The 57,671-nt window shown below is 33.5% G+C and carries 49 protein-coding genes and 1 pseudogene (2 of these 50 only partly in view); 28 read left to right on the top strand and 22 right to left on the bottom strand.

Going from position 1 to position 57,671, the window contains the following annotated elements; all coding sequences use genetic code 11:
- Nucleotides 1–936, top strand: partial view of a gliding motility-associated C-terminal domain-containing protein gene (locus HM992_RS02510; protein WP_179318603.1) — the 3' end only. Its footprint begins 1,317 nt before the window's first position; 936 of the gene's 2,253 nt are visible here — the last part of the coding sequence; its start codon lies beyond the left edge, outside the window; the stop codon is at nt 934–936.
- A gap of 40 nt (nt 937–976) precedes the next feature.
- Here HM992_RS02510 and pbpC read toward each other — a convergent pair whose 3' ends face one another.
- On the bottom strand, nt 977–3,328 hold the full coding sequence (gene pbpC, locus HM992_RS02505) for a penicillin-binding protein 1C (protein WP_179318602.1): 2,352 nt from the start codon (nt 3,326–3,328) through the stop codon (nt 977–979).
- Nucleotides 3,329–3,486: 158 nt separating this feature from the next.
- Between pbpC and HM992_RS02500 the strand changes: the two genes are divergently transcribed.
- The gene (locus HM992_RS02500) at nt 3,487–9,324 is read left to right on the top strand and encodes an Ig-like domain-containing protein (RefSeq protein ID WP_229720430.1); all 5,838 of its coding nucleotides are present in this window, start codon (nt 3,487–3,489) and stop codon (nt 9,322–9,324) included.
- Between the two features lie 50 nt (nt 9,325–9,374).
- Here HM992_RS02500 and HM992_RS02495 read toward each other — a convergent pair whose 3' ends face one another.
- From HM992_RS02495 to HM992_RS02420, 16 genes and pseudogenes are all read right to left on the bottom strand, one after another.
- Nucleotides 9,375–10,226: an SH3 domain-containing protein gene (locus HM992_RS02495; protein WP_179318601.1), complete on the bottom strand. Its 852-nt coding sequence runs from the start codon at nt 10,224–10,226 to the stop codon at nt 9,375–9,377.
- Between the two features lie 514 nt (nt 10,227–10,740).
- Nucleotides 10,741–16,314, bottom strand: coding sequence for an alpha-2-macroglobulin family protein (locus HM992_RS02490; RefSeq protein ID WP_179318600.1), 5,574 nt, complete (start codon nt 16,312–16,314; stop codon nt 10,741–10,743).
- Between the two features lie 694 nt (nt 16,315–17,008).
- Nucleotides 17,009–17,707 (bottom strand): DUF6090 family protein, encoded by a 699-nt coding sequence (locus HM992_RS02485; RefSeq protein WP_179318599.1) that lies wholly within the window; start codon nt 17,705–17,707, stop codon nt 17,009–17,011.
- Nucleotides 17,708–17,738: 31 nt separating this feature from the next.
- The gene (locus tag HM992_RS02480; RefSeq protein ID WP_179318025.1) at nt 17,739–18,509 is read right to left on the bottom strand and encodes a DUF6090 family protein; all 771 of its coding nucleotides are present in this window, start codon (nt 18,507–18,509) and stop codon (nt 17,739–17,741) included.
- Nucleotides 18,510–18,615: 106 nt separating this feature from the next.
- Nucleotides 18,616–19,329 carry a hypothetical protein gene (locus tag HM992_RS02475; protein WP_179318598.1) on the bottom strand — a complete coding sequence of 238 codons (714 nt, stop codon included), beginning with the start codon at nt 19,327–19,329 and terminating at the stop codon, nt 18,616–18,618.
- 32 nt (nt 19,330–19,361) lie between these two features.
- Nucleotides 19,362–20,087 (bottom strand): DUF6090 family protein, encoded by a 726-nt coding sequence (locus HM992_RS02470; protein WP_179318597.1) that lies wholly within the window; start codon nt 20,085–20,087, stop codon nt 19,362–19,364.
- Between the two features lie 31 nt (nt 20,088–20,118).
- Nucleotides 20,119–20,796, bottom strand: coding sequence for a DUF6090 family protein (locus tag HM992_RS02465; protein WP_229720429.1), 678 nt, complete (start codon nt 20,794–20,796; stop codon nt 20,119–20,121).
- Nucleotides 20,797–20,831: 35 nt separating this feature from the next.
- Complete coding sequence (locus HM992_RS02460; protein ID WP_179318593.1) at nt 20,832–21,518, bottom strand: DUF6090 family protein; 687 nt, start codon at nt 21,516–21,518, stop codon at nt 20,832–20,834.
- An 88-nt stretch (nt 21,519–21,606) separates the two neighbouring features.
- Nucleotides 21,607–22,314: a hypothetical protein gene (locus HM992_RS02455; RefSeq protein ID WP_179318591.1), complete on the bottom strand. Its 708-nt coding sequence runs from the start codon at nt 22,312–22,314 to the stop codon at nt 21,607–21,609.
- 22 nt (nt 22,315–22,336) lie between these two features.
- Nucleotides 22,337–22,573, bottom strand: coding sequence for a hypothetical protein (locus HM992_RS02450; RefSeq protein WP_179318589.1), 237 nt, complete (start codon nt 22,571–22,573; stop codon nt 22,337–22,339).
- A 349-nt stretch (nt 22,574–22,922) separates the two neighbouring features.
- Nucleotides 22,923–23,043, bottom strand: a pseudogene (locus HM992_RS19955) (DUF6090 family protein); the annotation flags it as partial.
- A 237-nt stretch (nt 23,044–23,280) separates the two neighbouring features.
- Nucleotides 23,281–24,027, bottom strand: a complete 747-nt coding sequence (locus HM992_RS02440) for a hypothetical protein (RefSeq protein ID WP_179318024.1) — start codon at nt 24,025–24,027, stop codon at nt 23,281–23,283.
- A gap of 187 nt (nt 24,028–24,214) precedes the next feature.
- Nucleotides 24,215–24,925 (bottom strand): DUF6090 family protein, encoded by a 711-nt coding sequence (locus tag HM992_RS02435; protein ID WP_179318585.1) that lies wholly within the window; start codon nt 24,923–24,925, stop codon nt 24,215–24,217.
- Nucleotides 24,926–25,027: 102 nt separating this feature from the next.
- Entirely contained in the window at nt 25,028–25,774 is a 747-nt protein-coding gene (locus HM992_RS02430; protein WP_179318583.1) for a DUF6090 family protein, read from the bottom strand.
- An 87-nt stretch (nt 25,775–25,861) separates the two neighbouring features.
- The gene (locus HM992_RS02425; RefSeq protein WP_179318581.1) at nt 25,862–26,197 is read right to left on the bottom strand and encodes a hypothetical protein; all 336 of its coding nucleotides are present in this window, start codon (nt 26,195–26,197) and stop codon (nt 25,862–25,864) included.
- Between the two features lie 23 nt (nt 26,198–26,220).
- The gene (locus HM992_RS02420; protein ID WP_179318579.1) at nt 26,221–26,991 is read right to left on the bottom strand and encodes a DUF6090 family protein; all 771 of its coding nucleotides are present in this window, start codon (nt 26,989–26,991) and stop codon (nt 26,221–26,223) included.
- Between the two features lie 436 nt (nt 26,992–27,427).
- Here HM992_RS02420 and amaB point away from each other — a divergent pair, with 436 nt between their 5' ends.
- The 7 genes from amaB to HM992_RS02385 all read left to right on the top strand — a co-directional run bounded on the left by amaB (nt 27,428) and on the right by HM992_RS02385 (nt 34,490).
- Entirely contained in the window at nt 27,428–28,981 is a 1,554-nt protein-coding gene (gene amaB, locus HM992_RS02415) for an L-piperidine-6-carboxylate dehydrogenase (protein ID WP_179318578.1), read from the top strand.
- 10 nt (nt 28,982–28,991) lie between these two features.
- A complete protein-coding gene (locus tag HM992_RS02410) occupies nt 28,992–29,516 on the top strand; it encodes a hypothetical protein (protein WP_179318576.1) in 525 nt (174 codons plus the stop codon).
- 162 nt (nt 29,517–29,678) lie between these two features.
- Nucleotides 29,679–30,242: a hypothetical protein gene (locus HM992_RS02405; protein ID WP_179318574.1), complete on the top strand. Its 564-nt coding sequence runs from the start codon at nt 29,679–29,681 to the stop codon at nt 30,240–30,242.
- A gap of 195 nt (nt 30,243–30,437) precedes the next feature.
- On the top strand, nt 30,438–31,133 hold the full coding sequence (locus HM992_RS02400; protein WP_179318572.1) for a carboxypeptidase-like regulatory domain-containing protein: 696 nt from the start codon (nt 30,438–30,440) through the stop codon (nt 31,131–31,133).
- Complete coding sequence (locus HM992_RS02395; RefSeq protein WP_179318570.1) at nt 31,111–31,815, top strand: hypothetical protein; 705 nt, start codon at nt 31,111–31,113, stop codon at nt 31,813–31,815. The genes HM992_RS02400 and HM992_RS02395 overlap by 23 nt, the downstream gene beginning before the upstream one ends.
- Nucleotides 31,816–31,938: 123 nt before the next feature.
- A complete protein-coding gene (locus tag HM992_RS02390) occupies nt 31,939–33,300 on the top strand; it encodes a DUF1800 domain-containing protein (RefSeq protein ID WP_179318568.1) in 1,362 nt (453 codons plus the stop codon).
- Nucleotides 33,301–33,302: 2 nt separating this feature from the next.
- The gene (locus HM992_RS02385; protein ID WP_179318566.1) at nt 33,303–34,490 is read left to right on the top strand and encodes a DUF1501 domain-containing protein; all 1,188 of its coding nucleotides are present in this window, start codon (nt 33,303–33,305) and stop codon (nt 34,488–34,490) included.
- A 215-nt stretch (nt 34,491–34,705) separates the two neighbouring features.
- Here HM992_RS02385 and HM992_RS02380 read toward each other — a convergent pair whose 3' ends face one another.
- The 4 genes from HM992_RS02380 to HM992_RS02365 form a co-directional block, all read right to left on the bottom strand.
- On the bottom strand, nt 34,706–35,839 hold the full coding sequence (locus tag HM992_RS02380; protein ID WP_179318564.1) for an ATP-binding protein: 1,134 nt from the start codon (nt 35,837–35,839) through the stop codon (nt 34,706–34,708).
- Between the two features lie 40 nt (nt 35,840–35,879).
- Nucleotides 35,880–36,269: a four helix bundle protein gene (locus tag HM992_RS02375; protein ID WP_179318562.1), complete on the bottom strand. Its 390-nt coding sequence runs from the start codon at nt 36,267–36,269 to the stop codon at nt 35,880–35,882.
- Nucleotides 36,270–36,327: 58 nt separating this feature from the next.
- Nucleotides 36,328–37,080, bottom strand: coding sequence for an SDR family NAD(P)-dependent oxidoreductase (locus HM992_RS02370; RefSeq protein WP_179318560.1), 753 nt, complete (start codon nt 37,078–37,080; stop codon nt 36,328–36,330).
- Between the two features lie 89 nt (nt 37,081–37,169).
- On the bottom strand, nt 37,170–38,033 hold the full coding sequence (locus HM992_RS02365; protein WP_317167538.1) for an aldo/keto reductase: 864 nt from the start codon (nt 38,031–38,033) through the stop codon (nt 37,170–37,172).
- 104 nt (nt 38,034–38,137) lie between these two features.
- On the opposite strand from HM992_RS02365, the gene HM992_RS02360 reads away from it, so the two are divergent.
- The 13 genes from HM992_RS02360 to HM992_RS02300 all read left to right on the top strand — a co-directional run bounded on the left by HM992_RS02360 (nt 38,138) and on the right by HM992_RS02300 (nt 52,159).
- Nucleotides 38,138–38,707, top strand: coding sequence for a DUF4382 domain-containing protein (locus tag HM992_RS02360; protein ID WP_178986597.1), 570 nt, complete (start codon nt 38,138–38,140; stop codon nt 38,705–38,707).
- Between the two features lie 219 nt (nt 38,708–38,926).
- On the top strand, nt 38,927–39,928 hold the full coding sequence (locus HM992_RS02355) for an AAA family ATPase (RefSeq protein WP_178986598.1): 1,002 nt from the start codon (nt 38,927–38,929) through the stop codon (nt 39,926–39,928).
- A 99-nt stretch (nt 39,929–40,027) separates the two neighbouring features.
- Nucleotides 40,028–40,891, top strand: coding sequence for a DUF58 domain-containing protein (locus tag HM992_RS02350; protein WP_178986599.1), 864 nt, complete (start codon nt 40,028–40,030; stop codon nt 40,889–40,891).
- Between the two features lie 141 nt (nt 40,892–41,032).
- The gene (locus tag HM992_RS02345; protein WP_179318558.1) at nt 41,033–42,664 is read left to right on the top strand and encodes a hypothetical protein; all 1,632 of its coding nucleotides are present in this window, start codon (nt 41,033–41,035) and stop codon (nt 42,662–42,664) included.
- Nucleotides 42,664–43,668: a vWA domain-containing protein gene (locus HM992_RS02340; RefSeq protein WP_179318556.1), complete on the top strand. Its 1,005-nt coding sequence runs from the start codon at nt 42,664–42,666 to the stop codon at nt 43,666–43,668. The genes HM992_RS02345 and HM992_RS02340 overlap by 1 nt, the downstream gene beginning before the upstream one ends.
- Nucleotides 43,661–44,701: a vWA domain-containing protein gene (locus HM992_RS02335; protein WP_178986601.1), complete on the top strand. Its 1,041-nt coding sequence runs from the start codon at nt 43,661–43,663 to the stop codon at nt 44,699–44,701. Before HM992_RS02340 ends, HM992_RS02335 begins: the two co-directional genes overlap by 8 nt.
- A 154-nt stretch (nt 44,702–44,855) precedes the next feature.
- Nucleotides 44,856–45,710 carry a tetratricopeptide repeat protein gene (locus HM992_RS02330; RefSeq protein WP_178986602.1) on the top strand — a complete coding sequence of 285 codons (855 nt, stop codon included), beginning with the start codon at nt 44,856–44,858 and terminating at the stop codon, nt 45,708–45,710.
- Nucleotides 45,711–45,756: 46 nt separating this feature from the next.
- Nucleotides 45,757–47,529 (top strand): BatD family protein, encoded by a 1,773-nt coding sequence (locus HM992_RS02325; protein ID WP_179318554.1) that lies wholly within the window; start codon nt 45,757–45,759, stop codon nt 47,527–47,529.
- Between the two features lies 1 nt (nt 47,530).
- Nucleotides 47,531–48,289: a tetratricopeptide repeat protein gene (locus HM992_RS02320; RefSeq protein WP_179318552.1), complete on the top strand. Its 759-nt coding sequence runs from the start codon at nt 47,531–47,533 to the stop codon at nt 48,287–48,289.
- Between the two features lie 21 nt (nt 48,290–48,310).
- A complete protein-coding gene (locus HM992_RS02315) occupies nt 48,311–48,631 on the top strand; it encodes a hypothetical protein (protein WP_229720428.1) in 321 nt (106 codons plus the stop codon).
- Nucleotides 48,632–48,719: 88 nt separating this feature from the next.
- Complete coding sequence (locus HM992_RS02310) at nt 48,720–50,312, top strand: SulP family inorganic anion transporter (RefSeq protein ID WP_178986605.1); 1,593 nt, start codon at nt 48,720–48,722, stop codon at nt 50,310–50,312.
- 414 nt (nt 50,313–50,726) lie between these two features.
- A complete protein-coding gene (locus HM992_RS02305) occupies nt 50,727–51,356 on the top strand; it encodes a carbonic anhydrase family protein (RefSeq protein ID WP_178986606.1) in 630 nt (209 codons plus the stop codon).
- 176 nt (nt 51,357–51,532) lie between these two features.
- Nucleotides 51,533–52,159: a carbonic anhydrase gene (locus tag HM992_RS02300; RefSeq protein WP_178986607.1), complete on the top strand. Its 627-nt coding sequence runs from the start codon at nt 51,533–51,535 to the stop codon at nt 52,157–52,159.
- Nucleotides 52,160–52,234: 75 nt separating this feature from the next.
- Here HM992_RS02300 and HM992_RS02295 read toward each other — a convergent pair whose 3' ends face one another.
- Entirely contained in the window at nt 52,235–52,753 is a 519-nt protein-coding gene (locus HM992_RS02295; protein WP_178986608.1) for a CvpA family protein, read from the bottom strand.
- Nucleotides 52,754–52,923: 170 nt separating this feature from the next.
- Between HM992_RS02295 and HM992_RS02290 the strand changes: the two genes are divergently transcribed.
- The 6 genes from HM992_RS02290 to HM992_RS02265 all read left to right on the top strand — a co-directional run.
- A complete protein-coding gene (locus HM992_RS02290) occupies nt 52,924–53,280 on the top strand; it encodes a hypothetical protein (protein ID WP_178986609.1) in 357 nt (118 codons plus the stop codon).
- Between the two features lie 161 nt (nt 53,281–53,441).
- On the top strand, nt 53,442–53,753 hold the full coding sequence (locus HM992_RS02285; RefSeq protein WP_179321015.1) for a lipocalin-like domain-containing protein: 312 nt from the start codon (nt 53,442–53,444) through the stop codon (nt 53,751–53,753).
- A 90-nt stretch (nt 53,754–53,843) separates the two neighbouring features.
- Nucleotides 53,844–54,863, top strand: a complete 1,020-nt coding sequence (gene pheS / locus HM992_RS02280) for a phenylalanine--tRNA ligase subunit alpha (RefSeq protein ID WP_178986610.1) — start codon at nt 53,844–53,846, stop codon at nt 54,861–54,863.
- A 170-nt stretch (nt 54,864–55,033) separates the two neighbouring features.
- Nucleotides 55,034–55,537: a GbsR/MarR family transcriptional regulator gene (locus HM992_RS02275; RefSeq protein WP_178986611.1), complete on the top strand. Its 504-nt coding sequence runs from the start codon at nt 55,034–55,036 to the stop codon at nt 55,535–55,537.
- A 13-nt stretch (nt 55,538–55,550) separates the two neighbouring features.
- A complete protein-coding gene (locus HM992_RS02270; protein WP_179318550.1) occupies nt 55,551–56,681 on the top strand; it encodes an efflux RND transporter periplasmic adaptor subunit in 1,131 nt (376 codons plus the stop codon).
- 21 nt (nt 56,682–56,702) lie between these two features.
- On the top strand, nt 56,703–57,671 hold the start of the coding sequence (locus HM992_RS02265) for an efflux RND transporter permease subunit (RefSeq protein WP_178986613.1). It continues 2,169 nt past the right edge of the window; the window shows 969 of its 3,138 coding nt (coding positions 1–969); its start codon is at nt 56,703–56,705; the stop codon falls past the right edge of the window.

The following is a 57,671-nucleotide window of genomic DNA, read 5'->3' as shown; positions in this document are numbered from 1 at the left end:
GGTGTTACTGTAAATTGGTACGATAATGCTGTGGGAGGAAATCTTTTACAAGCGGATAGTTTTACATATACAGCAACAACGTTAGGAACTTATTATGCTGAAGCGGTTGATGATACAACAGGTTGTGTTTCTGCATCTAGAACAGCTGTAAGTGCCGTTAGTGCTTTGCCTGCAGCACCGATTAGTAATGGAGATATCGATTTTAATTGTGATTTTAATGAAGCTCTTTTATCTGTTTCTGCTCCATCAGGAGTAACTGTAAATTGGTACGATTCTGCTTCTGGAGGGATTCTTTTATTAAGTAATAGTCTTAATTATACGGTTTCTTTAGAAGGTACTTATTATGCAGAAACTATTGATGATATTACAGGTTGTGTGTCGAGCACTAGAGCAGCAGTGAGCACAAGCATATTTGCACCAAATGAACCAATGAGTGACGGAGATGTGGATTATGATTGTGCAATTAACGGAGCTATATTGTCAGTTAGTGTACCATCAGGTGTCATTGTAAATTGGTACAGCTCAGAAACAAGTAGTGACATATTACTTGCAAATAGTACAACGTTTACAGTAAGTGATCAAGAAGTATATTATGCCGAAGCAGTTAACGAACTTACAGGGTGTACTTCAGATTTTAGAACTTCAGTTAGTATTTCTCTAGACTCGGGACCTCAAGATTGTTTTATACCTCAAGGGATATCTCCAGGAGTATCGCCTGGCCAAAACGATAATTTTGATCTCAGTAACTTTGATGTGACTAAGTTAGAGATCTTTAACCGTTATGGTACGCTAGTATATTCAAAAAACAACTATAGTGACGAATGGGAAGGCCAAAGCAACAATGGGGATGAATTACCTGTAGGGACTTATTTCTATACCATGGTTTATGATGGTGGTGCAAAAACGCAAAGTAGTTGGGTCTATATTAATAGATAATGAAATCTCGTATTACAATTTTATAATAGGTTTTTAAATATTATTCTGAAATTGTAATGCGGTGTTTTAGTTCATTTCCTAGTTCGTCTATAACCGTTATGTTGTGTTTTCCAGGTGAAGGCAAAACGGCCATATCATGAATATCTTTTGTGTTTCCAATGTAGTGTTCATCAATATACCAATACAATTCTAATTCAGGTTTAGAATGGGCTACTTTTAGAATTAATTCATTGGTTTTACCATCAAATCCTTTGGGTAAATAGATAGTGCTTTGTTGGTTAGGATAAATGAATTCCATAGAAATTCCGGATGATTCTATACAATCTGATCTAAAAGGTGGTAATACTTTATAATAAGGGTTTTTAGTTTTATAATAATAGGCTTGTAAAGGAGGAAGTACAAACCAAGACGTATTAGTAATGTTTGAAACCGCTTCACAAGATGAATTTACCTGATAACGTTCCGAAGCATCCAAATGCACGAGTTTATGAAACGGACAAGGTCCGGTTTTCTTGCCACTAGCTTGAATATATTTCATTTCTGTAACATCACAAACCGAAGATGCTCTATAGCCACTTTTTTCACAGATACTAACCTCAAGCATTTCGTCGTAGGGTTTAGCAAACCAATCACTTTTTGGTAATAAATCAAAAATATCGAATAGTATAGGTGCTGCAGTTTGCACACCAACTAAGCCTGGTCGTCCTTCTCCATCAGCATTACCTACCCAAACTCCAACTACATAATCTTGTGTAGTGCCAATGGCCCATGCATCTCTAAACCCAAAACTCGTTCCGGTTTTCCATGCAATGTCTTGTGAAGAATCATAGTATTCCCAACTTTCATCACTTTCTGGTCGGTTCACTTGCTTCATGCTTTCAAAAGTTAGAAAGATGGAAGCCGCATCAAAAACTTCTTTTTCGGACGTAAGTTTTCCGAAGTTCATAGTTTGATTAAAATTATAAATCGGTTGGCAAAATTCATTTGTAAAATACTGACTAGAATTTGAATTAAAATGATTTAAAGTCGACGCCATTGCAGCATAACTTTTACATAAATCCCATAGGTTACTTTCTGCACCTCCCAGCACTAAAGACAATCCGTAATGATTGGCATTGTATTTTAAATCTTTAAGCTGAAGTGCTTTGAGGTAATGATAAAATCGGTCGAGCCCAAATTCTTGGAGCATACGAACCATAGGTACATTCAATGAGCGTGATAAGGCCTCATTAGCATGTACTGCTCCGTCGTAAGTTTGGTTGTAATTCTCAGGTTGATAACTACCAAATTGTGTGGGCACATCTGCAACCAATGTGTTGGGTAATAAATCGCCAGCATCAAGCATAGCAGCATATAAGAAGGGTTTTAAAATACTCCCAGTGCTTCTAGGTTTGTCAATAATATCGACACTATTTTGATGGGTTTTATCTGTTGGTGAATTTCCAATATAAGTCAGTACTTCTCTTGTTTTGACATCTAAAACTAAAACGGAAAGATTATGAATTTCATTTTGCTTTAATAAATTATGATGTTGTTTTACGATTGCGTTAGCTTGTTCTTGTAAATCGATTTTTATGCTGGTTTTTACGCGTTCTCCTTTATGTGTTCTGGCTATTTTTTGTAATAAATGTGGAGCTATTTGAGGTAGTGGATATGGTTTTTGAGGTAGACCTTCAGCGATAGATAACTCATAAGTTAACTTATCTATAGTTTCATTGTCATAGAGTTTTTTCAACAAGCGATTACGCTTATCTAACAATAGTTTCTGATTTTTACCAGGATAAATTAAACTTGGGGCGTTTGGTAAGACCGCTAAAGTGGCACTTTCTGCCCAAGATAAATTTGAAGCATTTCGATTAAAATATCTCCAAGATGCGGCGTCAATACCTACTACATTGCCACCAAAAGGAGCATAGCTAGCGTAAAGATTTAAAATGTTGTCTTTAGATAATCTAAATTCTAAACGTGTCGCCAGAATAAGTTCTTTAAATTTTTCAAAATAGGTGCGTGGTTGTCCTTGTCGAGATAATCGAATGACTTGTTGGGTTAGTGTACTCCCTCCACGTTTAACTTCACCAGAACTTAAATTACTTTTTAAAGCTTTAAAAATTGAAATTGGATTAAACCCAGGATGTTTGTAAAAATATTCATCTTCAAACTGAATTATACAAATTTTAAATTTTTCTGGAACACTATCGTTTGCCGGAAATCTCCATTGACCATCTTCTGCAATTAATGCTCCTAGAAGTTCATTTGAACGACTTGAAATAACTGTTGCTGTCGGATCTTTAAATAATTGTTTGGGCAAACACAAATAATAGGCTATTAAAAGCACTATAATCACCAAAGATTTAATTCTATTGCGTTTAAAAAAATTAAATGACCTATACATAGACTATACAAATGCGTTTTTCGCAGTTTTAACCCTTAAAATTGAGGATTATTGAACAAACTTATCTATATATTTGAAACGTGCGAAACAATTTATTATTTATTAAGATAGTCATAATTTTTTGTATTTCTTTTTTTACAAACGGAATACATGCTCAATTGGGATTCTGTACAGGAAACTCTGGTGACCCAATATTCACAGAAGATTTTGGAACAGGTACAAGTTATACTCCGCAATTACCTGTGGGTACAACGACTTATACATTTGTAGGGTTTCCTGGACCTCAGGATGGTCAATATACTATAGGACCGCAAACATCTCATTATGGTTGGAGTATGCCAAGTGATCATACCGATGATGTAAACGGAAAAGCATTAATTGTAAATGCAAGTTTTACTACAGGAGAATTTTATACCACATCTATAGATGGATTGTGTGAAAATACAACATACGAATTTTCTTCATGGTTAATGAACATATTACCGCTTTCTGGCTGTGGTGGTAATGGAATTCCTGTAAATGTACAGTTTGAAATTTGGGATGATACCGATACTAATTTATTAGCTTCAGGTGATACAGGTAATATATATAGTTCTTCAGTACCAACTTGGGAGCAGTATGGATTGGTATTTCAAACGTTACCAGGTCAGACGTCTGTAATTCTTAAAATGATTAATAATGGTGCTGGTGGTTGTGGTAATGATTTAGCTATTGATGATATTGTATTTAAAAGTTGTGGGGATTTAATTGCTGTAGAGGATACTAGTAATAATAATTCGGCTTTTATTTGTAATTCGGAAACACCGTATTCAGATATTCTTACAGCAATACCAGATTTTACAGTATTTAGTGATCATTTTTACCAATGGCAAGTCAGTTCTGATGGTGAAAGTTGGACTGATGTTACCGGTGAAACGAATGCTTCTATTTCTATCTCAGGAATTACAACGAAAACTTATTACAGAACTAAAGTTGCAGAATTTGCAGCCAATTTAGATAATTCTGATTGTATTACATTTTCAGATGTATATGAAGTAACTATTAATCCAAATCCTGTAGCTCCTATTAGTAATGGAGATATTGATTTTGATTGTATTAGTAACCAAGCAACGTTATCTGTCGCACCGGTAAGTGGAATAAATATTAATTGGTTTGATGCAGCCGTTGGCGGTACTTTGGTACAATCAAATTCTGAAACCTATACAGCAACCGCGCCAGGAATTTACTATGCGGAAGCTGTTGATATAGTTACAGGATGTACGTCCACAACAAGAGTAGCGGTTAATGCTTCTGGCGCGACTTTTCCAGCGACTCCAATTAGTGATGGAGATGTTGATTTTAATTGTATAACGAATGATGCCACGCTTTCCGTCACAGTGTCTAATTTGATGGTTGTAAATTGGTATGATGCAGCTACGGGTGGTACTTTATTACAATCAGATAGTGTTACATATGTTGCCACAGCGGAAGGAACATATTATGCCGAGGCTGTCAATACAGTAACGGGTTGTGTGTCCTTAACTAGGGTTGGTGTTACGACATCTACTGTTTTGCCAGATGCACCTGTTAGTGATGGTGATGCAGATTCAGGTTGCAATTCTAACGAAGCAACTTTGTCTGTAACAGTGCCTAGCGGAATTACAGTAGATTGGTTTGATGCAGCAACTGCTGGAAACTTATTACAATCTAATAGTACAAGTTTAGTTGTTAATGCATCAGGAACCTATTATGCTCAAGCTGCAAATTCAGTTACAGGTTGTGTTTCAGCTACTCGAGTTGCGGTTAATGGAGAGATTTTAACGCAAGATGATGCTACTTTTAGTGTCATACCAACTTGCGACGGAGCTACTGTATCTATTTCAGGAACTTCAGGTGGAACGTTTGTTTTTAATCCTGTTCCTTCAGATGGAGCAACGATAGATTCTGCAACAGGAACAGTGACTAATGGAGCATCAGGTGCAAGTTATACGATAGAATATACAACATCAGGAGGATGTCCTGACACAAGTGTAGAAACCTTCAATGTCATAACTGCTGATAATGCTTCATTTTCAATATCACCAACATGTGATGGAGGAGTATCAGCGATTACAGGAGATGCAGGTGGTAGTTTTTCATTTAATCCAGTTCCAGCGGATGGAGCTTCTGTTGACGCAAACACAGGTCTTATAACTGGAGGTGCCTCAGATGCAACCTATACGATTGAATATACTACAATTGGTACTTGTCCTACAACAAGTTCACAATCTGTAACTGTTTATACAGAAGTGACACTTATTAGTCCTACTCCATTAGAAGTTTGTGACGATGGTACACCAGATGGTTTAACAGCAATAGATTTAAGTTTAAAAAATGCAGAAATCACAGGAAGCAATCCTAACTATTCTATAAGTTATTATGAGACGTTAGTAGAAGCTGAAGCTGAAACAAATGTATTGCCAATGCTTTATACAAATACTAGCAACGGTCAAATTATCTTTGCAAAAGTTAAGGATGTCAATACAGGTTGCTATGCAATTACAACTTTAGAATTATTAGTGCAACAAGCACCAATTGCAAATACACCACAAGCTTTAATATATTGTGATCCGGATAATGATGGTTATGGTTTGTTTACGCTTACGGATGTAAATGATGAAATCACTGGAGGTGCTACTTCAGGACTAACAGTAACGTATCACGAGACACAGACTAATGCTGATATTGGGGTGGATGCTATAGACACTACGGTAAGCTATAATAATATTGTGCAAAATGCTCAAATCCTTTATGTAAGAGTAGAAAGTTCAACTATAGCTACAGACTGTGCGACTATAATTTTGTTAGAGTTAATCGTTGAGCCAACACCACAGCTCATTGATCCTACACCATTAGAGGAATGTGACGATATATCTGCTGACGGTTATGCTACTTTTGATTTAACAAGCAAATCAGATGAGATCTTAAATGGTCAAGACTCAACGCAATATGTCCTTAGCTATTTTGATACAGAGGCAAATGCAATAGATAACACTAGTCCAATAGTAAATCCATTAGCCTACATCAATACAGACGATTTTAGCCAAATCATATGGATACGTGTTGAAGATAATTCAACCATAGAAGGCTGTTATAAACTAGTAAGCTTAGAGTTAATTGTAAACCCATTACCAGTTTTAGTTACACCAGCACCATTAGAGCTATGCGATGTTAATAATCCAGGAGACGAGCAAGAAGGCTTTACCTTAGAAGACGCCAATGACGATATACTAAACGGTCAAACGGGCATTACGCTAACGCATTATGAGACGCAATTGGATGCAGATAATTCGACTAACCCAATTTTTAGTCCATATGTAAATACAAGCAATGCGCAAACTATTTTTGTAAGAGCAGAAAACGATATTACAGGCTGTTATAATACTGTTACAATTACCCTTAGAGTAAATCCTATTCCATCACCAGAACCCAATCCAACACCAATTGAAGTTTGTGATGTTGATAATGATGGATTTGCTCAGTTTGATTTAGAAATACGTACCATTGAAATTACAAATGGTGAATTAGATATTGCAATTACTTATCATGAAACACAGAGTGATGCAGAAACAGGAAGTAATGCCATTATAGGTTTATATACAAATATTGTAGCCAGCAATCAAACCATTTATGTGCGTTCAGAGAACATCTTAACAGAATGTTATAGTCTTACACAGCATACGCTTCAACTTATTGTAAATCCAGCACCACAAGTACCAACAGTTATAGAATCCTATGTTATATGTGATAGTGATGACGATGGTTTCGCACAGTTTGATCTCACCACAAAGGATGAAGAAATACTTAATGGTCAAGATGCATTAGCAGTCGATTTAACCTATCATATAAGTGCTGCAAATGCGGAAACAGGAGATAATCCTATTATTAATGTGAACAATTATATCAATAATGGTAATCCGCAAATTATTTATGTGCGTCTCTTTGACCCAATAACAGAGTGTTATGACACAGGTCAGTTTGATCTGATGGTTTCATTACCACCAGTAGCAATACAACCAACGCAATTGAGTGAGTGTGATGGTTTAGGAGAAGTACCAGGGGATGAATATACCGTATTTGATCTTACAGTTAAAAACTCAGAAATTACAGGTGGCAACGGAAGCTGGTCAGTGGACTACTACGAGACTAATGCAGATGCGCAAGCTCAAGATAATGCCATACCAGATCCAACGCAGTACACGAATACTGAAATAAACGGTCAGAGTGCTAACCCACAAACCTTATTTGCAGTGGTTACAGACACTAATACAGGTTGTGTGGACATGGTAACTTTAACCCTTAGAGTATTGCCTAATCCTACACCAACCCCAAGTGATTTATTGCCAAATATAGAGTTGTGTGATGATCTTAATACAGGTGATGGATTAGAAGTATTTGATTTAACGGTTAATGAAACTTTAATCCGAAATGGGGAATTAGGAGTCACCATAAGCTACTACGAAACACAGTACAATGCAGATTTAGATATTGACCCAATTCCAGATCCAACACAATACACTAATATAGATACCCCTGAGCAAGAGATTTATGTAAGGATGACTAAAGTTGCTACAGGCTGTTATGCACTAGTGGATTTTACAATTGTAGTGCTTCCATTACCAGAAGTAGTAGCTGTAACAGACTTTATACAATGTGAATTATTCACCGATGGATTTGATAATTTTGACTTAACAACGAAAGACGATGAAGTCTTAAACGGTCAAGATTCAACACATTTTGTGGTAAGTTACCATGAAAATCTTGCAGATGCGGAAGCAGGAATTAACGGCATTACAAGTTCATATACCAATCTTAGTAACCCGCAACAAATCTTTGTAACGATCACCAACACGATTACAGGGTGTTCTATCAGTACACAAAGTTTTAATATCGAAGTCCAAGAAGCAGCACAAGCCAATCCAAATATGGTGCCTATAATTTACGAAACATGTGATGACAACATGGAAACCGATGGTGATACTACCAATGATAGTGCGCAATTTGATTTAACCACAAGAGATGCTGAAGTCTTAGATGGCCAAGATCCACTGAATTATATCGTGACGTATTTCGCGACACAAGAAGAGGCGGACTTAAATGTAAATCCATTACCAACATTGTATGAAAATAGCGTTAATCCACAGGTGATTTATGCAAGGGTAGATAATGACACACAAGATACAATAGGAAATGACTCATCAATCTGTTATGAAGTGGCCGCAATGACTTTACAAGTAAATCCATTACCGGAATTTAATTTAGAAGAGAATTATACACTGTGTTTAAATACGAATGGAACAGAAATATTAGAACCATTAGTAATTGATACAGGTTTGTCTATAGCAGACTATAGTTTTGCATGGACATTTGAAGGTGTATTGCTAAGCGAAACTAGCTCTAGTATTATGCCAACACAAGGAGGAAATTATGAGGTATACATCACGAATTTAGTAACCGGTTGTGAAAATGACGATTCAACATTGGTCATAGAAAGTGAACCACCAAGCTTAAGTGTAGAGCGATTAACCCAAGCCTTTGCAGATAATCATGTTTTAGAAGCTGTAGCTATAGGAATAGGAGATTACGAATACAGTTTAGACGGAGGGCCTTGGCAAGATGAAGGGACTTTTACAGACGTATCTTCAGGAGACCATGAGATCACAGCAAGAGATAAGAATGGCTGTGGATTAACAGTAACAACAACGTTTATTATTGATTATCCATTGTATTTTACTCCTAACGGAGATGGTAATAATGAGACTTGGAACGTTGAAGGTATTGGAAGTACTGCTAAAATTTACATATTTGACCGTTACGGCAAGTTATTAAAGCAAATCAGTCCAGATGGTGAGGGTTGGAATGGTACTTATAATGGAAATGCATTGCCAACAGGAGGCTATTGGTTTACGGTAGAGTACGATGAGCCTAGTAGTGGTATTCGTAAGGAATTTAGATCGCATTTTACTTTAAAGCGATAAAGTAAATTAAACCTGACAGGTTTTTGAAACCTGTCAGGTTTAATTTCAATTTAGCAGCCTTTAGGCATATCAAATTCAATTATTTTTTCTGTAATATTATCTTCAAAATCGGTGAGTATAAACTTTAAAAACACACGATTTGTGGCAACTCCAACAGGTTGATCTTTTCGATTCTTAATGGTTTTAAAGTAGTCTAACCAATCTGATCCACATTGGTCTATAACCTCTGTTTTTAAATCTTCAATCGACGTATCAATAAAGTGCTTCCAATCGTTTTCTGTATACGCTAAAGTTTCAAACGTATTAGATCTATTTTGTTTTAATGGTTTCCATTCCGAATCAAAATGTTTCCAATCCTTGGAGTCGCATTGCGCATCTGCACTCATAAATGAAATGCTGTTTTCGTAACGTTGAAAAATACTCACATGCTTATAATCATTATCAACTAAAACAATTTGTTTTCTTTCAGGTGAAGCTCCAAGATCCACATTAATTGTAATGGAATCTTGTTGTTTAAGATTGTGCGTTCTTTTATAGTCGCTAGTAGCTAAATTCTTAATTTCAACATTCAATTTGTCTAAATCCAATCTAATGGTTTTAGAAATTTTTGTTGAAGATAAATAGCCATTAAACACATAGCCAATATGGTTTCGGGTTTCAACTTTTACCCATTCGCCGCTGACTTTTTTACCTCCATCTACTACAACGAGTTCTTTATTTGTGTTCTCTATAACTCCAATGGCTTCACCATAGGATAATTTACTCAATAGTTTTGCACTAATGTCTGGTTGGTCTCTAAGAGATAATCCACTTTCTGCGGCAACATATGCCGTTTGTTGAGCTGTTACTACTGTTACACTTAGTAACATTACAATCGCTAAAATCTGTTTTAAATTGTTCATAATTTTTTGTTTTTGGGTTAAACATTATTAGCGGTTTTTTGATACCATTTACACTTTGTATTTATTCGGTAAAAATGTTCTTTTTTGCACTACACTTTGTTATAAAAATAAACCATAGCTATGGCTATGCTTGATTTTGATGCCTCGTTTATTACAAAAAATTTACATTTTATACTTCAAATAAATTCAAAGCCTAAATAGTATTTTAGGATGCTTGTCTGTCGACCGACAAGTTTTAGTTTATGCAGGACTAGTTTCAGTAGCTAGTTTTTTGTCTTTTATACTGTTGTCATTTCGAGTGAATTTTAAGCTTTTTTGAGCTTGAAATTTGTATCGAGAAACATTTTAATTTGTATGGTTCTCGATACAATTCTGACGAAAAAGTCAGAATCACTCGAACTGACGAGAGTTGTGTTGACTTCTCCTGCAAGGTCTTTTCTTTTGACCTTGTAGGTATTATTATTTAGGTTAATTAAGACTTACACGGTTTTTTGAAACCTTGCAGGTCTTGGTATTATTTCTCAACAGTTACCCATTCCCCTTTATTTCTCACCAAATAGTCGTTATCATACATGGCTTCAGCTTGTGAGCCTGGTAGATAATAGGTGCCTAAATAGGAAGCGTTTAATAAAACGGTAAAGGTTTTAGTGCCATATTTACCCTTGGCGTTCATATCAAAATAGAAATTCACGCGATCATCTCTGATGTCTGTATATCGCGCTTGACTGACAGTTGTATCTCCAAAATCTGTAAATCTAGTATTTACAATATCCCAACCTGAAGGGAAAATCTGAGTTAACGCTACATCGTGTACATAATCATTGGTTAAATTTGAAATGCTTACTGTCGCTACAAAATCTTGCCCTTGTTGTAGTGTTTTAACGTCAATTTTGTTGCCTTGTAAATCTTTATAAATCGTTGAAATACTAAAGCCACGTTGTTCTGCTAATTCTTCGCCTAGTTTTAATTTACCAGAGTTTAAAATGCGTACATAAACTAAATTGTCTTTGGCGTTGTTAATCGAAATTTGATTGCTGCCATCAGTAATAGGAATACTGCGCTGCGCAATGGCATTTTTAGTATCTATAGTTTCTGATTTGCCATTTATACTGTAGGAAATTTTTAAATCTTTTCCTCCATTTTTAATCACCATTTTCCCCATAGCTAATAAACTGTAGGCTGTGGTTTGCGTACTCATCCAGCTGTCACTCGATAAATCTTTAGCAATAGATTTTGCTAAGTCTTTAGCTTTTGGATTGCCAGTGATAATCATGGTTTCTAAAGCCATGGCTCTATTTCTATCCACTGAGCCATAAGTGTAATAGTTAGATTTTGGTGGCTGAAAATTGATATTAGCCGTTTTTGAAATGGCATCACTCGCTTCTTTCTGTCCGGCTAAAGCATAGGCTGCGGCTAATCGCCATTTGGCTTCGTTAGAGATTTCTTCAAACTCACGCAATCTATTCATGCTTGCTAAATCTGGACTTCCAGCTAAAGCCAAGGTATATAATCGATAGGCTTGTGCTAAATCGGAATGATAAATTCTATAGCTAGGTCTCCAGTTTCGAGCCGCTTGTTGTTGGTAGGTAATCCAATTGCTTTTAAACGTTAATGGCAAAACAAAGCCTTTCTTCTCCGCTTCAATCATAAAGTGGCCAGCATAACTTGTGCTCCAATCATTGGCTGTACTTTCTCCCATCCAATAACTCATGCCTCCATTGGCTTTTTGGAAATTCCCTAAACGTTTGATGCCACTTTCAATATTACTTTGGACTTCTTTTTTCTTTTGAGTCGTTAAGTCAAAAATATCAGCCAAGAATAATTGCGGAAATACTCCAGAGGTGGTTTGTTCTAAACAACCATGAGGATAACGAACTAAATATTGCAATCTCCCTGTGAAATCCATTGGTGGCAAGGTTGAAAATTCTACCGTTGCCGAATTTGTTCCTGCAACTCCAAAGGTGGTCACGTCGATGTTTTTAGTGGCATTGGCTTCTAATTCGTGATCCATAACACGCGATGTAAACGGATTCGGATTCTCTACGTCAATTTCAACTTTATAGGTTGATTTTTCGCCGTGTCCTGAAGCAATAACTTCAACGGTGTTGATGCCTTTTGCTTTGGTAACATCCAACTCAAAATAGACCATTTTTTCATCTGGCTTATCAAATGTAAGGGATTGTGTCGCGTCTCCTTTTACAGTAATACCATCACTTAATTTTAAGGATAGATTGACGTTTTTAACCTTGTCTTCCATAGCAAAAACTGTTACAGGTAATGTCACTTTTTCACCAGGACTCAATTTTCGTGGTAACGTGGCTAAAACCATTAAAGGTTGTTTCACCTGAACAGACTTATCAACGCTTCCATAAGCTTCTGTGGTGTTGTTTCCTGCCACAACCATAGCTCTTACTGCACCAATATAATTTGGCATTTTAAGTTGGTGTGTTTTGGTTTTTCCTTTATCTAAAAGGAAAGGGCCCAAATACGTCACTACAGGTTTAAAACGGTTGGCTTTTTTGTTTTTTCCTGCAGCTGCACTGCCATCACCACCAATCGCGAATACTTGGTCAACACTACCGGAATAAGCGCCAATAACATCATCAAAAATATCCCAGGTTTTCACGCCTAATGCTTCACGTGCATAGAAACTATCCCAAGCATTTGGTGTTTTAAATCGGGTTAGATCTAAGAGGCCTTCTTCTACAACCGCAATGGTATAGGTCATAGATTTGTTATTCTTTTCAGATACTTTTATCTCGTAAGATTGCTCAGGTCTAATAACATCTGGCATCTTAATTTGAGGTTCTAATTTGGTGGCAGGATCCTCTACCATCATCGGAATGACTCCAAACAAACGAATTGGTAAATCGTTAGATGTTATCGCATGTGGTTGCAATAATGAAATGTTGATAAAGACGTTTGGTGCCATTTCTGAAGTTACAGGAATATCCACAGTCGTTTCACCTGGCTTCGTTTTTACCCATTGCTGTTGCAACACTTCCGAACCATTTTCTATACTCACCAAAGCTCTGCCTTCTGAACCTGATGGGAAGGTTAATTTGGCAGTTTCTCCAACATTATAATTTTCTTTATCAGTTGAAAAGACTAACATTTTAGCCGCTTCCTTATCGTTTGAAGGATTTGAAGACCACCAGTTTTTATAGAAATAAGCCGTTCTTCCTGTGGCATGTCCGCTAACAGGATCTACAACTCTAATTAAGTAACGTCCGCGTTCGTCTTCTGGAATTTTCAATTTGAAATTCGCTTTACCGTTAGCATCTGTATTGACTAAAAAGGACTGCACTGGTCTGTGGTAATTGCTCGATACGTAGCTCGATAGGTTATCGTAAGAGGAATTCCACCACCAACGCCATTCGACCTTATATACTTTAACTTCTAGCTTCTCTCTTTTAATAGGTTTTCCTTCAGCCGTTACGGTTGCTATATCAAAGGTGTGATTTTCATCTGTAAAATAGGAACCGTAGTTATTGCCTTTTGGTGATTGCAAGCCAACAAAACTCTCGTAAGGTGCATAAGGCATGGTAAAGGCATCTAGTGAAAAATCACCGCCATTTTCAAAAGCTCTTACTAGGAATTGAGCCGATAACATACCTGGTGCATTTTTACCAATATTCAATTTTGAATTGATAGTGGCATTTCCGTCTGCGTCTAAATTACCTTCAAACACATTGGTTTCTTCAGAATTAAATGTGCGTGTAGGATCGTTAAAAACATAATCTTTATAGCCTTTAAAACTGGTATATGTTGATGTGAATTTAGCTTTTATTTCAGCCTTTAAATTTTTCGCTGGTGCACCATGTAACCACGTGACGTTTAAGTCGCCTTGAAGTGGTGTGTTGTTGGTTAAAATGTCGTTTTCAAAATCGATTTTAATTTTTAATCGGTTTGGTTTTACGGTTTCAATTTTTAAGCCTTTTGAAAATGTAGCACCACCAACAGAAACTTTCGCGTTATAGTTTCCGGTTTTGTAATCGGTTGAGGTTGGTACAATGAAATCATAGAAATTATTAAGGTTGTCTATAGATATTTTTCTGTATACCAATTTACCAACAGGATCTGTGATTTCTAATTTTACAGGATGACGTTTTGGTAGTTTATTCGCCATGTCATTCAACATAAAGGTTAAAAACAAACTGTCTCCAGGTCGCCAAACGCCACGTTCGGCGTAAATGTACCCTTTTAGACCACGTTGTAATCGGTTACCAGACACATCGAATTTACTCAACGATAAAGACATACCATCATGTAATTTAATATAACTAACATTGCTGCCTTTGGTCGCAATGGCAAAAGCGGCTCTATGTTTAGCATCGATTTTTAGCATGCCTTCTTTATTGGTAATGCCATCGGCTAATTCTTGTTGTTGGTAATTGTATAAGGTGATTTTTGTAGCGCTTTCTGGACTTGTCGTTAAAATATTAGTCACCGCAAATAAATACGTGTTATCGGCACCTTGCTTCGCAATTATACCAAGATCTGAACTGATTAAATTCTGAGACACCACGCGATTGCCGTAGTTAAAATAAGATTCGGTACAAGGATTGTCTCTATCTCTCCAACGGTAATTAGTATTTCTGTAGCTATAGGTTAAATTGTCCCAATAACGTTCTTCGCGTAAGTCTTCTTCTTCCTCAGTACTTTCCTCAGAAGCGTAGTCATCCTCTTCATTATAATCATCATAGTAGTCATCGTCATCAATGCTTGTTGTTTCTGCATTTGAGGTACAATCATAAAGCGAATACTCCTTTTTAAAACTTAACTCTACTCTATAGATAGCTCCAGGATCTGCTTTAAGGTATTTAGATAAATCGATGCTGTAGGCTTTCCATTTTCCTGTGTTTTGATGCTCTTCTTGAATTAAGGTGATGGTTTCTTTGGCGATGCGTCGTCCTACTTTTTTAATGGCATATTGGTCATTGCCATTGATGTTGTAGTCTTGTAAAAACTGAAGGACATTATCTTCAAATATTTTAATGATTCTCACATCGACTTTACTCAAGTTAACCGCTTCAAAATTGAATTTTAATTCGTTTGAATTTGGAAGAATACTGCCGTTACTGATGAGCCTTACTTCAGGTTTTAATTCTTCAAAGGTTACCAATTCTGAAAATGGCTTTTTCAATTTGAAACCATCAGTGTTTTTGATGCCTTGGAAGACATCAACTTGAATATCTCCAACCAATTTAGAATCTGGATACACACGCAACACATTACCATCAACAATATATTTAGGGTTTTTAACGCCTTGAAGCGACACCAATCCAGCGAAATTTTGCTGCTTCACTAAAGGGTCTGAAAAGTTAAGTGATAAGAATTGCTCAGGACTTTGAATCACCTCCGTATTCACAATTGTAAAGTTATTTTTTCCTGGAATAGTGATGAAATTTTCACCTTTATTTTCCGCTTTTATGGCAGATCCATCCCATGCGATATCAATTTTACTATCTTCAACTAAACGGTTGATACTATCTATTTTAAACTCGAAGAATTTTGAAGTTTCAGCAGCGTCATTCCACACTAATTGTAATGATTTTGAATTCTGAGAAGCAGACACCAATTGTTTAGCTTCGGCAAGTGAAATTACATCAGCCGATCGTAATTGCGCAAACATATACTGCCATTCTTTACTATAGGATTGTAGGTTTTGTGTGGTGATATTAAAACTTGGCGTAATAGTTTTGAATTGAAACGTATATTCTTCAAATGTTTTCGGAACGTTCTTATAAATATCATTTAACTTAACATTTACAGTGTACTCTGTAGCAGGTTCTAAATGTTCATCTGGTGTGAAAAGTAAGGTGTGGTTGTTCATGGCTTTTAATTGGCCTTGAACGTGAGGTGTTATTTTAACGAGTTCTGTTGGTAGGGTTTTATCGATTTCCCATCCGTTAACCGTATCTGAAAGACTGATTTTTATAGGATCGGCAACAGACACTAAGCCTGAAGTTGTATAGCTGATGTAATCGCGGTACTTAAAAATATTATCAGTTTCTACAGGTGTTTTTTTACATGACACAACAAAAACGAGAATTAAGAGTAGGAGGAGGTGCTTTTTGATGTTCATGATGGTGGATTTTAGTTTAAAATGTGATTAAAACAAGAGTAAGTACATTCTTGTTAAATAAGTACGGCAATTTTAAAACGTTTAGACTTTAGGTTATTGTTAAATTGTTCTTAAAGTTAAGAATTGTTAGCAAATGAGTTAAGGAAATTGGGATTCTTTTTGTAATCAATAAATAGTTCTGTTTTGTCATTCCTGCTAAGGCAGGAATCCACTTATTAGTTCATTTTAAATTTTGTTGAGACTTGGCCAATATTCAGAGAGGTCACTCCAATTAGGATTCTCTTTTTCTATGATATCTATTTTCCATTGGTGCTTCTATTTAACACCTTTATGTAAATTTCCATTATATTTTTTTGAAAGTAAATACAGGTAGTATTGATGAACATTTTTATGCATTATACCTTTTTATTACGAGTGGATTCCTGCCTTCGCAGGAATGACAAAAAGTGTTTAGACTTTTTGTTGTTGTTAAATTGTTCTTTAAGTTGAGAAATGCCGATTTGAGAGGGTTCTATTTATTCAAATTTTATCGAGAAGTTCTGGACCTACATTTTCTACAGTCTCTCGATACAAAATTGCTCCGGCAACTTCACTAGAACTGACGAAATTTGGTTTTGTCTTGTCATACCTTCGTACACGTAATAACGCTTTCAGCTCACTGTGAATACCTCATCAAGTTCGGAATGACAAGGCACTATTCTATATAAATTTCTATATCTTTTTTTAATTGCTCTGCTTCATCATTGACTTGACTTAAAGTTTCGAAGTAAGCGATATTAACATCTAAAAAGGCATTTAATGATTGTATATATTCGCTGTCATTTTTTAGTCCTTCAAAATCATTGGGAACCATCTTGTCAATAGAATTACTAATAATAACTGTTGTAAAGTACTTTCTGTAATAATCCATCATATAGCTATAAAAATCCATATGTACTTCTTCAAAACTACCTTGAGTATCGTTAATAGAAGAGGTGTGAAACTTACCAATCGCTGAACGAATCTTAGGGTTTTCAACGAGGTCAGTGCCAATAGACACTAAGGATTGATAACCACTGGTTTTAAAATCTATCTCATCGTAAGCGTGAACTGCCCTAAAATGATATGCCAAAGAATCATGATAAGGTTTATCGGTTTTAAGCACATCAATTATGGTATTAATTGAATTTATAGTTCTATTTAAGTTGTTGGTTCTTTTATTGAGAACTCTGTCTAAATCTTGAAGCGTAAAGTCTAAGTCTGAAATGATTTCAGTTAAAACTTGATGTTCTTTTTCTTTCGCTTTTTTACCTTCATTCCAATTATTAATCTGAAGTGCAATAAGAATACCAATAACCACAAGTATAATTTCGCCAATGGCGTATTTAAAGTATTTGGATGTTTTATTTTCCATAATTAGGTTTTGACGAATTTTTCGAAAGATTTTAATCATTTTGCAATTCTATTTCATCGTTTAGGATTACTAATATTTGAGATGTCCTATTGAGCATTTCTTTTTGTATATCGTATCTGAGATGTTCAACAGCAACTCTATTCATGAGATGGCCAAAATAGGCGTCTTGATTAAAAATAAAGTCAATAGCCATATCTTCTTTAGGACTTCTTAGGGTATCTAATCCAATTTGTTTCCTGGCAACAGGTAATTCTAGATGCGCACTGACTGGAGCACTTATATTTTGCATATTATTTAGAAGATTCATACTGTTGTCTTGATCTTCAAATCCTAATTTCACAATTGAAAAATACTCGGCAAGCATTTTTCTAAGTTGGTTATTACGCAATAATTCGGCGTTTCCGGTACTAATATAGGCATCGTAAGCTCCTGTTAAAAATTCGGCACGATACCAGCTTTGAGCACCATAAATAATAAAATTCTTTATAGAGTCGTTACTTGCACGCGGTATTTTATCTTCATACATTTTAATAAGTTCACTACTTTTTCTAATCACATTTTTTTGCATGTACATCGTTTGTTGTAAACGATCTTTAGATTCTAAAAAGTCGGATTTTAATGATACTAATAATTTTTCCTCTTGTATGTATTGTTTTCTGTTTTCATTCCAATTGTTAATCTGTAATGCGATGAGGATACCAATTACGACAAGAATGATTTCTCCAATGGCGTATTTAAAGTATTTGGATGTTTTGTTTTTCTCCATGAGGTCTTTTCTAATATGTCGGAAGAATTTAATCATATTTTTAGTTTCTATTTTTTCCGCAAGCGGCTATTTTTACCAAAGGTCTGCTAGACCTTTGATTTTGCTTCTGCAAAATTGTGTTTCGATAATCTGAAGAATTTTATCATTTCCCTTTAGGTTTTGTAGCATCAATTATTTCATCAATAAGCTTATCTGTTTCTTCGCATCGCTTTTTTACTTGTTGATAATGCCAAATACTATTGTCTAAATAATTTTCGAATGTTACCTCTTGAAACACAGGATAATAATCTGGTTTTACTTTAGAAATTCCGGACCAAGGATAATTACTGGTCATATCCATTTGTTTAAAAGATATTTTGGGTAATAAATAAGGTATAAGCTTATCATTTGCCCAATCATCCAATTTTGTCATACGAGTTTTTCTAATTTCAGATAATGTATTCCATTTATAAAGTAAGTCTGTAATTTTTTCATTTTTCAAAAGATTGAACTTTCCACTTTGCATAATATTTTTAATGGTATTATCGGCAAAAGCCATTTCAGTAGCTCCAAAAGAAATATAAAATATGCTATCTAAATTATGTTTATAGAGTTCTTCTTTAGAAGCTCCAACTAAATTCATTAGAGTTATTTGCGCGTTCATCTGATTATTAACTTCAATCAGAAAATCTTTCAACACCTTTCTATTTTCTTTAAAATCTGCGTGTAGTTTGGCAGTTACCTCTTTTTCTTCGTTTTGCTCAATGCGATTGTTGTTCCAGTTATTGACTTGTAATGCTAAAAGAATACCTATCATTACGAGTATAATTTCGCCAATTGCATATTTCAAATACTTTCCTGTTTTGTTTTTTTCCATAAGATCTTTTCTAATATGTCTAAAAAACTTAATCATAATTTTATTTCTGATTCAAGATCAACTAAAATGAGTTCTATTTGCTCTTTTATTCTACCAAAAACTTTTGGACCATTTGCTCCTCTAATTGACAAATAGTAATTTAAAAGGTCATTTTCAAATTCAGTTAAACTGAACAAGTTTTTATTGTTAACGGCATCGGAAATTGATTGATGTTCAAAATTTTGACCTCTATGAATTAGCACTTTTCGGATACTTCCATTTTTATTCAACATGCTAATCATTTCCCCTTTTGCTGAATTAATACCAATCTCTTGAAATTTAACATTGTCTAACATGGCTTCAAAAGAAGCAAGTTGTTGTCTTAGTTGTTCATTTTGAATTAGATTTAAGTTCCCTGAACTAATAATATCAGTTAATACGCCTTTTGAAGGATTATAGGTTACTGAGTTTCCGAAAACTGAATATATTAAACCCGATATTTCTTTATCACTGATGGTATCGCGAACATTACTATCAAATAAAGTCAGCATTTGCTCTATGTCATTCATTAGTTTTTTATTATCTGAAATGGTCTTATTTACCTTATTAAGATTAGTTTTAAATTCACTTTGAAGCGATAACAAATAGGCTTGTTCTGTATGACGTAGTTGCTTGTTATTACTCCAATTGTTAATGCTTAATGCTATTAAAATCCCAATAACCACAAGCACAATTTCGCCAATGGCATATTTAAAGTATTTGGATGTTTTGTTCTCCATAATGAGGTTTTGGCGGATATGTCTAAAGAATTTAATCATTTTGGGTTGTCTTAGAAAGCTTTTTTATTTCAGATATTTTTTCTAATGCCTGCTCTAAATTATATACGCTACCAAGTCTATTATCCTTAAAAAGTTTAAAAAATGTAAGGTTAGATGGGTTCTCAAAAAAAGCTTTTGAATCCGTAGGTTTACAATACTCGCGCCATTTAAAATCTGAAAATTCTTGTTTTATTACGGGAAGCCAATCTGCTTTAAATGATCCTTCTACATCATTGAGTGCTTGATAAACATTGTTTAATGTTTCGTCGTAATATGATATTAATGCTAATTGAAGTTCATTATTAGAAATGGTTTCTATCCCTTTTGATTTTAAGACTTCAAAGGCACTAGATTGAGAATTAAACCTTTCAAAACAAATAATTTTCCCCATCCAATAATTTAAACTATCACTATAATTTCCCAAAGCCACTTGCTCTAGTAGTTTGTCTGTTAATTTATTGGCTTGCTTTGATTTTTTTAATCCTTCAGTTAAAACAATGGAGTCATTTTCTAAATTTTGATTAATTAAAAGTAAAATTTCTTGTTCGTAGTTTTTATTCTTTCGCACATCATTCCAATTATTAAGTTGCAGCGCAATTAAAATCCCAATAACCACAAGCACAATTTCGCCAATGGCATATTTAAAGTATTTGGATGTTTTATTTTCCATAATTAGGTTTTGGCGAATTTTTCGGAAGAATTTTATCATTGTTGTTTTTCTGTTAATAAGGCTATAGCTTCTGTAGACGTTTCAATTATTTTTTTGCCTCTTATATCTAAATAGCGATATAGGTCGTCTAATGCATGTAAAAAAAGGTGCTTATGCAACAATCCTTGAGTTTGGCGTTCTTTAGAGTTCTTCCTGTTTAGTTTTTTGTAAAAATTTGTGCTATTTCCTAATTGTTGAAGGCTTTTCTGGTTTTCCTCGATAGCTATGTCTACATAGGATTGATTGATAATTTCTAATTCACTTTGAAATGATACAAGGTTTATAAGAAAATCTCTATGCGTATCTAATAATAAGTCGCTATTACCCGAAGATTCCATGTCTTTAAACGTTTTGTTTACAGGGAAATATTTTAAGTAGAATACTTCTAAGTCATTTATACTATCAATTAATTGCTCTACATTTATGGAATCTTCAGAATTGAAATACTCGAAATAATTGGCAATTTCTTTTTTGTGTGTTACTGCTCTATTAATAAGTTTACTAATATTGAGAGTATCTACCTTAAGATCATTTATTATTTTATTTACATAAATATCTGCTTTAGATTTTAACTTTCTATTTTCATTCCAATTGTTAATCTGAAGCGCAATCAAAATCCCAATAACCACAAGCACAATTTCGCCAATGGCATATTTAAAGTATTTGGATGTTTTATTTTCCATAATGAGGTTTTGACGGATTTTTCGGAAGAATTTTATCATGGGTTAGCGGTTGGTGGTCATAAAGTGCAACGGTTTAAATATTAGTTATTTAATTGTCTTTTTTTAATTCAGCAAAAATGGTCTTTAGTTGGTTTAGGGATTCAATGGATCGCTCATAGGCCTCTTTATTAAAATTTAAAGTTGTTTTTCTTGCTAAAATATAATTCTGAAAATGGATTTCTTTTGCATAACTTTTTGCAGTTAGCTGCATTTCAAAAAAGCTTACATTTTTAATTAAAAAATCGTTATAATAATTACTAAATCCATCAAAATCCAAATCTTCAACGAGTTTTATATTATTAAAGGTTTCGTAAGGTTCAGAAATAGAGTTACGTACGTTTAAATCATCAAACAATTTCAGGTCTCCAGAAAACTTCAAATTTTCGTAGGTTACCGTTGATGGGTTAAAGTATTCGGTATCCATGAGCCTAAAGGCTTTTGGTGGCAATTTGGGATTATCGTAATCTTTGGTGTATAATATGTAACCTAAAGTATCAACTTCTTTAAGCATTTCAATTGTAAACTCCTTAAGCTCTTTTAATCGATTTAGGTTGCGGTTGGCTTCATCTTCTAACTGAATGATATATAAATCGCGTAATTCTAAGTTGTTTTTGTCTTTTGCATTTTCGTTAATAGCTAATGCAATTAGAATACCTATTATTACCAGCACTATTTCGCCAATGGCATAGAGTACATATTTACTGAACTTGTTTTCAGATAGTAATTGCTGTCTAATGTGTCTAAAGAATTTTATCATTGGTTAATGGTTTGTACTTTCATTATTTTTTTAATTCTAGATTAATAATTTCAATAATGGAATCTGCGGTTTTATTGATTTTAGTAAGCTCTTTAATACTAGTTCTATTCACAGCTTGTTTCCAAATAACGTAGGATTCAAATGCTATTATCATATCTGGAATTCTATCATCAAAATCTAATTTTTTAAATAATTCTGGCTGATTAGGATAGTTCTTAATATTAAGTAGGACTCCACCTTTGAGAGCAAGATTTTTCAACAAATCATTAACATCTTCATTGTTGTCCCTAGCAAGTATTTCAATCTGGTTTTTACTACCATTATATTCAGTTATTACATCTATTATCTTTGGGTTAATATTTGCAAATCACCCGTATTAATTAAGGTTTCTATAGTTTTTGTTTTGTATTCTATATGAAATGTGTTAACGTCGTTTGTGCCTAAATTTTGAATAATTTCTGCAAGGCTTAAATTTGGTTCTTTATAGCTTTTTCTATAGTTATCGTATAATACTAGAGAAGAATCAACTCTTGAGATATATCTATTGGTATACGCTTTATCAGCTTTTAAATCTGATAAAAGTCGATTGTAGTAATTTTTCGCTAATATGTTTTCTTTCCGTGACTGATTCCAGTTGTTAATAGAGAGTGCAATCAAAATCCCAATAACCACAAGCACAATTTCTCCGATGGCGTATTTAAAGTATTTGGATGTTTTGTTTTGTTCCATGAGGTCTTTTCTAATATATCTGAAAAATTTAATCATATTTTTAGTTTCTATTTTTTCCGCAAGCGGCTATCTTCAGCATCCCCATTTTCATGAGGACTCTGCAAGACCTTTGATTTTGCTTTGCAAAATTGTGTTTCGATAATCTAAAGAATTTTATCATATTCATTTCCCGAGAAAGCGGGAATCTTATTGATTAATTGTTGGCTATAATGAAGTAGAAACATTGTAGTGCTTTCATTATTTTTTCAATTCCTTATTAATAAGAATTTCAATTTCCTCCATATCAGCTAGAATTTTCTTAAATCTTATAAGACTTCCTTTTTCCGAATTTACTTTGTTATTTTGACTGGACTCCAATGCTACAAGAAGTTCTATTTGACGATTTTTTTCAAATACCCATTCTAATAGTTTAGGTTGGTTTTTAATATTTTTGAACACAAAATCTACACTGCCATATATTTGACTAGCATTAAATTCTGCTTTTGATGCTCTATCATTATTGTATTTAGAAACATTTTCTGTTTCTTCTTTATATTTTTCTAAACTGATTAGTTTTTCTCTAATAATAGGTGGTATTAGTTTAATATCTCCAGTGTTTTCTATAGTTGAAATTGTGTTAGATTTGAATTGAACATTTTTAAATAACCAATTTAAATTACTAATATTATTAATTATTTGAATTGTAGGAAGGTTTGGTTGATTAAAGGTTTCTTTATAGGCTTTATATTTCACCATATTAGAATCAATTGATAATGAAGCCTCTTTTATGTATTTTTTGTCTTTTTCAAAATCTTGTAATAATTGTTTATAATAAACTTGCCTTAAATTTTCAGTTTTCCGTTCATCATTGAGATTGTTCAATTGTAATGCAATTAAAATCCCAATAACCACAAGCACAATTTCGCCAATGGCGTATTTAAAGTATTTGGATGTTTTGTTTTGTTCCATGAGGTCTTTTCTAATATATCTGAAAAATTTAATCATATTTTTAGTTTCTATTTTTTCCGCAAGCGACTATCTTCACCAAAGGTTTACTAGACCTTTGATTTTGCTTTTGCAAAATTGTGTTTCGATAATCTAAAGAATTTTATCATATTCATTTCCCGAGAAAGCGGGAATCTTATTGGTTAATTGTTGGTTATAATGAAGTAGAAACATTGTTGTGGTTTCATTATTTTTTCAATTCCTTATTAATAAGAATTTCAATTTCTTCCATATCAGATAAAACTTTCTTAAATCTTATAAGACTTCGTTTTTCCGATTCAACCTTCATATATTGACTCCTTTCTAATTCAATAAGAATCTCTATTAAGTTTTTTTCTTCATATACATATTCCAATAGTTTAGGCTGATTTTGTATGTTTTTAAATGCAAATTCTTCACTTCCGAATCTGTTAGCTGCCGTTGCGCCCGCTTTACCAGCTTCACCATTATTGTATTCAGAAGCTTTTTCTACCTCTTCTTTATATTTATCTAAACTGATTAAAGGTTCTCTAATGCTTGGTGGTATTAATTTGATGTCACCTGTATTCTGCAAAGTATGTATCGTATTAGATTTGAATTGAACACTTCTAAGTTGCCAATCTAAATTTCCAGTTTCAGTAATTATTTTTACTAATGGTAAGTTTGGTTGATTATAGATTTCTTTAAAGGCTCTAATTTTTACCATATTAGAATCTATTCTTGAAGAATGCTCTTTTATATATGCTTTGTCGTTATCAAAATCTTGTAATAATTGTTTATAATATACTTGCCTTAAATTTTCAGTTTTTCGTTCATCATTAAGATTGTTTAATTGTAAGGCAATTAAAATCCCAATAACCACAAGGATAATTTCACCGATGGCGTATTTAAGGTACTTTCCTATTTTGTTTTTTTCCATAAGGTCGTATCGTATTTTTCTAAAAAACTTAATCATGTTTTTAACTTTTATGTTTTCCGCAAGCGGTTATCTCAACTAATGGTCAACGAGATTTTACTTTTGTTATGTCTTCTTTTCTAAATAATCATTTATGAGTTTAATTGTTGCTTTACCTTTTTCGTAGAGGGTAGTTCTAACTTTGTTGCTGTACAAAATGTTTTCTTTTAGTATTGTTAAATCTTTAAGTAATTCTTTCTTTTGCACTTCATTTAAATTATCATTAAAATGAATGATATCTTCATAAGTTACCTCGTTAGTATTTGAATTCCATCTCGGTGCCATTGAAGCCTCTCTTAAAAATGCATTGTCTGTATAATCATTTATCCTGTAATATGCACTTGTCTGCAAGGCAATGTAGATGTTTTCTTGTTTTATAACTTCTTCTACTTGCTTATAATAGTTTTGTATACTTTCTCTTAATTCCTCTGAAGCGATTAGCGCTAGCTTACCAGAAAATTTCATTTCATTAAATACTACGTCGTTGCCTTCAAACCAGTTGGTCCCTTGAACTTTACTTAGAGCCGTTAAGTAAGCTTGTTGATTTGATGTAATTGAATTAGTCCTTTGTATACGCATTATCTCGGTAAATGCATCTAGTTTTAGGGTGTCTGTATTGAAATGCATCTCAAGTTCTACTTGGTCTTTGTTTAAATCCTTTAGAATTCTTTGTAGATAGTTTTGTTCGTATTGGGTATTCTTTCTGTTTTCATTCCAGTTATTGATTTGAAGTGCGATTAAAATTCCTACTACTACGAGAATAATCTCGCCAAAGGCGTATTTAAAGTACTTACTTGTTTTACCTGTTTCCATAAGGTTGTATCTTATTTTTCTAAAAAACTTAATCATTGCTTATTTTATCTTTTAATTTCTCGAGAAAGTGGGAATCTTATTTGATTTTTAGTAGAGGATATTATCTAGGGTCATATCTAGTCGCTCCTCTAACATGCTAAATCTGTTGTCCGAGAAGAAAATTTTATACATTTCTCTTCTAAAGGCAGCGAGTTCCATTTGGCTATAATCATGGTTATGAATAACAGCATCAATTTTTTTAAAGCGTTTTTTGTCTGAATGCTTATGAAATTTTTTATACATTTTTAGAAAAGTGATGTTGGATGTGCTATTTTGAATCATTTCCAATTCTTCTTCAGTTTCAGTTTTATCTGCATTGGCACAAAGCAGCATAATATAAATTTGTAATTCGGTTTTGGTCCAATCTGGTTTTTTATGTTTCATGATGCACGACTTAATTAATAGCTTTATTTGTTTTCTAATTCTTGTTTAATTTCTTTTAGAATGTTTTCTATTTGCAATTTTATGCCGCCAAATAATCGAGGCCCATTTGTCGCTTTAGCTAGCAAATAATAATCCACTAGATAATTTTCGAATTCAATAGAATTAAAGATGTCCTTGTTGTCTGTCTTTGAAGAGATAGATTCAAACTGTAAATCAATCATATTTAAATCTGTAACAATAGTTCTAGCGCTACCGTTTTTAAAGAAAAGACTTGTTAAATTTCGTTGTGTAAAATCAGCATCATTTACTTGCGTGCTTAAATGATTTATTGTGCTTTCAAAAGAAGCTAAATCTTCTCTTAAGTTTTTATTTAAAATGATATTGAGTTTCCCAGAACTAATGATGTCACTTAAAACTCCTGTTGTTGGTGTGTACTGAATATCACTGCCAAAAATAGGGCCAAGCAACTGAGAAATGGTTTCTGGCTTAATGGTATCGCGTACATTTTTGTTGAATAAAGTCAACATTTTTTCTAACGTTTTTATGCGCTGCTCATTGACTTGAATAGCCGTATTTATTTTATTCAGGTTGGTTTCAAATTCTGATTGAAGCGATGTTAGATATTCTTGTTCTACCTTTCTTTGCTCATTGAAATTGTTGTTATTATTAATCCCTAACGCAATAAGAATACCAATGACTACAAGGATAATTTCACCAATGGCATAGAGAAGGTATTTCGAAAATTTGTTTTCGGACACTAAATTTTGACGGATTTTTCTAAAAATCGTAATCATAAACTGAACGTTAGATTCATAAAAAGTCCGTAAACGGCTATCTTCACCAAATGTCCACAGGACATTTGATTTTGAAAAATCAAAATTGTGTCGCGATAATGCCTAAGTCGGCGAAATAGTGTAATCATTTACTTTCTTTAGGTTGAAAGTAAATTAGGTTGATGGTTGTAGTTGAGGTTGGTTAACTATTTGTGTTTAAAGGTAATAAAATGTTACATTTTATGTTGTTTTAAATCTTTTCATTTTTTTAAATTAATTTTCAATTCATAATTGTAATTGCAATTAGAGCTTGCCTAAAGCGATAATGTCATGTGATTTTAAGGTTAAAAAAAGGACCTTGAAAGCTTTGTAACTAAAGATGATTGTACCTCGTCTTAGTGAGTTTTTATTAGTAACTTCGCATAAAATTTTAATAATTCATAAAAAATTAGCAAATATGGAAGCAGTAGCTACCGATTTCGGAATAAAAGAAGCCTTACAAAAATTAGGCGTTAACGATATAAATGATGGCTCTTCTACAGGGTCTAATAGCTTTTCTAGTGGAGACATTATTGAATCCTATTCGCCAGTAGATGCGAAATTAATAGGGAAAGTAAAAACAACAACTAGAGCTGATTACGACAAAGTAATGGATGCCGCGACAAGCGCATTTAAAACGTGGAGAGATGTCCCTGCACCACAACGTGGAGAAATTGTACGTCAGTTTGGAAATAAATTAAGAGACTTAAAAGAACCTTTAGGGAAATTAGTCTCTTATGAAATGGGAAAATCCTTGCAAGAAGGTTATGGAGAAGTACAAGAAATGATTGATATCTGTGATTTTGCTGTAGGTTTATCACGTCAATTAAATGGGCAAACGATTCCTTCAGAACGTCCTGGTCACGTGATGAGAGAACAATGGCATCCTATTGGAGTTGTTGGTATTATTTCAGCATTTAACTTTCCAGTAGCCGTTTGGGCTTGGAATACCGCTTTAGCTTGGATTTGTGGTGATGTTTGTGTGTGGAAAGCCTCTGAAAAATCATTGTTGTGTTCAATAGCGTGTCAGAATATTATCGCAGGTATTTTAAAAGATAACAACTTACCAGAAGGTATTTCTTGTATCATTAATGGCGATTATAAAGTAGGTGAAATGATGACTACAGACCATAGAATTCCTTTAGTATCTGCAACAGGGTCTACAAGAATGGGACGTATAGTTGGTAAAACAGTTGCCGAACGTTTTGGGAAGTCCTTATTAGAATTAGGTGGCAACAATGCTATTATTATTACACCAACGGCCGATTTAAAAGTGGTGGTTCCTGGTGCTGTATTTGGTGCTGTTGGTACCTGTGGGCAACGTTGTACATCTACAAGACGATTAATTATTCACGAATCAGTTTACGATAAAGTACGTGATGCCATTGTTGGTGCTTACGGACAAATTAAAATAGGTAATCCTTTAGATGAAAACAATCACGTCGGACCATTAATTGATAAAGAGTCAGTTGAAACCTATTTAGCGGCTATTGAAAAAGCAAAAGCTGAAGGTGGAAACGTTTTAGTTGAAGGTGGTGTTTTAGAAGGTGAAGGTTATGAAAGCGGTTGCTATGTAAAACCAGCAATTATTGAAGCTGAAAATCATTTTGAAATCGTTCAACACGAAACATTTGCTCCAATTTTATACTTAATGAAATATTCTGGTGAGGTTGAAAATGCTATTGAAAAGCAAAATGGTGTGGCTCAAGGTTTATCGTCAGCCATTATGACAAATGAGATGAAGGAAGCAGAAAAGTTCTTGTCTTATGCCGGTTCTGACTGTGGCATCGCTAACGTCAACATCGGAACGTCTGGTGCTGAAATTGGTGGAGCATTTGGTGGTGAAAAAGAAACTGGAGGTGGACGTGAGTCTGGTTCTGATGCTTGGAAAGTCTACATGAGAAGACAAACCAATACGGTTAATTATTCTGATGAGTTACCTTTAGCACAAGGAATTAAGTTTGATTTGTAACAAGTAATTTTTGAAGAATCTACACGTTTTTAAGTTCGTCGTTGTATTACTGTTTTTAAGCAATGGTAATGCGCAAGACAGCATAGATTTTAAAGCAATTGACTCTATTGGCAGCGCGTTTACGAATAGGCTAAAGATTGGTGATATTGAACATTTAAAAGCGTTAAAACCTCTTGAAGGTACATGGACGTATTCTAGATTACTCGATTATAAAAAAGTCATAGGTAAAAAGCCAAATAAGATTATTATTGGCAGTTTTATAGAACCCTCGGTTAATCCAAACTATTGGGCTTTTAATTTATTTGCTTTGAGAAGAATAGATGAAACGCGTTTCGAATATTTTTTTGCTGCCATTATAAGTATAGATATTACAGGCGCTAACTATGTAGTTGATGCTACCTATTTATTTAGTGAGGACGACGCTTTAAAAAGTTGGTGGAAGCATATTTTTGGGTTTTATGAGAGTAACCATAGAGATAATATTCCAAAAGAATTTGTCTATCCAGTTTGTCCGCCACCTCCTTTTAATGAATAAAAATAAAAGCTATATCGAAAGATGTGGCTTTTTTTGTCTCAAAAGAGTTCGTTAATATTTGTTTTGCGTTTTGTTATTTTCTGAAAATTAATATTTTAACATCCTTTTTAAGGGTGTTCAATTATTTTTTAATAAATTTTAAACTTTAGTTTAATATTAATTATGACGAAAAAAATAGCATTACTATTATTTCTAGGTCTATCCATGTCATGCGCTCAGGATGATGAGGGCAAACTTGAAAATCAAGCCTATTTAGATCAATTGTTGGGGCGATATGAGCTTAGAGCAGCCTATCTTGAAAACCCTATTGATTTAAATGGTGATGGTGTAGCAGGTACTGATCTTTTTCAAGAAATTGAATATTGCAATATGTCCAAACATTTGGAGTCTTATGATTGCACTATAATTAAAAGAAACATTCAGGAAATAGCTTTTGATATTCCTTATTCCAATAATTTTAATAATTATCAAGAATATTCTAATTGCTTAAGGGATAAAGGTGTTTTTAGAGAATTGAGTATTGACTCACACAATGAAAGTGTTCTACTAGCGCCAAATGAATATGAAGAAGACTTTATGTTAACGTACCAAGCCACACTCATAGATTTTACATGGGCGGATAGAGTGGTTTATTTAACTTTAGAAAAAGAGTTTTATACGCCAAATGGAGAATGGGCAACTGTTATTTTACACATGGAATATGAATGGGTTAGTAGCGCAACATAAAAACAAATTTCAAGTTTGTTTTTAATAATGGTATTATTATTAATACAAGGGATTAAGTTTGATCTTTAAGCTAAGGTTAAATTTTTAAATATTTTAAAGCCATATCGAAAGATATGGCTTTGTATTTTTTAACATTGTAGTACGCAACCTTTTCTTACAAATAGCATCTATTATAAAACCGATCTATTTCAACATATGAAACTATTATTTAAATTCTTCTTAATACCGTGTTTTTTAATGACGGTCTTAAGTTGTGAAGTTCAACTAGAAGACAATACCAGGATTTTAGTTGAGGGCATTGTTAAAGACCAAGATAATGTCCCTATTTCTGAGGCTAAAATTAGTGTGCTTACCAAACGCGGTAATTATAGTAGTGGTGAAAATCAATATATTTTAGGCGAAGGTTATAGTAATGCCAATGGTCATTTTTCTGTTATTTCATTATATGATGGGGATGAAGATTTTGCTATTGAAATAGATGGAGGTGATACGTATAGTACCTATGTCTATAAAACGAATACTTTAGAATATACACCTTTAGATTTAACGTTTAATCTAGAAACAGTAAACTTAAAAAAAACAGCAACCTTTAACTACGATATAGTTAGAACAAGTGGTACATCTAATACGCTTAGCTATAGTTTTAAATATTTAGATGGATTTTGTTTAGAATATTATGATGGTTCAACACTCAATGAATATCAAAGCTCGTGTTATCAAGAGCATGTATTAGGCCAATTTCTCAATGACAACAATCCTGATACTGACTGGTTATTTAGTCTTCCATTAGGTGAAGTTGTAACGTTCACTTATTCTATAAATGACGAACCAGAACAAACAGAGTTTATAACCATTAATCAAGACCACTATGACTTTACGTTCAATTACTAACGCTATTTGTTTTACCTGCATCTGCTTATATAGTTCTATTGGTTTTACTCAAGAGTTGGCTATTGAAAATGAGTTTGAAACGACTATAGGAAGCGACTTTTTTGATTCAGAACAGCGTCAACGATTTTTTGCGATGACGATAGGAGGTCATAAGCCTTTTACTAGCGGTGATAATTTTATGGGTAAAGGTCTAGAGGGGAAATCTGGAATCGATTTTAAATTTCAGATGTATGTGTATAAACATTTTTTTATAGGACTAGCAACGGGCGCGAGCTATTTTGATGTCAAAAATCAAGACGTTTTAGGAAGCTATAGAAAATCGAGAATTGCTGAAAACTATGCCTACTTTGGCTATGAGTTTTTACCGACTGATAAATTAAGGTTAGGTCTTAATATGTCTATTGATGGGGATTTAGATTATAAAAACACAGGGTTTAGCACGGCTGATATTGCTGAACAACATGATTCAGCCAAGTTAAATCGTTATGGAGTATACCTTCATTATGAGTTGGCGAGTCATTTTATGATTTATGTCGATTATGCTTATAATGTCAGTAAGACAAACATTGACGTGCCATCTCAGTTAGATGATTTTTTTGGTAAAGGAAAGTATCATTCCATAGGATTTGGTCTCGTTTTTACAATCGGAAATCGCGATTTAATATCAAGATTTATAAATTGATTTTTTAGATTTATTGCTGATTCAAAAATATTTAATTTTTAAAACCGTTTATAATATAGACGGTTTTTCTTATTTTAAGAACTGTGGGTTAAACCATTAGGGACATATGAAGTCTTATTATATATGACACAGCAACAACTTCAGCATTTGTATTGGCGCGCAGGCTTTGGAATACACCCAAAGTCTAATGTGACCCTATCTAAACATAGGGCATCGGTAGTTGAAGCACTTTTTGAGTCTTCGAAGGCTTTTACTCCACTAAATATGGATCTGTCATATTTAGATGGTATTAAACCAATTGATCTTAAAAACTTCCCGGAATTAGCGAGAGAAATTAATCAAAAAGGAGTAAAGAAAATTTTGGAGTTCAATGTCGCTTGGGTGAAACGATTAGTTAATCCTAGTGAGTTACTTAGAGAACGCATGACGTTGTTTTGGGCGAATCATTTTGTATGCAGAGAGAGAAATCCATTATATGCTGAGCAATACAATAATACGCTTAGGTACTTTGCGCTAGGTGATTTTAGAGATTTTGTAAAAGCTATTTCTAAAGAAGCCGCAATGCTTAGATATCTCAATGGAAAGCAAAATAAAAAAGCTAGACCTAATGAGAATTTTGCACGGGAATTAATGGAGTTGTTTACATTAGGAGAAGGACAGTATTCTGAAAAAGACATAAAAGAATGTGCGAGGGCCTTTACAGGCTATAATCATGATTTTGGAGGGAATTTTGTACATAAAGAAAATCATCATGATAATAACTCTAAGCTATTTTTTAATCATATAGGAAATTATGATGGAGATGATATTATCGATATTATTCTCGAAAACAAACAATGTGCCGCCTATATTTCAGATAAAATCTACCGTTATTTTGTAAATCCAAAACCGAATAAAAAACATATCAACGCGATGACTGAGGTGTTTTTTAAAGATTATAATATCGAAAACTTAATGCGTTTTGTGTTTCTGTCAGATTGGTTTTATGATGAGGTAAATATGGGTTCAAAAATAAAATCGCCAATAGAATATTTAGTAGGCCTTACTAATACAGTTCCTGTTACATTTGAAAAAGAAAAAGATCTTTTTAAAATTCAAAAAATCCTCGGTCAAACCTTATTAGATCCTCCAAATGTCGCTGGTTGGAAAGGTGATAAAGCTTGGATTGATGCCAATACTATTATGATACGTTTAAAATTGCCTTCCGTAATTTTGAATAACGCTGTAATTGCTTCAGGTAAGTATGATGAATTTAAAAAGAAATTCATGACAAAGCACAAGGGTAGATTACCTTTTAAAACCACACCAGATTGGACTACTTTTTTAGAGAATTTTGAAGCGGTTCCTACTGAAGAGCTTCAAGATTATATCATTCAAGGAGCAATTAATAAAGGAACGGCAGATTATTTGCAAACGCTGAGTAAAGTGTCTAAACGAGAGTATTGCGTTCAGTTAATGTCCTTACCAGAATATCAAATGTGTTAGTTATGGATAGACGAAAATTTCTTAAGAATTCAGCCTTAGCAAGCAGCTTGTTTTTTGTGCCTAATTTTGTAAAAGCATTTGAGTCTGTAGCCAAAGAACAATTAGGTTATAAACGTTTGGTAATTGTGCAATTGGCTGGTGGAAATGATGGGTTAAATACCATAATTCCACATAACAATGATTTGTATTACAAAGCAAGGCCAAAATTAGCAATCACTAAAGGTATTCTAAAATTAACTGACGATTTAGGATTTCATCCTAGCTTGGGTCCATTGCGCTCTTTGTATGATAATGGTGAACTATCTATTATCAATAATGTTGGTTATCCAAACCCTGTGCGATCACACTTCAGATCTATGGATATTTGGCAAACCGCAAGTGGCTCAGAAGAATATTTACAAAGTGGTTGGTTAGGACGCTATTTAGATCTGCATGGAAAAAAGCCATACAATGCCATGGAAATGGATGAACAACTCAGTTTAGCTATGAAAGGAGAGCACTTTAATGGGATTGCAACTAACGATTATAAAGTGCTTTACAATTCAGCCAAAGACCCTTATTTTAAGAGTGTAATCAACCATTATAACGATGCGCATTTAAGTGAACATAATTTAGGGTATTTGTACCAAACGATGATTGAAGCAAAGTCTTCTGCCCAGTATATTTTTGAAAATACGAATATAAATTCGTCACAGGAAACCTATCCTCAAAATGGGTTTGCTAAGCAACTTAAAAATGTATCTCAATTTATTAATTCTGGATTAGACACAAAAGTATTTTATACCTCTTTAAGTGGATTTGATACACATGCCAATCAAAATAATAAACAAACGCGTTTGTTATCACAGTATGCAGAAAGTATTTCGGCCTTTGTTAAGGATTTGAAACGAAACAACACTTTTGAAAATACGTTAATCTTAACCTTTTCCGAATTTGGAAGACGCGTTAAACAAAATGCCGCTAATGGAACGGATCATGGTTCGGCTAATAATGTGTTTGTCATTGGTAAAGACCTAAAGAAAGCAGGGTTTTATAATGACTTAGCGAGTTTAAGCGATTTGGATGCCAATGGTGATTTAAAATTTAATATAGATTTTAGATCAGTTTATTCTACAATTCTCTCACGCTGGATGGATGTTTCTGCCGAAGGGATTATTCCTAGTGAGCAAAAATTACTGGATTTCATTTAAAAGCATAAAAAAACCTTGTTTCAATTTAGAGCTTTTGGCTTTAGAGAAACAAGGTTTGGTAATTGATTAATAGCACTACAAATATGGATAATATTTTCTATGGCTAGCAAAATTTATGATGAATGGTCGAAAAAAATGTATAATCAGTATTGTTTTGGTGTATCTTCCGATAAAATACCAAAAAACGGGATGAAAAATCTATTATTTCCGACTAACTAACTATATCTTACTTTTCTTAAAATACGCATGGTTTCTTTGTAAGAATAGTAGAGCTCTAAATTGTAGTCCTTTATATATGGTTTAATGATGTCTAATTTTATTAAGGCATCTTCAAATCCGTTGAGATAACATATTAAATAACTAGCTGCTAAATTTTTTAAATCATCAATTTCATTTTTTGATAAGCCTCGCTTTTTTTCGAGTTTTTCTAAAACTGCATTATTAGCATTATAAATATGATGCAACACTTTTTTATCAAACTGTGGTGGTTCAAAAATAAGGTTGACTTCAATAGAGTAGTTCCCATTATTTTCAAAGTGAATAATGGTTTCTTCAAGTTGGTAATATTTATAAGATTGATGCAAACCAAGCCTAACATATTCGATTATTTTAAAAGTATCTTCAGTATAAGAAATGGAAACTTCATCTAAGGCCGAATAAAACAAACGAACTTGTTCATTAATTAATTCGATATCTACCCTAGAAAAGAAGAGCTCATTTTTTACATGTTTTTTGGCACCAGACCAACAGAGTACAAAGTATTCCTTAAAGACTTTATACTGTGGGCTAAAATCCTGACGCTTATTCATAAAATCGAAAACACCATCGAGCGTTAATTCAATGCTATTTTGTGCGTGGTTTTCTATGGCTGCCACAATTTTAGAATTCACATCTTTAATTTCAATATCAAAAACCTTGGGCATGCTTATGCTACCATCTCTAAAAAAGACGGAGCCACCATAATATTTCCAAATATTTTTTTTAAGTGATGTAATGTCGTCAATGGGTCTAATGGTGACTAAGCCAACTACTTTATCATCTGATAAATGCGGAAACGGAATATTTTCGTATTGTACAATTGGTGGATTGTTGAGATAAGCATTAATAAGATTCTGAATTTTGCTGTCATCAAAAAAATCGACACCAATTATCGTATTATCTTCATCCTCTACACCAATAACAATAAATGAGTTGTTTTTAGGGTTGCTGTTAGAAAGCGCACACACATGCTTTAGGAACTTAGCTTTTCCTTCTTTCTGACTAATATTGATTTTTCGCTTTTTGTCATAAAAACTGTTCTCATCGTTGTGAGCAAGTAGGTGCTTTATGAGTAGTCTTTTGTTAATCAAGGACTATTGTCTATTAATTATTGTTATTATTTATTAGGACTTAATCGAACTTTGGCCCTTTTCGATTAGATTTTTTTAAATAATTTATAAATTTTGAAAGTTGCTCAATAAGGTTTTCGGCTTTCGAATTAAGCTCAGTATATAATTCGACAGTAATATGATTTCTGTTTTTTACACGCAATAATTGTGATTTGGTTTCTGCACAAGAGCCGCGTGAAAAACTCAAAAACATAATAAATTCTTTATTTCCGCCTCTGCCGAATCCTTCAGCGATATTATCCATAATTGAACCAGAAGAACCATTTATTTGTTCTCTCAATTTATAATCTTTTTGTAAAGGTGTATTTATAATGATATCCCAAATAGCATCACAAAATGTTGTAGCATTTTTGTAAACTTCTAAATCTTCAAATGAACGATAATGTGCCATGATGTAGAAATAAAAAATAATTAATAAGAATAAATAATATTCAACAACAGTGAAGAAACTATAAAGATTTCTTTACTGTTGTTGAATTGGCCTGAGCTGTACAAAACATCAACACATCTGCAATATTCACATGAGCAGGTCTAGAGATCGCAAAATAAATGACTTCCGCAATATCTTCTGCCTGTAAAGCTTTATAGCCTTTATAGACATTATCGGCTGCTGCATCGCCTTTAAATCTAACTTCAGAAAATTCCGTTTCTACCAAACCAGGATTAATGGCGCCAACTTTAATTCCGAAAGGATTCAAATCAATTCGCATGCCTTCCGTTATTGCTAAAACAGCATGTTTACTGCCGCAATATACATTTCCATTTGGGTACACTTCTTTTCCGGCCGAAGATCCTATATTAATTATATGTCCAGAGTTGCGTTCTGTCATACCAGGAATAATCGCTTTACTCACATAGAGCAATCCTTTTACATTAATGTCCATCATAGCATCCCAATCGTCTAAATTTCCAGCTTGGATGGGATCTAAACCATGTGCATTTCCTGCGTTGTTGATTAAAATATCAATCTGCTGAAACTCTTTTGGCAATGATGCAATCGCTTCTAAAGTTTGAGTTCTATCACGAACGTCAAAATTCAACGTGTGCACATCTACTTCTTTAGATAAGGCTTTTTGCACACTATCTAAGCGTTCTTGTCTGCGACCACATAAAACTAAATTGATACCATGTTTTGCAAATTCGTGAGCCGTTGCTCTACCAATACCGCTTGTTGCTCCTGTGATTAATGCTATTTTTTTCATAGTTCTGTCATTCCTGCGAAGGCAAGAATCTTTACAATATTATCGTGTCGAGTAAGTCACTGAAAACTGCGTCTTAGATAGTAAAATTGTTAAGGTACCGTACACCCTTGTGTGGCCTCTAATATTAAAAACCAATCTTCCAATTCCAATTTAATATCCGCTGCCTCAACGGCGAGTTTCAAGCGTTCTTTAGTCGTCGTTCCAACTACAGGATGAATATGTGATGGATGTTTCATAATCCAAGCCAATAGCAACTGATCTTCCGTTGCATTGTATTTATCCAGTAACGCACCTAGTTGCTTATGGATACGTCTGGTTTGTTCATTGTCGTTTTTAAATACTGACCCTAGAGGAGACCAGGCCATTGGTTTTATGCCATTAGTCATCATGTAATCTAAGGTGCCATTGTGCATAGCAGAATGTTCAGTTAATGAGAATTCTATTTGATTTACGTCAATATCCATGCGTAAACCAATCATGTCCATTTGCGATGGTGTAAAATTAGAGACACCAAAATCTCTAATCTTTCCATCTTTCTTTAAAATGGTTATCGCTTCAGCAATGTCTTCAGCAACCATTAATGGACTTGGTCTGTGTAGTAACAATAAATCTAAATATTCGGTTTCTAGATGCTTTAGAGAGTCTTCAACAGACCAAATAATATAATCTTTACTGTAATTATAATGTTTAACCTTGTTATTTCGATTACCACATTGCTCTTGAATACCACATTTTGAAATTAACTGAATGTCTTCACGCTTAATGCTAGAGCCTTTAAATGCTTGGCCAAAATCGGCTTCTGTAGTGTAGGCGCCATAAATATCTGCATGATCGAAAGTGGTAATGTGGTTGGTAATACAGAAGTTCATTAAAGCTTCTATCTCTTTTTTTGAGAGCTGTTTACCCCAGCTTCCCCAGGTCATTGTACCTGCAATTAATCGAGAATATTTCACTTTTTTTTCAGTTTATATGGTTTTTTGTGCAATTCATGCATAAAAATACTCAAAACATACCGAATGAAGTATCATTGTTCTGTAATTATTCAATACCCCAAATCATGAAACATTTACAAACTATCAAATTTTTAGTATTTACATTTATCATTTTAGTAAGCGTTACTAGTTGCTCTAAAGATGATACGGATAGCAATGCACAATTAGCAGCAGTTTCTGTTAGTTTAAAAAGTACAACACAAGACCTTAATCAGGTTTACTTAGATATAGCAGATGTGCAAGTACGAGTAAAGCAAGAAAAAAGTACTACAGATGCTTGGGTTAGCTTAAATGCAATTAACACAGGTACTCATAATGTTAGTGCGCTTAATGATGATGCACAATTATTACTTGTAGATTATTCTGAAATTGAATCAGCATACATTTATGAAATTAGAATCGTCTTAGATGACAATAACTTCATTAATATCAATCAAACATTATTCAGTTTGGATGTTGCAGATAAAGGTAATTCGACACCTTCAAACATAGTAAATTCAGAATTTGAAGCAAATCATTTATATGATATAGTAATAGATCTAGACCTTGATGAATCTATAAGTTTTAATACCTCTGATAATATGATGGTATTAAACGCAAAAATATCTACAGAAATAAGAGACATTCAATATTAATTATTCTAATCCATGATTAATAGAACTCGTTTAGGCGAGTTCTGAACTTTAAATGAGCAATACTTCGGTATTGCTTTTTTTTTAACCAATTGTTAACAGCAACTAAGAAAAAATTTTAACACTTTGCATGCTCTAAAAAACACGAAGCCATTTCTTATTAAAAATTATTTTAAAATGAAATTGGTGTAAAACATAGTTTTGTTCTTAAACCCTTAAATAATGGAAGAAACGAGTACAGTTGATATTAAATCAATTAACGAAAAGATAGAAAGAGAAAGTGCATTTGTAGATTTACTAACCTTTGAAATGAACAAGGTTATAGTTGGGCAAAAGCATATGGTAGAGCGATTACTCATCGGTTTATTAGGTCAAGGTCATATTTTATTAGAAGGTGTACCTGGTTTGGCAAAAACATTAGCTATTAACACGCTTTCAAAAGCAATTGATGCTAGTTTTAGTAGAATTCAGTTTACACCAGATTTATTACCTGCTGATGTGGTTGGTACATTGATTTTTAATATGAAGGAGAATGACTTCACTATTAAAAAAGGACCAATCTTCGCCAATTTTGTTTTAGCAGATGAGATAAACAGAGCACCAGCAAAAGTGCAATCTGCTTTACTTGAAGCAATGCAAGAAAAACAAGTCACTATTGGTGATGAAACGTTTATTCTAGACAAGCCATTCTTAGTAATGGCAACGATGAACCCAGTTGAGCAAGAAGGAACTTATCCTTTGCCAGAAGCACAAGTGGATCGTTTTATGTTGAAAACAGTTATAGATTATCCAACCATAGATGACGAACAGCAAATTGTAAGAGCCAACTTAAGAGGGACTTATGAAAAAGTAAATCCTGTGGTGTCTATTGCTCAGATTCTAAGCGCACAAAATGCCGTTAGAGAGGTTTATATGGATGAGAAAATTGAAAAATATATCCTAGATATTATTTTTGCAACACGTTATCCTGAAAAATATAAACTAGGAGATTTAAAACCTTTAATTTCTTTTGGAGCCTCACCTCGTGGAAGTATAAACTTAGCAACCGCTGCTAAATGTTATGCGTTTATTAAACGAAGAGGTTATGTGATTCCAGAAGATGTACGTGCTATTGTTCATGACGTTTTACGCCACAGAATTGGAATAACTTATGAAGCTGAGGCAGAAAACATCACTTCGGAGGATATTATCAATAAGATTGTAAACGAAATCGAAGTACCATAAATGGTGGTCAATAAATCAGTATTCAGTTGGCAGTGGCTAACTCTAATTCTGATTTATACGTAACTGCTAACTGAAGACTGCTCACTGCAAACTGAAAAAATGGATACTAAAGAACTTCTAAAAAAAGTACGAAAAATTGAGATTAAGACACGTCGTTTGTCTGATCATATATTTGGAGGAGAATATCACTCAACCTTTAAAGGTCGTGGTATGACGTTTTCTGAAGTACGCCAATACCAATTTGGTGATGATGTTAGAAATATAGATTGGAATGTTACGGCAAGAACCAACCAGCCGCACATTAAAGTTTTTGAAGAAGAACGTGAGCTTACCATGATGCTTATGGCAGATGTTTCGGGAAGTGAGTTGTTTGGAACAAAAAATCAGTTTAAAGATGAAATAGTTACTGAAATCGCAGCAACATTAGCGTTTTCAGCAACTCAAAACAATGATAAAATTGGGCTAATTTTATTCTCGGATCAAATAGAACTTTACATTCCGCCTAAAAAAGGACGTTCTCATGTGTTAAGAATAATTCGCGAATTGTTAGAGCACGAGTCTAAAAGTAAAAACACCAACATAGCAGAAGGGCTTAAGTTTTTATCTAACGTTATGAAGAAAAAGGCAATTGTTTTTGTCTTGTCCGATTTTGTTGGAGATGATTACAAGCAGAATCTTAAAATTGCATCTGGCAGGCACGATATTACCGGAATTAGAGTATACGATAAGCACGAAGAAGAAATTCCAAATATAGGAATGGTGCAAATGGAAGATGTAGAAACAGGTGAAATGATGCTTGTAAATACGGCTTCTAAAAAAGTAAGACAGAATTACAGTAAATTTTATAACGAAAAAGTGAGTTACTTTAAAGACAGTTTTGCGAAATCTGGCGCTGGAGTTATTGATTGCCGTGTTGATGAGAGCTATGTGAAAAAACTCTTAGGCTATTTTAAACACAGATGATAATTACTAGGAAGTGAAAAGTAAAAAGTATAAAGCAAGAAACGTAAAGTGAAAAGTTTAAAATATATAAGTAGCATATTAACTAAAAATAAGGACGCATCAGTCTTCCGTCTTCGGTCTTCCGTCTTCGGTTTGTTTTCGATGATCTTTTTTCTTGGTTCTTTTTTCTCTTCAGCTCAAGTTTCAACGGAAATAGACACGACTAAGATTAGAATTGGTGAGCAAATCAACTATAAAATTAATGTAGAAGCAGATTCATTGGCTTTAGTTGTATTTCCAGAAGGCCAAACTTTTATGCCTTTAGAAAATGTTGAAGCGTTAAAAATAGACACTACAAAACGTGAAGCGAAGTTTCTATTATCAAGAATTTATAAGCTAACACAATTCGATTCTGGTGCTTATACAATTCCGAGACAAAAAATTATAATTGGTGATCAACCCTTTTTTACAGATTCTTTAAAAGTTGAAGTAAACACCATAGAAGTTGATACAACCAAACAGAAACTCTATGATATTAAACCTATTATCGAAGTCGAAGAAAGTGGAAGTGATTGGTGGAAATGGGTTTTAATTGCATTGTTAGTTATTGCGCTAGTTGCATTTTTACTGTATTGGTTTATTTGGAGAACAAAGCCGTTAACTGAGGAAGAAGAAATAGCATTGTTACCACCTTATGATCGTGCAAAATTAGCATTACAGAAACTCGATGAAAGTCAGCTTTTAATGCGTTCTGAAGTCAAGGAATATTATTCGGAACTTACCTTTATCATTAGAAAATATTTAGATGAAAAGGTGTATGATCGTGCATTAGAAAGTACAACATCAGAACTTGTTGCTCGATTAAAGTTGTTGAAAGAAGGGAATCAAGTTCCCCTTTCAAAAGAAACCATCTTACATATCGAATCCATATTGCAACGTGCCGATTTAGTTAAGTTTGCTAAGTCTGCACCAGATACTGCACTTGCAGAAATGGATAAATCTACTATAGACAAAGCTATTGATAACGTTAAAGTAAGCTTGCCAGAACCTTCCGAAGAAGAAAAATTATTAGATCAAAAATATAAAGAAGCACAAGAGCGCAAAAAGAAGCGTGTAAAAATTTGGATTACCATTGGTATTTCGTTATTTCTAATCATTGCAACTTTTGTAGGCTTTGGTGTAAAATATGGCTTTGGTTATGTAAAAGATACTATTATTGGACATGAAAGTAAAGAATTGTTAGAAGGCGATTGGGTTAAAAGTGCTTATGGCTTTCCGCCAGTTTGGATTGAGACCCCTAGAGTTTTAAAACGTGTAGAATCTCCAATTCCTGAAGAGGCTAAGGAGCAACTCAACATGACGACTTTTGCATATGGCACCATGTTAGATGTCTTTAGTGTCGTTATAAATACAACAACGCTTAAAGTGCCAAAACAAGCACCACAAGCTGAAAGTACAGATAAACCAACATTCGATTTGTTAAAGGTGTCTGAAGAATCCATTAAAGGTTTTGAAGCAAAAGGAGCTACAGATATTACGGTTAAAACGGATAAGTTTATTACGCCTAATAATGCCGAAGGCCTAAAAACATTTGGTACCTTAAACCTTAAAGCACCTGGAACAGATGATGTAATAAATGCAGAGTATCTGTTATTATGTTTTTCTAATGAAAATGTATTGCAACAAATTGTAATAACATGGTCTAAAGACGATGATTATGCAGATGAAATGATTGAACGGATTACAAACTCTATAGAGCTTAAATCTGAAGATACTGAAGAAGAGAAAGAATAATGTTAGAGAATATACAATTTTTAAATAAAGAATTTTTCTGGTTGCTGTTGCTTTTACCAATAGCTATAGTTTGGTATGTTCTTAAACATAGTAAACAAACCGCAGAGTTAAAAATGTCAAGCATTAAAGGATTCAAAGGGGCGTCTTCTTTTTGGATCAATTTTAGACATCTACTTTTTGTCTTACGCTTAATTGCTTTAGCGCTCTTAATTGTAGCCATAGCAAGACCAAGAACAGTTGATGTATCTACAAAAACCAAAACTACTAGCGGAATAGACATTGTAATGGCAATTGATGTTTCGGCAAGTATGTTAGCAAAAGATTTACGTCCTAATCGATTAGATGCTTTAAAAGAAGTGGCTGCCGATTTTATTGATGGTCGTCCTAATGACCGAATTGGTTTAGTAGAATATGCTGGTGAAGCTTATACGAAGACACCAATTACAAGTGATAAATCAATTGTGAAAAGGTCTCTAAGAGATATTAATTACAATTCCATCATTGAAGGAGGAACGGCAATTGGTATGGGTTTAGCAACGTCTGTCAACCGCTTAAAAGATAGTAGAGCTAAAAGTAAAGTTATTATTTTACTTACGGATGGTGTCAATAACTCAGGGTTTATAGATCCGAAAATTGCGAGTGAATTGGCTGTAGAGTATGGTATTAAGGTTTATGCTATTGGTTTAGGTACAAACGGAATGGCATTATCTCCAATTGGCTTTAATTCTAATGGAACCTTCAGATATGGTCGTATGCAAGTAGAAATTGATGAGGCCTTATTAAAAGAAATTGCGTTAGAAACTGGTGGAAAGTATTTTAGAGCCACAAATAATGATAAGTTAGCCGAAATTTATGACGAAATCAACAAGCTCGAAAAAACGGAAGTTGAAGAAACAAAATATTACAATTACGACGAAAAATATAGACCATTAGTACTATTGGCAGGATTGTTATTATTAATAGAATTAATATTGAAATACACAAAATTTAGAAGCTTTGTTTAGATTAGATGAAAACATATGGTTTTGGACGTTATTGGTAATTCCAGTAATCATTTTACTGTTTATAGCGCTTCAGATTTGGAGGCGTTCTGTACAGAAAAAATTTGCAGATTCTGCCTTGTTAAAGCGTTTGAGCCCTAATCAATCGTTATTTAAAAGTGTTTTAAAAGTTTTTGTGCTTTGCTGTGCTTTTGCTTGTTTGTCATTGGCATTAGTAAACCCCAAGATTGGAACCAAGTTAGAAACGATTCGGAGTGAAGGAGTAGATGTGGTTTTTGCAGTAGATGTGTCAAAAAGTATGTTGGCTGAAGATATTGCGCCTAATCGTTTAGATAAATCAAAACAGTTAGTGACGCAAATTGTAAACAGTTTAGTGAGTGATCGTGTTGGGATTATCGCTTATGCAGGTAAAGCATTTCCGCAATTACCAATTACAACAGACCATGCGTCGGCAAAAATGTTTTTACAAAATATGAATACTGATATGATGTCTTCTCAAGGAACAGCCATCAGTGAAGCGATTCAACTTTCAAAAACATATTTTGATAACGAAAACCAAGCCAATCGTGTTTTAATCATTATTTCAGATGGAGAAGATCATGATGGAGAAGCTATAAGTATTGCTGAAGAAGCAGCAGAGCAAGGAATAAGAATTTTAACTATAGGTGTTGGTGATATTAAAGGAGGTCCAATTCCTATTAAACGTAATGGTGTTGTTTTAAATTATAAAAAAGACAACCAAGGGGAAACGGTAATTACACGATTAGATGAATCTACTTTAAAGGAAATTGCCGCAGAAGCTAATGGAATTTACATTAATGGAAGCAATACGGCAGAGGTTGTTAATACAATAAAAGAGGAATTAGATAAAATGGACAAACAAGAATTTGAGTCGAAGCAAATTGCAGATTTTAAAGATCAATTTCAGTGGTTTTTGGCTTTCGGAATTCTATTACTCTTTATTGATATCTTCTTTTTAGAACGAAAAACAGCTTGGTTAACGAAGTTGAATTTATTTAATGAAACATATATCTAAAAGAATAAATTGAAAGGTTATGTATTGAATATGTTCAATGAGACTTTTTTGAAAAAATAGAAGCGAACGAATTAGAATTTTTAAATTTTTTTTAACGCTAAGTCTGTTAGGGCTTTAGTAATTTAGAGGTCGTTTTCATAATTAAGAGATACATATGAAATTTTATATACTACTTATTACAGTTTTAGTTGGAAGTTTTGGGTTTTCCCAAGATCTCAATAAAGAACAACTAAAAGCCGATAGAAACGCCACTAATTTGGTTTATAAAGCCAATGAATTGGTCAGTGAAGATAACTATGTAGAAGCCGAAATGGAATATAGAAAAGCCATTTCAGAGGCGCCAAACAAAGCGACAGGAGCTTATAATTTAGCACATTCGTATTATAAAAAAGGGAGCTTTGACGAAGCCTTATTTAGAAGTCAAGAAGCCGCAATTAATGCCACCACTAAAGATGAAAAACACAGAGCATTTCATAATATTGGTAATATCTTAATGCAAAATGAGCAATGCAAAGAAGCGGTAGAAGCTTATAAAAATGCTTTAAGAAACAATCCATTTGATGAAGAATCGCGCTATAATTTTGCTTTAGCAAAAGAATGTGCTGATCAACAAAAGGATGATGGTGGAGGTGAAGATGATAAAAAGGACGAAAACAAAGACCAAGAACAAGACAAAGAAGACGAGCAAAAAAAAGAGGACGAAAACAAAGACAATAAAGATCAAAAGGACGACCAAGATAAGAAGGACGAAGGAGACCAGGATAAAAAAGACGGAGATAAGGATAAGGATGAAGACGGAAAACCAAAGGACGATAAAAAGGATGATGGTAAAGGAAAGGAAGACAACAAGGATAATAACCAACAACCTAAACCGCAGCCTGGACAAATGTCTCCTCAGCAGATAAAGAATATTTTAGAAGCGATGCAAAATCAAGAACAAAAGGTCCAAGAAAAAATGAATGCCGAAAAACAAAAAGGAGCAAAGGTTAAGACGGATAAGGATTGGTAATGATTGGTTAAAAGTATTCAGTCGTAGTTAGTATGCTAAATTATAAATGAAATTAATAAGAAACATATCCATAGTATTCCTAATACTTGCCACAAGTATTGCTTCAGCGCAGGTTAAATTTGAAGCAAAAGTCAGTAAGAATAAACTAGGAATTAATGAACGTCTACGTATCGATTTTGAAATGAATCAGGATGGAGACAATTTTGTGCCTCCAAGTTTTACTAATTTTAATGTTGTTGGTGGACCAAATACGTCTGTTAGTAATAGATATTCAAATGGAAAACGTACATTCTCTAAAACATATAGCTATTTTTTAGCACCAAAAAAACAAGGTAATTTCACAATTAAACAAGCTACTATAGAAATTGATGGCGAAATTTATAAAACATTTCCTGTTACTGTTACTGTGACTAAAGCCGTAAGTGCGCCGAACGGAAATGCAGCGGCTTCAGATGTTGCCACAGAAAAAATTCATTTAGTCGCTGAGGTTTCAAATACAAACCCTTATTTAAATGAAGCTATAACAGTGGTTTACAAATTGTACGTCTCCAAAGAAATCGGAGTGAGTAGCAACTGGAGAGAAAAGGAAATTCCTCGCTTTAATGATTTTTGGAGTCAGAATATTGAAATAAAAGGACTTCCTGTTCAAGAAGGTAAATTTAAAGGTGAAAATTACCGTTACGTTGTGCTTAGAAAAACAGTGCTCTATCCCCAAAAAACTGGAGCTCTGAAAATAGAGCCGTTAGTTATGGATATTACAGCAGAAGTACCATCAGATAAAGTAGATATTTTTGGAAGACACTTAATGACCAACATTCCAAAAGAAGTAACGGCAGGTAGTAGAATAATTAATGTCAAACCACTTCCAGAAGAAGGTAAGCCATCCGATTTTAAAGGTGCTGTGGGTAATTTTAATTTCAAAGTTTCTACATCTAAAACACAGTTGAATGCTACAGAATCACTCCAGGCAAAAATCGAAGTTTCAGGAAAAGGAAATTTAAAACTGTTTGAATTACCAAAGCTAAGCGTACCAAGTTCATTAGAGGTATACGAACCAGAGCATCAAGAGAATATTCGTACAAATATTAATGGAATGCAAGGTGATATTTCGGACACTTACACTATTGTACCTCAATATAAAGGAAAATATCCTGTGCCAACGATTTCATTTTCATATTTTGATTTAGATACAGAAAGTTACAAACGCATTACGTCATCAGACATTGTTATTGATGTTTTAGAAGGACCTACAGCAGCTAGTGATAATGCTGAAAGTCCAACAACTGATACCAAACAATCGGTTAATCCCAATACCAACACATTTGCTTTTATAAAAACAAATTCAAATTGGTTGCCTTTAAAATCAGAGCCCTTTTTTAAGTCTACTGGGTTTTGGTCATTGTTATTGTTACCGTTTTTAGCCATTCCTTTAGCTATTGTAGTAAGACGTAAAAAGGATGAACGTGATGCAGATGTGCAAGGCAATCGTATTAGAAAAGCAGACCGTTTAGCTAAAAAATATTTAGGAGAAGCTAAAAAAGCGATGGGACAAAAAGAAGCTTTTTATTTGGCACTAGAAAAGGCACTTCATAATTACTTAAAAGCAAAATTAAATATTGAAACGAGTGATTTTAATAAAGAAAAAATTGAAAGTCTATTACAAGAACGTCAAGTTCAAACTGATGTGGTTTCAAATTTTATTTCAATATTAGAAAATTGTGAGTTGGCACGTTACACTCCAATTACTCAAGTGACGATGCAGAATGATTATGATAAGGCAGCGAAGACAATTTCATTAATAGATAAGCAACTAAGATAAAATGAGAGCTATTACCTTTATACTTTTATGTTGTTTTAACCTTATTGGTTTTGCGCAAAACGATCAGAGTTTTAGTGAAGCCAATACCTTATATAATGATGGTAAATTTGCAGAAGCTATAGATAAATATGAATCTATTTTAGATGCAAAGCAACATTCTGCGGAGTTGTATTTTAACTTAGGAAATGCTAATTATAAACTCAATAATATTGCACCTAGCATTTATTATTTTGAAAAAGCATTACAATTAGCACCTAATGATAAGGACATACAAAATAATTTGGCATTTGCGCAAAATATGACGATTGATGCGATTGAAAAAGTTCCGACCGTTGGTTTTTCAAGAATTTTCAATAATATAGTCAATACTTTTAACACCGATGCTTGGGCAAAAATTGCAGTAGGTGGTGTGCTTTTATTTGTTATTATATTTTTAGCTTATCACTTTTCTTATACCAGTTCAAAAAAACGAATTGCATTTGTAACGAGTATTATAAGCTTATTTGTGGCTTGTATATCGGTTTTTATGGCATTTAAAAAGGACGACTTAAATAAAAAAGATAATCCGGCAATTGTTTTTGCGCAAGAAAGTAGAGTAAAAACAGACCCAAACCCAACTAGTGAAGAGGTTTTTAGATTGCACGAAGGGACTAAGGTACAAGTCTTAGAGACCTATGAAGATTGGAACAAAATTCAACTGTCTGATAACTCTATTGGTTGGATTCCTAAAAAAGACGTCAAATTATTGAAGATTTTTTAGAACGAATTTAACAGTTTGTTAATGTCCTACATATTATATTTGTCGCTTATGCAGAAAAGCTCCAAATACAGAATAGCTGTTTTTTTAACCATAGTATTTATTGGGCTTATTTCTGCACCCACAATTATCATGTCTATTGATGACTCTATTGATGTCGCATGTTTTTTCAGTATTACTGAAGAAGAAGAGAACGCACATGCTAAGCTTCTGTTTGATAAAGATCATCAAGATTCAGAATTTATAATTGAAGAACAGGAAATTACTCATCTTGAAGGGTATAGATTTAAAAACTATCCTAAACCACATCTTAATTTAATATCTCCACCTCCCGATTTTATTTAATTTTTTTTCGTTCGACATTTATTGTCCCTAAGAATCATTAAAAATTAACTATTGAACTCTATTCAATAGTATAAAATCATTATATAAAATGTTTAAAACATTAAAAAACGACTTGCCTGCAAGTGTCGTTGTATTTTTCGTGGCATTACCATTGTGTTTAGGTATTGCTTTAGCCAGTGGAGCTCCATTGTTTTCTGGTGTAATTGCTGGTATCATTGGAGGAATTGTAGTTGGATCCTTAAGTGGTTCTAAATTGGGTGTTAGTGGGCCTGCGGCAGGTTTAGCAGCCATCGTTTTAACCGCTATTACAACGTTAGGAAGTTATGAGAATTTTCTTGTTGCTGTAGTTTTAGGAGGAATTATTCAAATAATTTTCGGAGTTTTAAAAGCTGGAGTTATTGGATATTATTTTCCTTCATCTGTAATCAAAGGCATGTTAACCGGTATTGGTATTATCATTATTTTAAAACAAATCCCAAACTTTTTTGGTTATGATGAAGAATCGGCTTGGGATTTAGAGTTTTTTGAAATTGACGGTGGTAATACATTTTCTGAATTAATCAATCTTTTGAGTAATATTCATCCAGGTGCTTTGTTAATTGGAGTTATCAGCCTAGTGTTAATAATGGTATGGGACAATGTGTTAAGTAAGAAAGCTAAATTATTTGAAGTTATTCCTGGGCCTTTCTTAGCGGTTGTAGGTGGTATTATTTTCTTTACTGTTACGCAAGGTAATGAGTTGTTATCCATAGGGCCAAAACATATGGTTAGTGTGCCAGTGCCAGAAGATCTTTCTTCTTTTGTAGGGCAATTTAGTTTTCCAAATTTTGAAGTTGTATTTAACCATGAAGTGTGGATAGTTGCTTTTACTATTGCCTTAGTTGCAAGTATAGAAACATTATTATCTGTTGAAGCTTCTGATAAAATCGATCCAGATAAAAATGTAACCCCTACAAACAGAGAATTATTAGCACAAGGTGCTGGAAATATAATTTCTGGTTTAATAGGTGGTTTACCAATTACTCAAGTAATTGTAAGAAGTTCAGCTAATGTACAATCGGGTGGAAAAAGTAAATTATCAACTATTATACATGGTTTCTTGCTTTTAATATCAGTAATTTTAATACCCACTTTACTTAACATGATTCCGTTAGCCGTGCTAGCAGCCGTATTATTATTAGTTGGTTATAAATTAGCTAAACCTTCACTATTCAAGAAAATGTATAATTTAGGGTGGAAACAATGGTTACCATTTATTGTAACAGTGGTTGGTATAGTTTTTACAGATTTACTTTCTGGTATTGGTTTAGGCATGCTAGTAGGAATTGTAGTTATTTTATTAAAGAGTTACCAAAACTCACATTTCCTTCATATAGAAGATAATAGTAACGGAAAACACAAAATTAAAATGGAGCTTGCTGAGGAAGTTACTTTCTTTAATAAAGGTGCTATTTTAAAGCAATTAGACAGTTTGCCAAGAGATACTTATTTAGAATTTGATGTTAGGAAAACACGCTATCTAGATTATGATATTATAGAAATTCTCGAAGATTTTGCTTTTAAAGCAAAAGAGCGAAATATAGATATCAAATTAGTTTCCAAACGTGGAGTTGTTGAAAACCCTGAGAGTTTTATTGAGTTTTTTCAGCTTAGACCAAAGTCTGATATTAGTTTGAGTTAAAATTTCAAATAAATGTATTGGAAAAGAATATTAATACTTTCAAATTAAAAAAAAACTTAAGGGAGTTTTGGAAGTGCCACAAACTATATTCTTAAAACTCATAAAGTCTTAATGGTGCCCAAATACATCATTAAGGTCTTTAAAATTATCATCAACTAATCATAAGTATTAAAATTTTACTAAAATTAAATTGAAAATAGTGGTGAACATCGGTAAGACAAATTTGAATTCAATTACTGCGTGCTTCTCATTCTTATAAACAATCATATTTTAATTAATAAGCATACGCGGGTATAAAAATTATACCTATAAGAGAAGTGAAAGTTAGTGACGCGAAATGCTAATGACGTTTAATAGTATGTAATTAATGCTATAATCTAATTGCAACACATTTTTAAATAGAAAAAGAAATATATGAAAGCACATACAAGAGAAACCCAAGCTACAATGACACCAGAAAAGTCATTACAATATTTAAAGGAAGGTAATGTAAGGTTTCAAAATAATTTAAAGGCAAATAGAAATTTATTAGAACAGGTAAATGATACTAGTGAAGGACAGTTTCCTTTTGCGACAATATTAAGTTGTATAGACTCAAGAGTATCAGCTGAATTGGTTTTTGACCAAGGGTTAGGAGATGTTTTTAGTGTTCGTATAGCCGGTAACTTTGTAAACGAAGATATTTTAGGTAGTATGGAGTTTGCTTCTAAATTGGCAGGAACAAAATTAATAGTGGTTTTAGGACATACTAGTTGTGGCGCTATTAAAGGAGCTTGCGATAATGCTAAATTAGGGAACCTTACCAAGCTAATTGAGAAAATTAAACCTGCTGTAGAAGCGGTTAAAGAGCCTAAAGAGGCTGATTTGAGAACCTCTAAAAACTTAGAGTTTGTAGATAGTGTATCTCATATGAATGTAGATTTAACTATCGATAGAATACATGCGGAAAGCCCAGTACTTTCTGAAATGGAAAAAAGTGGTGAGATTAAAATTATCGGAGCTATGTACGATGTTAATTCGGGAGCCGTTACTTTTTATGAATAAATAAATTCAAAATCATGCTATTTGAAGAGCAGCATTGACAATATTGTTAGTGCTGTTTTTATGTTTAGAGATGATATATTTATTTTTAAATTAAAGATAGAAGTAATCTAGTAAGACTGTATTTTCACTAAATTTGATAGAAATGTAGTTTTATGTTAATGATCTAATACAATTTTATGATATTAAAAAACGTATTTGAAAACAACGAACAATGGATTAAGGATAAACTTGCTGTTGATTCAAATTATTTTGAAGATTTAGGAAAAGGCCAAAATCCAGAATTATTATTTATTGGCTGTTCTGATAGTCGTGTTACAGCAGAAGAATTAATGGGATTAGGTCCTGGGGATGTTTTTGTTCACCGTAATATTGCTAACATGGTGGTGGGTACAGATGCCAATGGTATGTCAGTAGTAAATTATGCTGTTACACATTTAAAGGTAAATCATGTAGTTGTTTGTGGACACTATGCCTGTGGAGGTGTAAAAGCAGCCATGCAATCAGCAGATTTAGGAGTATTAAACGGTTGGTTACGTAATATTAGAGATGTTTATAGAATGCATCATGATGAGCTAAATGCCATTGAATGTGAAGATAAAAAGTATGATCGTTTAGTAGAACTTAATGTACAAGAACAATGTGTGAACTTAATTAAAACAGCAGCCGTACAAAAAGCGTATAGAGATAGAGGTTTAAAAGTCCACGGTTGGGTATTTGATGTACACACAGGGAAACTAATAGATTTAAAAATAGACTTCGAAAAATACCTTAAGGATATCATGGAAATTTATCATTTAGATTAAGAGTATTCGACCTACAAGGTTTTATGTTGGCTGAGCGAAGTCGAAGTCAAAACCTTGTAGGTCTTTATTATAAAATTATGATTCTTCTTTCTCTCTAACGATAGGTTCTTCTCCACTTTTAATTATACTCGGAAAAATTATAGCAGCTAAAGATTTTACAGGTTTATAAAGCATACTTTTTTCCAAATCTTCTTCTTCCATAAAAGGTAATGTATTATTCATTTTATGAAAAACACCCAATAATACACTAAGAATCAGTCCTATTTTAAGGGCGCCAAAAATACCACCTGCCAATTTATTAATAAGTCCTAAAGCCGCGAAATCGGCGAGTTTGGTTAATGCTTTTCCTGCCAAGCCAATGACTAAAACAATCACCACAAAAGTGATGGCGAAAGCAACAATATTAATTGTTTTTTCGTTCCAATCTACTTTTGATTCTAGAAAACCTGCAGCAAAGCCACTAAAGTGAATGGCTCCCCAAACACCTAACACTAAAGCCAATAAAGAGGCGACTTCTACAAAGAGTCCTTTAAATAAGCCACGTATAAATCCAAACAATAAAAGGGCAGCTAAAATGATATCAATAATACTCATACAACTAGTGGTTTAGACAAAAGTACATGATTTTTACCATTTTAATATAATAACACAAATGATGAGGCTTTAGTTTGTTAACTTTGAAAACTTAAAATAAGTTGAAACTTTGAACTCATAATGAGAATTTTTAATAATTAAAGAGATTTCCGTTTTTACGGGAAATGAGCATGGCAAGAGATGAACAATTAAAAGAACGATGGGATTTAGTAGTAGAAAAACTCTCTAACCAATTTGCTGATGGAGATAAATTAGATCTCGATTCTATTATATACCTTATTGGTGTACAGGAGCTTGGTCAGTTACATCGCGAATATAAAAAAGATCACAAACTCGATTTGATGCATATAGCAATTTGTAAGGTTTTAACACCTTATGGTTATTATGAATTCGATTATGTAGATGACGAAGGTTGGCCCCATTATAAAGTATTAGCGCAGTTGCCTCATTTAAAGGCTGGCGAACAAAGTGTGCTGATGAAAGAAGCAATCGTAAATTACTTTGTAGAGGTAAATTATATTGATTAATTTTTATTTTGAGTTTTGTTAAAAAATGTTAATTTCGGCAGCTAACATTAAAACTTGAAAACTTAAGTATGAAAAAATTAATTTTACTTTTAAGTGTTTTTGCACTTGTATTTACGTCTTGTAGTAGCGATGATGACGGAGGAAATTCTTAAGACCCTTTTATTGGAAGTTGGAAATATTCTGAATATCTCGAAGATGGAGTTTCAGTTCCTTTAATGGACTGTGAAGATTTAACTACGGTTATTGTATCTTCAAATGGAACTTTTAGTACAACTAGTTATTGGGATTTTGGAAATGGATGTGAGGTAGATTACCTCGCAACTGGTACATGGGAGAATTTAGGTTCTAGTGTGTATTCTACAACAGAAGATGGAGATACTTTTACACAAGAGATTAGTTTTGATGGTAATGAAATGTATTTTGATTTTATCGACGAAGGGGTTATTTATACAGATGTTTTTGTAAGACTGTAATTCGTTTTTTAAAATAGTTTAAAACGCCTTCAATCTGAAGGCGTTTTTTTTGGATAAAATCGTTAAATTTGCCACCTACTTTTAGAAACCATGATAGACAAGATAAAAGAACTTATAGCAGAAGCGGAAGCTTTTAAAGCACAGTCAAAAGAGGAAGTTGAAGCCTTTAGAATAAAATATTTAGGTTCTAAAGGACACTTAAGAGCGTTTTATGGCGAATTAAAAAATGTAGCAAACGATCAGAAACGTGAATTCGGACAAATCATAAATGAGCTTAAAAACACAGCTGAAGCTAAAGTTAATCACTTAAAAGAAGCTTTAGAAAGTCAGGAAGAAGACAAAGGGATTTACGGAGATTTATCGCGTCCGGGAGAACCCATTGCTATTGGTGCGCGTCATCCTATTTCTATTGTGAAGAATGAAATTATTGATATCTTTTCGCGTATTGGTTTTAATGTGAGTGAAGGACCAGAAATTGAAGACGATTGGCATAATTTCACAGCATTAAATTTACCAGAATATCATCCGGCAAGAGATATGCAGGACACCTTCTTCATTCAAACGGATCCAGATATTTTATTACGGACACATACCAGTTCGGTACAAGTGCGATATATGGAAAATAATCAGCCTCCAATTCGTACAATTTCACCAGGTCGTGTATATAGAAATGAAGCAATTTCGGCGCGTTCACATTGTTTTTTCCATCAAGTAGAAGGATTATACATTGATAAAGATGTGAGTTTTGCAGATTTAAAACAAACACTTCAGTACTTCACAACAGAAATGTTTGGAAAATCTAAGATTAGATTGCGTCCATCATACTTTCCATTTACAGAACCAAGTGCTGAGGTTGATGTATATTGGGGTTTAGAAACTGAAACAGATTATAAAATCACCAAAGGAACAGGCTGGTTAGAAATTATGGGCTGTGGTATGGTAGATCCTAATGTATTAGAAAATTGTGGTATAGATTCAAAAATATATTCAGGTTTCGCTTTCGGAATGGGCATAGACAGAATAGCTATGTTACTCAACCAGATTAGTGATATTAGATTGTTAAGTGAAAATGATGTACGGTTTTTAGAGCAGTTTAAATCTGCTTTATAAACTTCAAAAAAATATACTCTAAAGCCGACTATTCATAGTCGGCTTTTTTATTTAACAGCATTTTAACTTCGTTTAGTTCGGTTTGTTCCGAACCAATTATATATATTTGCCAAGAATTTTACTGTACATGATATTTTCATAATCAAAATCAGTAATAAAAAAGTTTAACAATGAAAGAGAATGTCTGCAAAGAAAAAATGGCCTTAGTTGAAAAACTAGGTGTGCATTTAGAAAAAAGAGAGCATTTGGCACCTGTTGCAGCACGTATTCTGTCTTATATCATACTTACAGGTAAACAAGGAACCACTTTTGAAGATATGGTAAAGATATTATGCGCTAGTAAAAGCACCATTTCAACACACCTTAATCATTTACAAGATTTAAACAAGATTGTGTATTTCACTAAAACAGGAGATCGTAAAAAATATTTCATTATCAATAAGGATATGATCGTTCAGCATATCGATAATGTGATTAATGAATGGCAAGAAGTTAAAGTGTTGCATTCAGAAATTAAAAATTATAAAGAGAAAATCAATAACCACAAAATCGAAAATGAAGATGAAAAGTTCGAATTAAGTTTCCATAATGATTACATCCAATTTTTAGATGAAGCAAGTGCATCAATAGAAGTATTAAGAAAAAAATTAATAGACAACCAATTCCATATTTAAAGTAAGATTACAAATGAAAAACAATAGATTAAATTATATAGCAGCCCTAAGTGTATTCTTGGTCATTGTAAGTTGCGGTAACAGCGAACAAAATCAATCTGCAGCAGCGCCACCTCCAGCTCCGTTTCCTGTAACACAAATACAACAAAAAACGGTGACAGGTTACACCGATTACCCAGCAACTATTGAAGGTATTGTAAATAGTGATGTACGCGCCAAAACATCTGGTTATATTGAAAAAGTATATGTAGACGAAGGAGAAAAAGTACGAAAAGGACAAATGCTTTTCAAACTAGAAACGCAGTCTTTAAGTCAAGATGCTGGTGCAGCACAAGCTCGTATTAATGTCGCGCAAGTAGAAGTTGATAAATTGATTCCACTTGTAGAAAAGAACATTATTAGCGCAGTACAACTAGAAACTGCAAAAGCCAATTTAGCACAAGCAAAAGCGAATTATAGTGGAGTTACGGCAAATATTGGTTACGCGACGATTAAAAGCCCAATAGATGGTTATGTTGGTTCTATTAACTTTAGAGAAGGTGCTTTAATTAGTCCTAGTGATGCAACACCGCTAACTACCGTAAGTGAAATTGACCAAGTCTATGCTTTTTTTAGTTTCAACGAAGCACAATACATTAATCATTTACAAAATGCCGAAGGTAAAACGAAAGCCGAACGTATTAAGAATTCACCAGATTTAAGCCTGATTTTGGCTAATGGGACAGAGTATTCTGAAAAAGGCCGTATTCAAACTAGTACTGGTCAAATCAATCAGAATACAGGAACTATTAAAATTAGAGCGGCTTTTGATAATCCGAATGAGATTTTAACCAACGGAAATAGTGGTAAAATAAGATTTCCTATAGAATATAAAGACGCTATTGTTGTACCACAATCCGCTACGTTTGAACAACAAGGTAATGTGATGATTTTTAAACTTGTTGAAGGTAATAAAGTAGAAACTTCTATAATTAAAATTCAAGGAACCGTAGATAATTTATATGTTGTAGAATCGGGTTTAGATACCAATGATAAAATTGTAATATCTGGTGTTGGGAAACTTAGAAATGGAACGGTAATCGCACCACAAGACACAACCTTTGAAGAGGCCATTAAGCCAATTACCCCTTTATTCAGAAATTAAATAACACCAAACATTTTAATTATGTTAAAAACATTTATTGAAAGACCAGTACTTTCAACAGTAATCTCTATCATTATAGTTTTACTAGGAGCTATTAGTATTGGTACTTTACCTATAGAGGAATATCCAGATATTGCGCCACCTACAATTAAAGTATCCGCAACTTATACAGGTGCTAATGCAGAAACCGTTTTAGAGAGTGTTATTATTCCTATAGAAGAGCAAATTAATGGAGTAGAAGGAATGACATATATTACCTCTACGGCATCAAATACCGGAACGGCAGAAATTACAGTCTATTTTGATCAAGATATGGATGCAGATATTGCAGCTGTAAATGTGCAAAATCGTGTAGCACGAGCAACTCCATTACTACCACAAGAGGTAACGCAAACTGGTGTCACCACACAAAAACAAGAAACAAGTGCATTAATGTTTGTTTCGATGTATTCTGAAAGTGAGAATTATGATGCGACATTTATTCAGAATTATTTAAAAATTAACGTTATTCCTGCCATGCAACGTATAAGTGGTGTTGGTGATGTTAGTGTATTTTCACAACAAGATTATGCCATGCGTATTTGGTTAAAACCAGATAAATTAGCAGCTTATAATCTAATTCCTTCAGATATTTCAGCGGCTCTAGCAGAACAAAACTTAGAAGCGGCAGCAGGGTCTTTAGGTCAAAATAGTGGTGAATCATTTTCATATACGTTAACCTATAGTGGTCGTTTTAAAGACGAAGCACAATACAGTGATATTGTAATTAAAGCTTTAGGAAATGGTGAGTTTTTGCGCTTAAAAGATGTGGCTACTATTGAATTAGATGCACAATCTTATGCGGCTAACGCCATGAGTTTAGGTCACCCAGCGGTTTTTATGGGGATTTTTCAAACGAAAGGTTCTAATGCACAAGAAATTATTGAAGGTATTAAAACGACTTTAGATGCGGTAGAAAATGATTTACCGGAAGGCTTAGGTATTTTTGTA

Source organism: Winogradskyella helgolandensis (assembly GCF_013404085.1).
Classification (GTDB): domain Bacteria; phylum Bacteroidota; class Bacteroidia; order Flavobacteriales; family Flavobacteriaceae; genus Winogradskyella; species Winogradskyella helgolandensis.
This window is presented reverse-complemented; position numbering and strand designations above follow the sequence as displayed.

Bases quoted from the DNA above. Each gene is read 5' to 3' on its own strand.
- pbpC (WP_179318602.1), bottom strand. From the start codon at position 3,328: ATGTATAGGTCATTTAATTTTTTTAAACGCAATAGAATTAAATCTTTG.
- HM992_RS02495 (WP_179318601.1), bottom strand. From the start codon at position 10,226: ATGAACAATTTAAAACAGATTTTAGCGATTGTAATGTTACTAAGTGTA.
- HM992_RS02490 (WP_179318600.1), bottom strand. From the start codon at position 16,314: ATGAACATCAAAAAGCACCTCCTCCTACTCTTAATTCTCGTTTTTGTT.
- HM992_RS02485 (WP_179318599.1), bottom strand. From the start codon at position 17,707: ATGGAAAATAAAACATCCAAATACTTTAAATACGCCATTGGCGAAATT.
- HM992_RS02480 (WP_179318025.1), bottom strand. From the start codon at position 18,509: ATGATTAAATTCTTCCGACATATTAGAAAAGACCTCATGGAGAAAAAC.
- HM992_RS02475 (WP_179318598.1), bottom strand. From the start codon at position 19,329: ATGGAAAAAAACAAAACAGGAAAGTATTTGAAATATGCAATTGGCGAA.
- HM992_RS02470 (WP_179318597.1), bottom strand. From the start codon at position 20,087: ATGGAGAACAAAACATCCAAATACTTTAAATATGCCATTGGCGAAATT.
- HM992_RS02465 (WP_229720429.1), bottom strand. From the start codon at position 20,796: ATGGAAAATAAAACATCCAAATACTTTAAATATGCCATTGGCGAAATT.
- HM992_RS02460 (WP_179318593.1), bottom strand. From the start codon at position 21,518: ATGGAAAATAAAACATCCAAATACTTTAAATATGCCATTGGCGAAATT.
- HM992_RS02455 (WP_179318591.1), bottom strand. From the start codon at position 22,314: ATGATAAAATTCTTTAGACACATTAGACAGCAATTACTATCTGAAAAC.
- HM992_RS02440 (WP_179318024.1), bottom strand. From the start codon at position 24,027: ATGATTAAATTTTTCAGATATATTAGAAAAGACCTCATGGAACAAAAC.
- HM992_RS02435 (WP_179318585.1), bottom strand. From the start codon at position 24,925: ATGGAAAAAAACAAAATAGGAAAGTACCTTAAATACGCCATCGGTGAA.
- HM992_RS02430 (WP_179318583.1), bottom strand. From the start codon at position 25,774: ATGGAAACAGGTAAAACAAGTAAGTACTTTAAATACGCCTTTGGCGAG.
- HM992_RS02425 (WP_179318581.1), bottom strand. From the start codon at position 26,197: ATGAAACATAAAAAACCAGATTGGACCAAAACCGAATTACAAATTTAT.
- HM992_RS02420 (WP_179318579.1), bottom strand. From the start codon at position 26,991: ATGATTACGATTTTTAGAAAAATCCGTCAAAATTTAGTGTCCGAAAAC.
- amaB (WP_179318578.1), top strand. From the start codon at position 27,428: ATGGAAGCAGTAGCTACCGATTTCGGAATAAAAGAAGCCTTACAAAAA.
- HM992_RS02405 (WP_179318574.1), top strand. From the start codon at position 29,679: ATGACGAAAAAAATAGCATTACTATTATTTCTAGGTCTATCCATGTCA.
- HM992_RS02400 (WP_179318572.1), top strand. From the start codon at position 30,438: ATGAAACTATTATTTAAATTCTTCTTAATACCGTGTTTTTTAATGACG.
- HM992_RS02395 (WP_179318570.1), top strand. From the start codon at position 31,111: ATGACTTTACGTTCAATTACTAACGCTATTTGTTTTACCTGCATCTGC.
- HM992_RS02390 (WP_179318568.1), top strand. From the start codon at position 31,939: ATGACACAGCAACAACTTCAGCATTTGTATTGGCGCGCAGGCTTTGGA.
- HM992_RS02385 (WP_179318566.1), top strand. From the start codon at position 33,303: ATGGATAGACGAAAATTTCTTAAGAATTCAGCCTTAGCAAGCAGCTTG.
- HM992_RS02375 (WP_179318562.1), bottom strand. From the start codon at position 36,269: ATGGCACATTATCGTTCATTTGAAGATTTAGAAGTTTACAAAAATGCT.
- HM992_RS02370 (WP_179318560.1), bottom strand. From the start codon at position 37,080: ATGAAAAAAATAGCATTAATCACAGGAGCAACAAGCGGTATTGGTAGA.
- HM992_RS02360 (WP_178986597.1), top strand. From the start codon at position 38,138: ATGAAACATTTACAAACTATCAAATTTTTAGTATTTACATTTATCATT.
- HM992_RS02355 (WP_178986598.1), top strand. From the start codon at position 38,927: ATGGAAGAAACGAGTACAGTTGATATTAAATCAATTAACGAAAAGATA.
- HM992_RS02350 (WP_178986599.1), top strand. From the start codon at position 40,028: ATGGATACTAAAGAACTTCTAAAAAAAGTACGAAAAATTGAGATTAAG.
- HM992_RS02345 (WP_179318558.1), top strand. From the start codon at position 41,033: ATGATCTTTTTTCTTGGTTCTTTTTTCTCTTCAGCTCAAGTTTCAACG.
- HM992_RS02340 (WP_179318556.1), top strand. From the start codon at position 42,664: ATGTTAGAGAATATACAATTTTTAAATAAAGAATTTTTCTGGTTGCTG.
- HM992_RS02330 (WP_178986602.1), top strand. From the start codon at position 44,856: ATGAAATTTTATATACTACTTATTACAGTTTTAGTTGGAAGTTTTGGG.
- HM992_RS02325 (WP_179318554.1), top strand. From the start codon at position 45,757: ATGAAATTAATAAGAAACATATCCATAGTATTCCTAATACTTGCCACA.
- HM992_RS02320 (WP_179318552.1), top strand. From the start codon at position 47,531: ATGAGAGCTATTACCTTTATACTTTTATGTTGTTTTAACCTTATTGGT.
- HM992_RS02315 (WP_229720428.1), top strand. From the start codon at position 48,311: ATGTCCTACATATTATATTTGTCGCTTATGCAGAAAAGCTCCAAATAC.
- HM992_RS02310 (WP_178986605.1), top strand. From the start codon at position 48,720: ATGTTTAAAACATTAAAAAACGACTTGCCTGCAAGTGTCGTTGTATTT.
- HM992_RS02305 (WP_178986606.1), top strand. From the start codon at position 50,727: ATGAAAGCACATACAAGAGAAACCCAAGCTACAATGACACCAGAAAAG.
- HM992_RS02300 (WP_178986607.1), top strand. From the start codon at position 51,533: ATGATATTAAAAAACGTATTTGAAAACAACGAACAATGGATTAAGGAT.
- HM992_RS02295 (WP_178986608.1), bottom strand. From the start codon at position 52,753: ATGAGTATTATTGATATCATTTTAGCTGCCCTTTTATTGTTTGGATTT.
- HM992_RS02290 (WP_178986609.1), top strand. From the start codon at position 52,924: ATGGCAAGAGATGAACAATTAAAAGAACGATGGGATTTAGTAGTAGAA.
- pheS (WP_178986610.1), top strand. From the start codon at position 53,844: ATGATAGACAAGATAAAAGAACTTATAGCAGAAGCGGAAGCTTTTAAA.
- HM992_RS02275 (WP_178986611.1), top strand. From the start codon at position 55,034: ATGAAAGAGAATGTCTGCAAAGAAAAAATGGCCTTAGTTGAAAAACTA.
- HM992_RS02270 (WP_179318550.1), top strand. From the start codon at position 55,551: ATGAAAAACAATAGATTAAATTATATAGCAGCCCTAAGTGTATTCTTG.